We start from the raw sequence: 56,114 nt of genomic DNA on the forward strand, positions 1-56,114 counted from the left end.
GCGCCGCCGTGGAGGTCGGTCAGCAGGGCTTGTAGAACTTCCCGCCCGGGGCGTAGCAACGGGGTCCGGTGTAGCCGGGGATCTCGGCGTAGTAGCCGGGAGGAGCCTCGTTGACGATGTTTGCCCCCGGGTTCGGCGCGGGTGCCGGCGCGGGTGCCGGCGCGGGCGCCGGTGCGGGTGCGGGCACGGCTGCTCGGCGTGCGGCGTCGTCCGCGGCCTGCCGGGCCGCTTCCGCCTGGCGTGCCAGTTCGGCCTGGCGGGCTGCCTCGGCCTGACGCGCCGCCTCGGCCTCCGCCGCGCGACGCCGTTCCGCGGCACGCTCCTGGAGAGCGGAGACGTCCTTCCGGACGCCCGAGACCCCGCCCTCGATCGAGGGCATCCCGAGCAGGTGACGCACGTGCGGGTGCGCGTCGCCGTCGACGGCGTCGAGTGCCGCCAGGAACGCGAGGGCGGCCGCGACCTCACCGGCCGCATCGTCGAGGTCCGCCGGGGCGGCCTCGGCGAGCGCGCTCGTCGCCTGCTGCACCTGCGCCGGGATCGTGCAGCCGTGGCCGGGGTCGAGCAGACCGACCTGCTGCTGCTCGGCCTCGGCGAACGCCTCCTCGACGGGCGGCAGGAAGCGGTCGTTCGGGGCGATGTACATCGGTGTGCCCAGGCCCTGGCGGGCGATCTCGGCGTTGACCAGCATGCCGTCCACCAGGAACACCCCGGCCAGGGTCCGGTCGTAGGAGTCGGTGCGTTCCTGGTCGTACTCGAGGCCGACCTCGGTGCCGGCCGGCAGGAGCTCCTCGAGCAGGGCGGTGGCCTCCGGGCCGAGGCACTGGACGATCTCGTTCGGGTCCTTCGTCTCGGGGGTGTCGATGTTGAGCAGCCGTACGCGCACCACCTCACCGTCGACCCGGACGTCGACGGTGTCGCCGTCGACCACCCGCTCCACCACGGCGCGCTCGCCGCGCAGCTGCGCCGCGGCGGAGGCACCGCCGGCCCCGGCCGGGGAGGCGCTCGACGACGTGTCGCCGCTGGCGGCTTCCGTTCCGGCGCAGCCGGTCAGGAGCAGGAGGACGAGCGCGGAGGCACCGAGACGGAGGGAGGCCGGGGGAGGCATCATGGTGGTCCTGTCAGGAGATCGTCAGGTCTTCTCCAGCTTATCTGTGCACATGCAATCACCATCGACCACGGTCCGATCGGGTCGGCGGGCGTGTTCACGCTGAACACCAGGAACCACTGGTGTCAGGACGTCTGGGTCGGCGACCACGCAGTGATGGTGACTCGGCAGAATCAGCACCACCTCGCGCTCTTCGAACGTCCGTGCGCACCGCCCGACGGCGTCGCAGGATCTGGAGCCCCGGTCGGAGGCTCCGCTGGCTCTGCTCTTGGTGGTCTTCGGTCCTCACGACGTGCTCGGTGCCGTGCGATGGGTCGGCCGGAGCTGCCCTAGCTTGTCCCACTCGGTGTCTCTACCCTCGAGATGGAAGACGACAGCGCTGTCGACTTCCACGAGCAACGAACGAAGGGATCGGCCGCTATGAGCGGAGAACGCGGTCAGGTGAAACGACGCAGCCTCCAGCGCCGTGCGCACAGCCCCAAGGCACCACGTGTTCTCGCCGAGGGTGCCGTTCGCCGTCGGCGAGCGGGAGTGGCTGGCATGACGGCGGGGTACGTCGTGCTGCCGAGATCCGTCACAGCGTCACTCCCCTCTGTTCCGTCCGCGCTGGGGGAGGCAGCCCTCCGGGCGTTGTCCAGTGAGCAGCCTCGGGCGGTCACCGCGGAACAGGTGTACCGGGGGATGACCCCGTCTCCGGAGAGCACCGGATGGGGCAAGGAACTGGCGGAGGACCGGCAGAGCATTGTCTCTGTCGGAGATGCACATGGGTGTAGCGGCTGCCGAGTCGGTTCCGGCGAAGAAGGCTCTCAGAGAAGTTGAACTGGCGAGAACCAGGGCCACTTTCGGTGCCGGCATTCCCTACGACGACCGATGTGCCCTGGCCTTCGGTGTGGTGGTGGAACAGGCGGTCAGGGCGGGTGAGTCACACCGCAGAAATGTCATCGACAGGATGCTCGCCGCGACGGCCATGGTGCATGGACTCACCCTGGTCACTCGCAACGCGGCAGATTTCAAACACCTGGGCCAATTGGTGCAGGTGGACGAGCGGTGACGGCGGGGTGAATCCGGAAGTGCGATACCGGCCGGCGCCGGCCTGTCCTGGGCGGCCGGCTTCCGGGTTCCCGAGCGACGACGACGGGCCGCTCCTGCTCGCGGCCCGCTGCCGATCCGCGCAGGAGCGTCTCGGATGGCCTCGTCCCACTCGCGGCGACCATGATCGTCATCCACCCGAAGGTTCGACCAGCCGGATCTAGACTGGGGGTCCGGAAGCGGTTTTCTCCAGAGGAGCGTGCGCCATGGCCTTTGTCCAGCTGATCGAATACACCACCTCGAGGCCGGATGAGGTGGCCGAGGTGTACGCGGAGTGGGAGCGGGTCTCAGAGGGGAATCGAACCGCTCGCCGCGCCCTGTCGACGAGGGACCGCAATGACCCCAACCGCTACTGCGACATCGTCTTCTTCGACTCCTACGAGTCCGCCATGGAGAACTCCGAGCTCCCGCAGACCCAGGAGTACGCCAAGAAGCTGACCGAACTCATGGACGGGGAGCCCACGTTCCGCGACCTCGACGTCGTGGACGACCGCGAGCTCTAGCCGGCCGCGATGGACCTCAGCATCCCGGCGGTCGGGTTGCCCATCGTGGAGACCCCGCCGGATGCTCGGAGCGTGCGCGTCGCCTCTTGCGCGCACGTGCCCCGGCCGTGCACCGTTCGGGCATGATGACCGGGAATCGATCGCGGTTCACGGTGGCCGTGGTGATCGCGGTCCTGGCCCAGCTCGTGGCCGGTTACCTGTACCTGGTCAGCGGCCTGCTGGCTCCCCCGACGGCTGTGGTGCTGCTGGCCGTCTGGTGGGTGGTGCTCACGGTGGCCGGGGTGTGGCTGGTGCGGCGCCGGTCGTACCTGGTGCTGCTCGTGCCCGTCGTGGCCGCCGCGACGTGGTTCGCCGTCATGCTGTTCGGGGACCTGGTTCTCGGCTGGACCGCCTGACCCCTGAGGCGCCGTGTCAGAGAGGGGGGGCGGAAGGTTGCCGGTGCCGACGCGGATGCCTGCCGAACCGGTACGCGTGAGTGTTGACGCCGGCGGGGCGAAGATGAATAGTCCACAGGAACCGTCCCGACCGCCCGGGAGAGCGCGATGAAGCAATCCATCTCCACCGTTATCGACAGGCCTCCCGATGTCGTCTTCGACTTCGTCGCCGTCGACCATCTGCGCAACCACCCCCGATGGGACCCGTACATGCAGCTCCGGCAGCTCACCGACGGCCCGGTCGGCGTGGGCACGCGCTTTCGACGACGTCACACCAGGACCGGCCAGCCCGTAGAAGGAACGATGGAGGTCGTAGAGTTCGAAGTCGGGCGGTCGATGGGCGTGATCATCCACGAAGCCACCCCGAACGGACCGCTCGAGGTGCACTCCCGCATAGTGGTCGAGCCTGCGGGCAAGGGGCGGACGACCGTGACGATACACCTGAACATCCCCGCCATGGACGCCACGATGGATCCGAGCGCGGTGGAGGCCAGCCTGCGGCGGATGAAGGAGCTCATCGAATCCGAGACGTAGGCCGTCGGCCGGCCACGAACCTGATGTGAGACAGGGAGGACGTGAAGCCCGCGGCCGTGCTCAGCGCCGCTGCTGACCCCGTGCGCCGCCCCAGTGACCTCGGACTGGGCATCAGCAGTGAAGCGGGCCGACTGCCGGGACCGCTTCGACTTGAACGGTGGCGCTTCGACCCGGAGCCCCTTGCACCGGCCCGCCGCCGAATGGAAGAAGTTGCGGCACGCCCCGTCCAGGTCCGTCCTGGCCGAGGGCCCCCGGGCCGTTCGGGGTCCTCGGCGGCTTCGCCGGACTCGGCCCGCCCGAGGAACTCCCGCAGCTCCGGCTCCCCCCAACACGGCGATGCGCTGGCCCGCCCGGACGCGCTCGCCGAGGGTCAGCTCGCCGGTGATCACGACGACCTCCCCCTCCGGGGACGTGGGCGCCGGCACCGATGGGTCGGCCGGGGACGCCCCGCTGGTGGGGCGGTCTCCCCGGGCCCGGAACACCGACGCGGGCACCTGCCGCGGGCCCGCGGGGCGGGCCGCCGAGGACCCGCTGGCGAACCGGTCGAAGGAGGCGTTGTGCGCGACGACGGGCAGGCCGGCGCACAGCCGTTCCAGCCGCTGGGCCGTCTCCGCCCACGGGATGCCGTGGGTCGCGCAGTCGTCCCGGGCACGGTCACTCCACCTCCTCGACGACGAGGTTCATCCCGTCGTCGGGGTGGTAGCCCCACGACGCGTCGAACACGCCCCAGGACCCCGTCTGGCGTCCGTCCAGGGCGCGGGTGCTGTCCATGCGGGAGACGATGCTGTCGGAGACGCCCAGTCCCTGGAGGACGCACATCATCTCGAAGACATCGGCGCTGTAGGAGCTGTCCTCGCCGGTCGTCTGGATGGTGACGCTCCGCCCTTCGTCACCCACCGACACTCCGGAGCTGTCGATGAGACCGCAGTCCTCGACAGCGGTCTCGATCGTGGTGGACGAGGTCTCGGTCCATGAACCGACGGAGCCGGAGGCCGTGGGCGTCGAGTCGGCCCGCGGTGCGGTGGTGGAGGTGTCCGGAGCGCCGGGCGCCTCGTGGTCGTCGTGCGGGAAGCCTGCGCGGGGTGGCGGGGCGCCGGCCGGCAGCGTTCCGGCCGCGTGGCGCCCCGCGGCGTCCGTTCAGATCACTGGAGGTCCCAGGTGCCGCAGCGCTTGGTCTCGAAGTCCTGGCCCTCGGCGATGGTGACACTCGGCCGACCGCCACCGGGGATGTCGTTGGTGATGATGTCGTCCCCGTTGGTGCCGGTGGCGAGGATCGCCCAGTAGCAGCGGGAGCCGACGTCGGAGGTGGAACGGTAGGTGCCCGGGGCGATGTCCACGCCCACGGTCCACGTCCCCTCCCGGATGGTGTTCTCGGCCTTCTTCCGCTCGGCGCCGGAGACGGCCTCCTCACGCTTCTTCACGGCGGCCTCGGCCTCCTCGACCTTGCCCTCGCGCTCTCCCAGCGCCTTCTCGGCCGCCGAGACTTCGTCCTCGCGCTCCTGGAGCTCCGAGTGCCGCTCCTCGAGTCCGGAGGACATCTCGTCGTAGTCCTCCTGGAGCGACACGTAGTCCGCGTCGACGTCCGACTTGTCGGAGGCCAGGGAGACGTACTCGTCGCTGGCGGTCGGGTCCGACGCCGCGGCGCCGATGCCGATGCCTCCCGCGAACAGGGCGACGGCGGCCACGGCCGCCGCGACGCGCCGGGACGTGCGCGACCTCGGCCCCGCCCCGGATGGGACGGTGTCCTCGGCGGTCTCCCCGCCCGGTTCCGCTCGCCGGGTGAAGGGTCTGCGGGCGCGCGACCAGGCGCCCGACAGCGCAGGTCCGAGGCCGCGGCCGCTCCCGTCGTCGTCACGAGGCCCGCTGTCCGGAAGTCGGTCGGACGAGGCGGCCGGCATGGGACGGGTGGCGGGGTCGGCCGCGGCGACGTCGGCGTCGTCGTCGTCCGCCCAGAACTGCCACCCCTCGGGGGCCGGACCCCAGGCCGGGTCGGGCGACCACCCGGGAGGAGGGGTCCACCCGGCAGGGGGCTGGGGCCAGTTGGGGGGTGCAATGAAGTTCACGGTGCCGTCCAAAGTTCGCTCGGGGATGCTTCCGCAAACTTAACTTAAGTCCATGCAGGCGCAACTTCTGGGGAGTCACAATGACGAAACCTGCGCCCGTGCGTGCGGGAGCGGGGCGGCTGCCGTTTCCGCTGACCGGCGGGTCCGTCGGCCGCGGGCAGCGTGACGGCCTGTGGGTCGCCCGTTCAGGAGCTGGTGCGTACCACCAGTTCGGGAGGCAGCTGGCGGCTCTCCACGTCCTTCCCCGCCAGGATGTCCAGCATGAGCTCCAGGGCCTGCCGGCCGATCCGGTGCACGGGGGAGCGCACGGTCGTCAGGCCGATGCTTTCGGCCAGCGGCGTGTCGTTGAATCCCACGAGGGCCGTGTCGTCCGGTGTGCGCACCCCGCGGCGGGTGAACACGCCCAGGGCCCCGATGGCCGCGAAGTCGTTCACCGCGAACACGGCGTCGGGCAGCGGCCCCTGCGCGAGCAGCTTTTCGGCGGCCAAGGTCCCTGCCGGCGCGTCGAAGCCGCCGGTGAGGATCCGGGCCTCGTCGAGGGTGATCCCGTGCTCCGCCAGGGCGTCGAGGAAGCCGGCGCTGCGGTCCTTCGACGTCGACGCCCGTGGGTTGCCGGCGATGAGCCCGAAGGTGCGCCGCCCCGAGGCGACGAGGTGTTCGGCGACCATCCGCCCACCGGCGTAGTCGTCGCAGGTCACGGAGCGGTGCGGCGGTGAGCGCCGGTTCATGAGGGCGAACGGCACGCCACGCTCGGCGAGCTCGGCGAGGTACGGATCATCGAATAAGGCGTCGCCGAAGATCAGGCCGTCGGCCCGCCGATCCAGCAGTTTCTCCGCCTTGGCGCGGTGGGCATCGGCCCGGTCCAGCGAGTTGGAGACGACGGTGAAATATCCGTGCTCGGTGGCGGCCTCGTCGGCGCCCTCGTACATCGTGGCCAGCACGTAGTCCTGCAGCCGGGGAACGATGACCCCGATGAGGTGCGACTTGGCGGTCCGCAGCGAGGCCGCGTAAGGATTCCGCCGGTAGCCGCGCTCCTTCGCCAGCTCGAAGATCCGCTCCTTCGTCTCCTCCGAGGCCCATTTGGAGTTGAGGCCCTCGGGGTCGTTGAGTACGCGGGACACGGTGGAGGCGTTCAGCCCCAGCTCCGCGGCAAGGGCCTTCAGTGTGATCGATGTGCGTGTGCCCATGGTCCGTGTTCCTCCTCCGCGCCTCCGCAGTCATGACGAACGAAATCTCCCGGAGGTGTTGCACATCACTGTAGAACCCCCTTAGGCTCATACCCAACACATTACGCAAACGATTGCGGCACACGTTTGCATGGACTGTTGGGCCCTCGGGGCGGCATGGGAAGGACGGGGACGTGGCGCACATCCAACTGCTCGGCACCGGGGGGACCATTGCGTCCCGCGGCAACGGGGCCAAGGGGGCGGTGGCCACCGACACGGCGGCCGACCTCCTCGAGGCCGGGTACGGGAACCTCAGCGTGTCGGCGCGGGATCTCCTCACGACGGGCAGCTACCGGTTGAGTCTCGCCGACCTGCGCCGCATCGCCGTCGGCACACGGGAAGCCCTGCACGATGCGAGGAACGACGGCGTCGTCGTCACCCACGGGACCGACACCCTCGAGGAAACCGCGTTCCTGCTGGAGCTCGTGCACGACTCGGAACGCACCGTCGTCCTCACCGGGGCGCAGAAGCCGGCGGACAGCCCGGACCCGGACGGCCCGCGCAATGTGCGCGAAGCGGTGCTGGCGGCGGCCGACGAGCGGTTGCGCGGCACCGGGGTGCTGGTGTCCTTCGACGGCACCGTCCGCTCCGCCCGAGGCACGCGCAAGGCCCACACCACGGCCAGCAGCCCGTTCGACGGCGGCGTGGAGGTCGCCCACATGGCCGGGTCCCAGCTGGTCCTCACCGCCCGGCCCGCCCGGCGAGAGCCCCTGCCGCTGCCGCCGGAGGCCTTCGACACCACACGTGTCGAGATCGTCACGGCCTACCCCGGGGCGACGCGCGACCTGCTGGACTTCGCCGTGCGGTCCGGCGTCGATGCTGTCGTCCTCGCCGGGTCCGGAGTGGGCAACGCGGGACCGGGATTCGCCGAGGCCGTCGCCGAGGCCACCGGGGCGGGCTGCACGGTGGTCCTCAGCTCCAGGGTCCCCTGGGGCCCGGTCGTCCCCATCTACGGCAATGGCGGGGGCACCGACCTCGTCGAGGCAGGGGCCGTCCCCTCTGGCGATCTCAACCCCTTGCAGGCCCGCATCCTCGCGGCGCTCCTGATCTCCCTCGGCACGTCGAGCGGCGACATGCCCGAGGTCTTCCGGAACCACGTCTAGAACACACCGCTATCCAAGGAGGAATCATGTCCAAGAAGATCTACGTGTCCGTCGGCATCGATGTCGACGCCGTCGGCGGCTGGCTGGGGTCCTACGGCGGCGAGGACTCCCCGGGGGACATCTCCCGCGGTCTCTTCGCCGGTGAGGTCGGCGTGCCCCGGCTGCTCCAGCTCGCCCAGCGGCGCGAGATGCCGGTGACTTGGTTCTGGCCGGGCCACTCGATCGAGACGTTCCCCGAGCAGTTCGACGCGACCGTCGCCGCCGGCCACGAGATCGGCGTCCACGGGTACAGCCACGAGAACCCCATCGCCATGACCCGGCAGCAGGAGACCGAGATCCTCGACTACTGCACCGACCTCATCGAGCGGCGTGCAGGCAAGAAGCCCGTGGGATACGTGGCCCCGTGGTGGGAGTTCTCGTCGGTGACCAACGAGATCCTGCTCGAGCGTGGCTTCCTCTACGACCACTCCCTGATGCACGACGACCACACCCCGTACTACGTCCGGGTGGGCGACTCCTGGACCAAGATCGACTACGACGCGAAGTCCGCCCAGGAGTGGATGAAGCCGCTGGTCCGGGGCGAGGAGACCGACCTGATCGAGATCCCCGCCTCGTGGTACCTCGACGACCTCCCGCCGATGATGTTCATCAAGTCCAGCCCCAACAGCCACGGCTTCGTGAGCCCGCGGGACATCGAGCAGCTGTGGAAGGACCAGTTCGACTGGGTCTACCGGGAGATGGACTACGGGGTCTACCCCCTCACGATCCACCCTGACGTCTCCGGCCGTCCGCAGAACCTGCTCATGCTGGAGCGCCTCTTCGACCACATCCAGGGCCACGACGGCGTGGAGTTCGCCTTCATGGAGGACGTCGCCCGCGACTTCGCCGCCCGCAACCCGCGCAACTCCGCCTGACCCCTCTCCGGTGCAAAGGAACAGCCATCATGTCTCCCAACCCTTCTGACTCGACGACAGCCGTCGAGCCCTGGAACGTCAAAGTCACCCCGCAGATGGTGCGCAAGGTCTCCATCGTCTGCTTCATCGCCTGGGTCGTCTCCGTCTACGACTTCACCCTGTTCGGCACGCTGCTCCCCGTGATCGCGGCGGACTTCGGCTGGACGGCCGCGGAGGCCACCGCGGTCAACACCATCGCGCACGTCGGCATCTTCATCGTCGCCCTTGCCGTGGGTACGATCATCGACCGCATGGGCCGGAAGAACGCCCTCGTGATCCTCATGCTGGGCGGGGCCGCGGCGGCCGGCTTCACGGGTCTCGCCGCCGGCGCGGTGAGCCTGATCATCATCCGTTCGTTCTCCGGGTTCTCGATGTCCGAGGAGGTCGTCAACGCGGTCTACCTCAACGAGATGTACAAGGAGGCCAAGAACCGCGGCCTGATGTACTCGCTCGTCCAGGGCGGCTGGCCCGTGGGCGCGCTGGTCGCGGCCGGCCTCTCGGCCCTGCTCCTGCCGGTCATCGGCTGGCGCTGGAGCTTCGTCGTCGCCGCTGCCATGGCCCTGCTCGTGGCACTGCTCGCGTCGCGTCTGCCCGAGTCCCCCACCTTCGCGGCTATCCAGGAAGTGCAGCGGCGCCGTGCGGCCGGGGACATCGAGGGCGCCCACCAGCTGGCCGCCGAGCACGACCTCGAGGAGGGCAGCCACCACAAGACCGGCGTCAAGGACGTCTTCACCCCGGAGCTGCGCAAGCACACCACCCTGCTGGCTCTCGCCTGGTTCTTCAACTGGTTCGCCATCCAGGTCTTCGGCGTGCTCGGCACCACGGTGCTGGTCGAGGCCAAGGCCGTCACGTTCGAGAACGCGCTCATCGTGCTGGTGCTGGCCAACGCCGTGGGCTTCATCGGCTACGTCTTCCACGGCTGGCTCGGCGACCGCATCACCCGCAAGCGCGCCGTCGTCCTGGGCTGGCTGGCCGGCGGATTCGTGAGCCTGGCCATGCTCCTGGGCCCGGGAACGCCCCTGTTCATCTTCCCCATGTACGCGATGACGCTGTTCTTCCTGACCGGCCCCTACGCGGCCCTGCTGTTCTACATGGGCGAGTCCTTCCCGGCCCACGTGCGCGGCATGGGCGCGAACGTGGCCCACGTGATGGCACCGCTGGGCGGCATCGCCGGCTCCGGCGTGCTCAGTCTGCTCCTGTTCCTCGACGTGGAAATGCAGTGGGCCGCGATCGTTGCGGGCACCGGCGGACTCTTCGTCTCGGCGCTGTGCATGGCCGGCACCCGCACCATCCGGGACGCCGGGAAGAAGACGACGGTGATCGCATGATGCGCGACGACGGACTCGAGGGAAAGGTCGCCGTCATCTCCGGTGGCGGCAGCGGGATCGGCCGGGCGTTGGCCGTGGCCTACGCCCGGGCCGGGGCCCACAGCGTCGTCGGCTATCTGCCGTCGGATCCCCACGACGCCACGGACACCGTGCGCGCCGTGGAGTCCGCCGGCGGCCGGTGCGCGGCCGTGCCCATGGACGTGCGCAGCTTCGAGGACACCGAGAAGCTCGCCCAGGCCGCGCTCGACGAGTTCGGCCGCCTGGACATCTCGGTGGCGGCCGCAGGGATCCTGCGCCGCGCCTCGCTGGCCGACATGACGGACGAGGCGTGGGACGACATGATGGCCGTGGACCTCTCCGGGGTGCTGCGCGTCTTCCGCTCCTGCAGCTCCCGGATGACCGAGGGCGGGGCCATGGTGGCCACCTCCTCGATCGCCGGCGGGGTCTACGGCTGGGAGGACCACAGCCACTACGCTGCCGCGAAGTCCGGACTGATCGGTCTGTGCCGCTCCCTGGCCGTGGAGCTGGCCCCCCGGAAGATCCGCGTGAACACGGTCATCCCGGGCCTCATCGAGAGCCCGCAGTCGCTGGACTCGGTGAACTCCCTGGGCCGGGAGGGCCTCGACGCCGCGGGCTCCATCATCCCGTGGGGCCGGGTCGGCCACGTCGACGAGGCCGCCCGCACCATCCGCTTCCTCACCAGCGACGACTCCGCCTACGTCACCGGGCAGCAGCTCATCGTCGACGGCGGCCTCACCGTCCGCTGGCCCAGCTGAACCACCGAGAGGAGTCCGACATGGACAAGCAACTGAACGGAAAGGTCGCCGTCATCACCGGTGGCGGCAGTGGCATCGGCGCCGCCATCGCCACGCTCTTCGCCCGGGAGGGCGCCGACGTCGCCGTGCTGGACCGTGACGAGGCGCTGGCCACGTCGGTGGCCGAGGAGTGCTGGGCCTCCGGCGTCCGCGCAGCGGCGCACGGCGTGGACGTCACCGACGGCGACGCTGTGCGGCAGGCCATGGACGCGGTCGCCCAGGAGTTCGGCGGCATCGACATCCTGGTCAGTGCCGCCGGCATCCTGGACGAGACCCCGTTGCTGGAGATGGACGAGACGACGTTCGACCGGACCCTCGCGGTCGACCTCAAGGGCGTGTTCCTGGCCGGACGCTGGGCCGCTCCCCACATGGTGGAACGCGGGGGTGGACGGATCATCAACATCGCCTCCCAGCTCGGCATCAAGGGCGGGACGGGCCTGACGCACTACGTCGCGGCCAAGGCCGGGGTGATCGGCATGACGAAGGCCATGGCTCTGGAGCTCGCCGAGCACGGGATCCTGGTCAACGCGATCGCACCCGGACCCATCACGACGCCGCTCATCGAGGGACTGTCCGAGGAGTGGAAGGCCGCCAAGCAGGCGGAGCTGCCCATCGGGCGCTTCGGCGAGGCCCACGAGGTGGCCCCGACGGCGCTGCTGCTGGCCTCTTCACCCGGTGGGGACCTCTACACCGGGCAGACCCTGGGACCCAACAGCGGCGACGTGATGCCGTAGGCGGGAGAGGAGTCCCCATGTGCGCAGGATGCCCCGGCGGTCGTGCGGTCTCGGCCGCCACCGCGCACCTCAACGCCCACGGTCTCAAACCGGCGGTCCGCAAAGAGCTGCAGCGGCGCGCAGGCCACCGGGCGACCGTGACCGTGTTCGGGGACCAGTGGGTGCTGCGCTCGCGAACCGGGGCGCAGCAGGTGCTGCCGGATCTGGAGCATCTGCTGGCCGCCATGGTCGAACGCGGCCTGCTGGACCGCGGCTCGGTGCCGGAGGACGCCTCCGGCGCCCACCTTGTGGACTCGCTGCTCCGGTAGCAGGCCCGGGTGAACGACGACGGCGCCCGTGTTCCTCTGCGGAGGGGCGCGGGCGCCGCCCGGTCCCGGGGAATGCCTGGACCCGCACAATCGTTTGCCCTTCTGATCACAGGCCGCGCCGTCACCGGTCGCGGCCCACCACCAAGACAACGTGAAGGAGATCGTCGTGACGAATTCCGCCCCGCTCTGGTCGCCCCTGACCATCGGCCCCGTCCAGCTGGAGAATCGCGTCGCCCTGGCGCCGATGACCCGGATCAGCGCCACGGAGGAGGGCCTGGTCACCGACCGGATGGTGTCCTACTACGAGGGCTACGCCCGCGGCGGCTTCGGACTGCTCATCACCGAGGGGATCTACCCGGACACCGCTCACGGCCAGGGCTACCTGTACCAGCCCGGCATCGCCACGGACGAGCAGGCCCGGGCCTGGGCCCCGGTGGTGGAGGCCGTCCACGCGAACGGGGCGAAGATCTTCGCCCAGCTCATGCACGCCGGCGCCCAGGCGCAGGGCAACCGCTACGTCGGGGCCACGGTCGGCCCCTCGGCGGTGGCCCCGAAGGGCGAGCAGCTGGGCTTCTACCGCGGTGAGGGCCCGTACCCGGTCCCGGAGGAGATCACCCGGGAGCAGATGGACGAGGTCCGTGACGACTTCGTCGCCGCGGCCCTGCGCGCGCAGCAGGCCGGGTTCGACGGCGTGGAGATCCACGGCGCCAACGGTTACCTGCTGGACCAGTTCCTCACCGACTACCTCAACCGCCGCACCGACGAGTACGGCGGGTCGGCGCAGAACCGGGTGCGGTTCCCGGCCGAGGTCGCCCGGGCGGTGCGCGAGGCCGTGGGCCCGGAGACGGCCGTTGGGATCCGGATCTCCCAGGCCAAGGTCAGCGACCACGACCACAAGTGGGCCGGCGGGGAGGAGGAGGCGGGGACCATCTTCTCCACCCTGGCCGCCACCGGCGTCGACTTCGTGCACACCACCGAGTACCGGGCCTACGCCCCGGCCTTCGAGGAGGGCGGGCCGTCCCTGGCCGCCCTGGCCAAGAAGCACTCGGGCCTGCCCGTGATCGCCAACGGCCACCTGGACGACCCCGAGACCGCGGTGTCCATGCTCGCCGACGGCGCCGCCGACGTCGTCGCCCTGGGCAAGGCCGCCCTGGCCAACCGGGACTGGCCGCGGCGGGTCCGCGAGGGCCAGGAGCTGGCCGACCTGGACGCGAGCCTCTTCGACCCCGTCGCCGACGTCAAGGACTGGGAGCTGGAGCTCTCCTAGCGCTCATCGGGTAGCGCTCAACGGGACAACGCGAGGGGCGGTGCCGGAACACGGCACCGCCCCTCGTCGTGGGAGCTCAGGAGGCGCTCACAGCGCCGAGATCTCCTGGAGCCTGCGCGCCCGCTCCCGCCGGGCCTCGTGGGCCTCCTCGAGAGTCACCGCCCGGAACCGGGTGACCGTGCCGGGAGTGGCGCGGGCCAGCAGGTCCATGTCCGCGGAGATCACGGTGCCGACCATGGCGTAGCCGCCGCCGGAGACGGCGTCGCGGTGCAGCACGATCGGCTGGGTCCCGCCGGGGATCTGGATGGAGCCCACGGCGTATCCGGCGTCGACGATGTTGGACGGGTCCGAGCCCGCCCCGAAGGGCTGCTCACGCTCGATCCACTCGACTCCGGGGCCCTGGTACCGCAGGCCCATGCGGTCGGCCACGGGGGTGAGCTTCCACTCCTCCTCCACCAGGCGGCGCCTGCCCTCGTCGGTCAGCAGGTGGTCGTAGAGACCCCACACCATTCGCAGCTCCTGCGGCCCGCCGAGGGCCGGCCGGAGGTGCTCGGGCAGCTCCGCGGCGGACGGAAGCTCCCCGGCCGGTGCGCCCACGGGCACGACGTCGCCGGTCTCCAGCTTCCGCCCGTTCACCCCGCCGAGCCGCCCGATGGCGTAGGTGGAGCGGGAGCCGAGGACGGCCGGCACGTCGATCCCGCCGCGCACCGCCAGGTAGAACCGGGCGCCGCCCTTGATCACGCCGAACTTCACGGCGTCGCCCTCGGCGAGCTCCAGGCGGGTCCAGCCCGGGCGTTCCTGGCCGTTGACCAGCACGGACACCTCGGCACCGGTGACGGCGATCGTGGTCGGGGCGTCCACGGTGAACTGCGGGCCCACATATGTGCACTCCAGCACGGCACGGTCGGCCGGGTTGCCGACCAGGGCGTTCGCGGCCTGCGCCGACTCCTGGTCCATGGCCCCGCCCTGCGGGATGCCCACGTTGTAATAGCCGATCCGTCCCTGGTCCTGGACGGTGGTCAGCAGCCCGGGCTGCTCAATTCTCAGCGCCATCGAGGGCCTCCAGAAGGGTGCGGTTGTAGGTGTCGGGGTCGGCGAGCGCGGCTTCGACGTCGAAGGTCACGGGCGCCTGCTTGTACCGCCAGGTGCCCGCCTCGACCTGCTCCTGGATCGCCCGGTACTCGGCCTCCTCGACGGGCCGGAACTTCACGATGTCCCCGGGGCGGAACAGGATGAGGAAGTCCTGGAAGTCGGGCAGGGTCTGCTCCGGCTCGTAGATGGGCGCGGCCGCGACCCCGAACATCTGGTAGCCGCCCGCGCCTCGCACGGAGTAGATGCAGGCGAAGCACCCGCCGTGGCCGACCGTCAGGGGCGGGGTGTCCGTGCGGGGACTGAGGTACTTGGGCACCTGGAGCTGCCGCTCCCGTGGGACGAGCTGGTACATGAACGGCAGCCCCGCCACGAACCCGACCATGGACACCAGCCACGGGGATCCGTGGTGGCGGCGGATGAACTCGGCGGCGTCGTCGAGTCCGTTGACCTTCGCGGCGTAGTCGAGGTCGGAGCCGCCGGGGTCCTGGTGGTAGCCCTCGCGGAAGCGCTGGACCACCTCGGCGGTGTACGGGTCCTGGTACCAGACCGGCACTTCGATGATCCGGGTCCGCACCGTGTGCTGCGTGGACTCCCGCGCCTGCTCCTCGAGCTCCCGGGTGCGGCGTTCCAGCTCCCCGGCGTCGAGGGCGTCGGGGTCGAACCGCACCAGGAGGGACGCGTTGGCGGGGCACACGTCCACGATCCCGTCCAGCTCCAGGGCGGTGAGGCCCTGGGCGACCGTGGTCGCCAGGTAGTTGGCCTTGAGGTCCATGGCCTCGTCGAACTCGACGAACAGGAACTCGTCGCCGCCCCAGGTGTACCGGGCGGCGGGGGCGTTGAGGATCTCCGTCATGAGGCGCTCCCGGTGCTCTGCAGTTCGGTCTCGATGTAGGTGGTCCAGTGCCGGACGTGGGTGAACGTCGGGTCGGTGACCAGCCGCGCCAGCAGGGGCACCGTGGTCTTGATGCCCTCGATGTGGGTGGCCGCCAGCGCGTCGGCCATCCGCCGCACGGCTTCCTCGCGCGTTGCCCCGTGCACGATCAGCTTCGCCAGCAGGGAGTCGTAGAAGGGGGCCACGGTGTCCCCGGCGCGCACCCCGGCGTCCACCCGGCAGCTCTCGTCCTGCGGCCAGTCGAGCCGGGTCAGGGTGCCCGGACTGGGCAGGAAACCGCGGTCCGGGTCCTCGGCGTTGATCCGGCACTCGACGGAGTGGCCGTCGAACACGACGTCCTCCTGCCGCAGCTGCGTGCGCCCGGTCGAGGCGACGCGCAGCTGCTCCGCGACCAGGTCGACGCCCGTGACGAACTCGGTGACGGGGTGCTCCACCTGCAGGCGGGTGTTCATCTCGATGAACGCCGCCTCCTGGCGGGCGGGATCGTAGAGGTACTCGACCGTGCCCACGCCCGTGTACCGGCAGAGGCGGGCCAGGTTCACGGCGGAGTCCCGGATGCGCTCGCGGACCGCGTCCGGAAGGTCGGGCGCCGGGGCCTCCTCCACGATCTTCTGCGAACGGCGCTGCAGGGAGCAGTCGCGGTCGCCCAGGTGCAGGAACGTCTCCCCGTCGCCGAGCACCTGCACCTCCACGTGCCGGGCGCGCTCGACGAAGCGCTCGAGGTAGACGGTCGGGTCGCCGAAGCTCGCGGAGGCCTCCGCGCGGGCGACGTCGACGGTCTTCAGCAGGTCCTCCTCCGCACGGACCAGCCGGATGCCGCGCCCGCCGCCCCCGGCCGAGGCCTTGATGACGAGCGGGTAGCCGACGGTCCGCGCAAGGGCGAGGACCTCGCCGTCGTTGTCCGTGAGCGGACCGTTCGAGCCGGGGAGGACGGGGACGCCGGCGGCGATCGCGGCCTCCAGGGCGCGGGTCTTGTGCCCCATCAGGTCGATGACGTCGGGGGAGGGTCCCACCCAGGTCATCCCGGCCTCCTGCACGGCCCGTGCGAAGGCTGCGTTCTCGGAGAGGAACCCGTAGCCCGGGTGGACGGCGTCGCAGCCGTGCTCCCGCCCCGCGGCGACGAGGGCGGCGGCGTTGAGGTAGGAGGCCTGTGCGGGGGCGGGACCGACGACGGCGACGGCGTCCGCGAGGTCGGCCGCCATCGACCGCTGGTCGATCTCGCTGACGGCAAGCACGGTGCGGATGCCCATGTCCCGGGCGGAACGCAGGATGCGGACGGCGATCTCACCCCGGTTGGCGACGAGGAGTGTGGAGATCGTCATGGTTCAGCCCTCGACGACGACGGCGATGGTGTCCCCGGGGCTGACCATGGCGGAGTCCTCCACGGCGAAGCTCTCGAGGGTCCCGGAGGCGTCCGTGTGGATCTCGGTGAACTGCTTCATGATCTCGACCATGCCGATGACCTGGCCGGTCTCGACGCGGTCGCCCTCCTGGACGTACGGGTCCTTGTCGGGGCCGGGCCTGCGGTAGAAGACGCCGGGCAAGGGGGACTGGATCTCGGCCATGGGTGGTCCTTTCGGTGATGTGGTGGTGAGAGGTGGTTGCGTCAGCGGACCGGGGCGGACTCGAGGGCCTCACGCACGGCGCGGGCCACCGCCGGGGCGCCGGGGGCGTCGGAGTGCACGCACACGGAGTCGAAGCGCATCGGCAGCTCGGTGCCGTCCTCCGCGCACACGGTGCCCGAGGCCAGGGCCTGCGTCACGCGCTCCGCGGCCGCTCGGGGGTCGGTGCTGCGCGGTGTGCGCTCGATGATCAGCCCGCCCTGCGCGTTGTAGTTCAGGTCGACGTAGAGCTCGGCGACGAAAGGCACATCCCGGTCGGCGCAGACGGCCTCGTGGGCGGTCCCGGCCATCCCGAGCACGGAGACGCCGTAGTCCCGGGCGACGGCGGCCACGGACTCCATGAGGGCGGGGTCCCGGGCGACCATGCCGTACAGCGAGCCGTGCGGCTTGATGTGGTGCAGCTCGGCCCGGTGCCGGGCCAGGAAGCCGGTCAGGGCGCCGACCTGGTAGCGGACCAGGGACTCGACCTCCTCGGGTGTGAGCACCATGGGGCGGCGGCCGAATCCCCACTGGTCCGGGAGGGAGGGGTGGGCGCCGACCCGCACGCCGTGGGCCGCGGCGGACGCCACGGTCTCGGACATGATGTCGGGATCGCCGGCGTGGAAGCCGCACGCGACGTTGGCGAGGTCCACGATCTGCATCAGTTCGGGGTCGTTGCCGAAGCGGTGCAGGCCGATGCCCTCGCCCATGTCGGAGTTGACGGTGGGGCGGGTCTGTTCTGTGGCCATGGTCACAGGCTAGGTGTGGCGCCGGGCTCCTGGAATGGGCGTAACGCCCTGGTTGGAGTAAATTCCAGGGCGGAGTGCACAAAAGATGGGGGACCCATGGATCTGCGCGACCTGCTGACCGACCCGGTGCTGCACCTCGTCCTGCACACACCCACCTCCTCGGAGCGGCTGGGCCGGTCGCTGGCGTGGTGCGCGCCCACCGAGCTGCTGGATCCCTCCGCGTACCTGACCACCAACTCCCTGGTGCTCACCACGGGGATGGGACTCAACTTCAAGGACCCGCGGACCTGGGACGCCTACGTGGAACGATTGGCCCACGTGTCGGTGGCCGGGATCGTCTTCAGCACCGGTGATGCGCACCGCGAGGTGCCGCCGGGCCTCGTCGAGGCGGCCACCGATCACGACGTGCCCCTGCTCGAACTGGTCTCCGACGTGCCCACGCTCCTGCTGCTGCGCCACGTCGAGTCCACCCTGGAGACCGAGCGGTTCCACACGGCGCAGCGGACGTGGGATCTCGCCGACTCGTGCGCCCGGCTCGCCGCCGAGGGGGTGGACGTCACCGCGTTGCTCGACCACATCGAGACCGCCACCGGTGGGCCCGTGGCGCTGACCGACGAGGCCGGCTCGCCCCTGTTCTCGTCCCGGAACTGGCACGGCCCGGCGGCGGACCGCAGCACGGCGCGCCGGCTGCCCCTGCCGGGCGACCTCGCGGGGCAGTGCTTCCTCGTGGTGCCCTCGCCGAGCGGCCGGGACATCGCCGGCCCCGCCGCGGCGGTCATCGCCATGCACGTCTCCCAGGCGCTGGGCGGGGCGTCGTCGTCGTCCGGTGCCGCTCAGCCCTTCGTCGACGCCCTCCTGGCCTCGGGCTCGGGCTCGGGGGCCGCGGCCGTGGCCGGCGCGGTGGCGGCGGCCGGGCTCGACCCGGATTCACCCGCGCTGGCGCTGTGCCTGGACCTGAGCGACCCGACCTCGGCCCCCGCCGTCGCGTCCGAGAGGCGCCGGGCGCGGCACTTCCAGCTGTGGCGCGTGCGCAGCGTACTCGAGTCCCTCGGTTGCGGTGTGCGGCAGGCGGAGCGCACCGGCGTGCACGTGCTGGTCGTTCAGGGCGCGGCGCTGGAGCGGCCCGATCAGGTGGACGTGCTCTTCGAGCGCGTGCGCGCGATCGGGGACCACGGCCGGATCGGCGGCGCGATGACCGCGGTGGCCGCCAGGCCGCACCGGCTGGCGTCGTCGGTGCCCGTGGCCCTGGCCGAAGCCCGTTCGGCCGAGACGCTCGTGCGGGCGGGCGACCGGACCCTGCTGGACCTGGTCGCCCGCTCCGCTCCGATCGGCGCCCAGGACCTCGCCCGCGAACTCCTGGACCGCCTGCGGCGCAGCGATCCATCGTCGGCGCTCCTGACCACCCTGGAGACCGTGGTGCGGCACGCGGGCCGGCGCGCGGCGGCCGCCGCGGCCCTGGGCGTGCACCGCAACACCCTCACGACGCGACTGCAGCGCATCGAGGCCCTCACCGGGTGGGACCTGGCGGACGGGGACACCCTCGCGGCCCTGTCGGTGGCGCTGCGGCTGGCCAGGGCGTGAGAGTCCCCGAGCGGCGCGACCTCGATCACGCACCTGCCGGTCGTCGGGCTTCGTCCTCCGGGACCAGGGGTCGGAGGACTGTGGACGATTGAGAGCGCGGGTCTGCGTGAAGGATCGCGCTCTGCTACGCCGTCGGGCGCCGGAGCGATGATCGAAGGAGCCCGATCACCCGCGACGCGAGGTAGGCGGCGAGAGTGGCGACGACGCCCATGCCGGCGCCGACGAACATCAGCTCCACGTCTCGCTGCTCCTCGAGCTCCCGCTGCTGGAGGATGTAGACCGGCAGGTCGGTGTAGCCGACATTGTCGACGTCTCCCAGTTCGTTGTTCCAGAGCCCCATGGTCTCGTAGGTCCAGTGGCTGTCATGGGTCACAGGCTGCGGATAGGCTTCCACCAGTTCGACACCCTCGGGCCGGTCGACGCGAAGGAACGACCGCAGGTGCCGGTGGTGGTCGGTCCGCTCGCCGATGGACGTCCAGCTGACCTGAGGGACAATGAGGGTCTTCCGGTCGGCGGTGACCGGCGTCTCGCCCTCCGCATGGTGCCAGACGGCCTCCTCGGGAACACGGCACTCCTCGGCCCACACATATCCGTCGGCGCCCTCGTCGCGAGACGTGTGCCGGGCTTCGCCGGAGGACAGCCACATCGTCCCGAACGCCTGGAAATAGGTATCGGACGTCAGCGCAGCCCGGGGAAGATCCTCGGCCGTGCCGTCGTAGTTGAGGGCGGAGCGCCGGCCGCCCGCCGCGTCGAGCAGGAGGCTCGCGCGTGCTCCAGGGGACAGCGCCTCGAACGACGCAGTCTGCAACAAGCTCTCGTTCGGGCCGCACGTGACGCCGCCGAGGGACGGATCCCCCGCGAATGTGATCTCGTAGTCGACACGGGGCTCCTCCGCCCAGCTGACGGAGGTGCCCCACAGTGATGTGAAGTAGAACACCATCCTGAGCTGACCTTCTGTGTCGACGTCCTGGTGGACATGCAACTCGTATTCCTGACCACTGCCCTCGGACGTGACCGCGACGAGGGCTCGCCGGCCCTGGTCGACGGTGCTCGTCGAGGACTGGTAGCCCTTCAGGTACAGAAGGATCAGTGTCGTCAGGACGACCAGGGTGCCCAGGGCCAGTCCCGAGGCGATCCATGATGACGAAGAGCCGTCGGCGTGCGACCTCGGGGCCATGTTGCTGCCTCGTGTTTCCCGTCGGGAGCACCCGACGACGGGGTCTGATGCTCCTCATTGTCCGCGCTGCCCGTGGCCGAGACCAGGTTCAACTCCTGGTGAGCACCATGTTTCGGGCTGCGCGCTCGTGCTGGCGACGCGGTCGACGACGTCGGGCTCGACGGCGAACCTCCCGCAGCGCCGCGAAGGTTGCCGGGTCCTCGATCGCGCTGAGCGCGGTCCGGTCCGTCCACGTCAGATGGGCCACCTGGTGGCGCACCGACCATCCTTCCGCCGGAGTGGGGAGGTTCCTGTCAGGTGCGGGCAGCGGCCGCAGCGGCACCTCGAGGGGGTTTCCCGGCACTGGGTGAAGTTCACGAGTGGCCCCCATCCCCCGCCGAGGTATGGAGTGTGACGACTCCGCGGGACGCGAGGGTGCGCAGTGCTGCCCCGACCGGCGGAGGGCCGGGCGGAACTCCTGGACAAGCTGTTCCTGGCGGATCCGGGCTCCCGGTCCCGGATCCCCGGGCGCGGCCCGCCGGCTCAGCGCGTCGACGATGCGCCGAGTGGTCGAAGTGGACCTCCGCGCCGCCGCAGCTGACGCCATCCCGACTACCACTCCTCTTCACAGCGCCGACAATGGATCCAGACTCATGCGGGGTCCCGGTGTTTGGCCGCCAGGACGCATTGCATTGGATCCAATCGGTCGGTAATGTGAAGTGCGCCACGTACGATCCATGACGCCAGAGCGCCGCGGGAGGCTCCATGTCCACGAGCACGTCCTTGACCTACTCGACCGACTGCACCGAGCTGCGCACGTCCCAGCAGGATTGGGACGACGCCGCGCCGGAGCTCCTGGAAACGATGCTCGTGCAGCTGCACACGGTCCGCGTCTTCGAGGAGGTGGTTCTCCAGCTGGCGGGAGAGGGTCTCGTCCACGGCCCGGCCCACTCCAGCATCGGGCAGGAGGGCGCGGCGGTGGGATCCATCCTGGCTCTCCGCGGCGCGGACGGCGTCAACGGCACGCACCGTGGTCACCACCAGTTCCTGGCCAAGGGCCTGTCCTACCTGCGCCCGGACGGCATGACGGTCGTCGACGGCGTCAAGGACGACCAGCTGGTGGAGTTCGTGCACCGCACGATGTCCGAGATCCTCGGCCTCCAGGCCGGTTTCAGCGGCGGGCGTGGCGGCTCCATGCACCTGCAGTGGCTGGAGGCCGGGGCGCTGGGCACCAACGCGATCGTGGGCGGCGGTGTGCCGCTCGCCGCGGGAAACGCCTGGGCCCAACGGCACGACGCGGAGGCCGCCGAGGGCCGGAACGACCAGGACATGGGCGTCACGGTGACCTACTTCGGGGACGGTGCCTCCAACATCGGCTCGACCCTCGAGACGTTCAACCTGGCCGCCGCCTGGCACCTGCCCCTGTGCTTCTTCATCGAGAACAACCTCTACGCCGTGTCGACCCGGGTCGACGAGGTGACCGGGGAACCCCGTCTGGCCGCGCGCGGGCCAGGTTTCGGCATCCGTTCCTGGCGCGTGGACGGCATGGACCCGCTGGCCGTCTACCTGGCCCAGCGCGAGGCGGTCGAACACATGCGCGCCGGCCGGGGTGCCACGCTCATCGAGGCCGAGACCTACCGGTACTTCCACCAGAACGGGCCCTTCCCCGGCAGCGCCTTCGGCTACCGCACCAAGGAGGAGGAGCAGCAGTGGCGCGACCGTGACCCGCTGCGCAAGGTCGCGGGGGAGATGATCCGCCGCGACCTCCTGACGGACGAGCAGCTGGAGGACCTGCGCGAGCGGATCACCGGGGAGGTCGGCCGGATCGTCGACCGGATCGCCGAGGAGGACCCGGACAGCACCACGGGTGGACGCCGCATCCGCCCGGACCTGTGGCCCGACCCGGCCACGGTGGACGAGGGCATCCGGGCGGAGCCGACCGTTGCCGGGCAGATTCTCGCCGACGACGCCGAGCCCGCCTCCTCGCAACGTCGATTCGTGGACGCGATCGCCGACGTCCTCGGCCACCGCATGGCCACGGACCGCGGTGTCGTCGTCCTCGGCGAGGACGTGCACCGGCTCAAGGGGGGCACGAACGGCGCCACCCGCGGTCTCAAGGACGCCTATCCCGACCGGGTGCTGGGCACACCGATCAGTGAGAACGCCTTCGCCGGCCTCGGCGGGGGGATGTCCATGACCGGCCGCTATCGGCCGGTCATCGAGTTCATGTACTCGGACTTCCTGTGGGTGGCCGCCGATCAGGTCTTCAACCAGATCGGCAAGGCGCGGCACATGTTCGGCGGCCGGTCCGGGATGCCCGTGGTGCTGCGCTCCAAGGTCGCCATGGGGGCCGGCTACGGCTCCCAGCACTCCATGGACCCGGCCGGTGTGTTCGCCACGAACCCCGGGTGGCGCATCGTGGCGCCCTCCACCCCGCGCGACTACATCGGGCTGATGAACTCCGCTCTGGACCTGCAGGATCCCGTCCTGGTGCTCGAGCACGTCGACCTGTACGGGACCAAGGGCGAGGTCCCCGACGGCGACCTCGACTACCGGCTGCCCGTCGGGCACGCGGCCGTGCGACGGACCGGAACCGGGGTCACGGTGCTGAGCTACCTGAACATGGTCGACGTGTCCCTGCAGGCCGCCGAGCGGCGCCCGGACCTGGACGCCGAGGTCGTCGACCTGCGCTGGCTCGACCGGGCCTCCCTCGACTGGGACACGGTCGGCGCCTCCGTCCGGAAGACGAACAGCGTCCTCATCGTCGAACAGGGTCCCCCCGGCACCTCCTACGGCGGATGGCTGGCCGACGAGATCCAGCGCCGGTTCTTCGACCACCTCGACCAGCCGGTCCAGCGCGTCACCGGACGGGAGGCCGCCCCGAGCATCTCCCGCGTCCTCGAGAGCGCCGCCAACGCCGGCCTGGACGACGTCCTGGCCGGTCTCGACGAGGTCGCCCGCAACCTCGGCCTCTCCTGACCAGCACCACCGAAGGGCGGAATCCCATCATGGCCACCATCATCACCATGCCGGCCGTCGTCGCCGACGCCACCGAAGCGGCCCTGCAGGCCTGGCTCGTCTCCGTCGGGGACGACATCACCACCGGGCAGCCGATCGCCGAGATCGAGACCGAGAAGGCCACCGTGGAGCTGCAGGCCGAGGCCTCCGGCACGGTCGGGCGGCTGCTCGTCGAGCCGGGGACCTCGGTCGAGGTCGGCGAGCCCATCGCCGTGCTCGTCGACGCCGGCGAGGACGAGAAGGCCATCGACCGGGAGCTCGAGGCCTCCGGCACGGCCACGGACAGCGCGGCGGAGCAGCCGGTCCCGCAGGACACCGAGGCCCCGGCCACCGATCGGGACACCCGCGATGCCGCCCCGGACAGCACCCAGGGGCAGCCGCCCGAGGGTCCTCCCGAGCAGACCCGGGTCTTCAGCTCCCCCCTCGCGCGCAAGCTCGCCAAGGACCTCGACGTCGACGTGACGCGCCTGAGCGGCTCCGGGCCGCGCGGGCGGATCCTCCGCCGCGACGTCGAGGCCGCCGCCCGGCAGCAGCCTGCCGAGGCCGGGCCCGCCCCGGCCGCCGCGGGGACCGGGGCGGGCCCCCAGGCGGCCGCTGGGCCGGGTGGGTCCCGGGGCGAAGGGGCGTTCGAGGACGTGCCCCTGTCCCGGATGCGCCGGGCCATCGCCCGCCGGCTGACCGAGTCGAAGACGACGGTTCCCCACTTCTACGTCTCCGTCGACGTCGAGATGGACGCGCTGCTGGCCCTTCGCCGGCAGGTCAACGAGGGGCTCGCCGCTTCCGGGCGGAAGGCGACCGTCAACGACCTCGTGCTCAAGGCCCTCGCCGGGGCCCTGGCCGACGTGCCCGAGGCCAACGCGTCCTGGCAGGGGGAGAGCATCCGCCGCTACCACTCGGTGGACGTGTCGGTGGCCATGGCCACCGACGACGGACTGCTCACCCCGGTGGTGCGCGGCCTGGAGAATCTGTCGATCGGCACCGTGTGCCGGCTCACCGCGGACTTCAAGGAGCAGGCCCGCACCGGCCGGATCCGCCAGCAGGACCTGGACGGTGGGAGCTTCAGCCTCACCAACCTGGGCATGTACGGCACCCGGGAATTCGCGGGCATTCTCAACCCGCCGCAGGCGGGGATCCTGGCCGTGGGCGCGGCAGAGCAGCGTCCGGTCGTCCGCGACGGGGAGCTGGCCGTGGCGACCGTCATGAGCTGCACGCTCTCGGCCGACCACCGGGTCGTCGACGGCGCCGTGGCCGCTCGCCTGCTGGCCGCCTTCAAGCGGCGCATCGAGGACCCGGTGAGCATCCTCCTCTGATCGGCAGGCACCACGCAACGCTCCGGCGCCGGGCCCGTCCCGGAGCGGCAGCGGACCTCGGATCCACAGAAAGGAGATGAGCGCCATGGGACTACCAGGCCTCGCAGGCACGGAGCACATCGGCTTCACGGTTCCCGACCTGGACCAGGCGGAACGGTTCTTCGTGGAGGTGATCGGGTGCGAACGCGTCTACGCCCTCGGCCCCTTCAGGTCGGAGGACGATTGGATGGAGCGCCACCTCAACGTCCATCCCCGGACGGTCATGCGTGAGCTGCGGTTCTTCCGGTGCGGGTTCGGCCCCAACTTCGAGATCTTCCGCTACGAGCCCCCCGAGCCGCCGGCACCCCAGCCGCGCAACAGCGACATCGGCGGCCACCACCTGGCCTTCTACGTCGACGACATCGACGAGGCCACGGAGTACCTGCGACGGCAGACCGGCGTCACCGTCCTGGGGGAGCCGACGGCGAGTTCGGGGCCGTCCTCGGGGCAGCGCTGGGTGTACTTCCTCAGTCCCTGGGGGATGCAGCTGGAGCTGGTCAGCTTCCCCGACGGCAAGGCCTACGAAGCGGCGGAGGGGAGGCGGCTGTGGAATCCCCGGCGGCCCGCGGAGTGAGCGCAGACCGGACCGCTCCGCCGGTCACGCCGTCCCGCAGCGACAGCGGATACCCTGGTGTCCTGCCGCAGTTCCCGGCGGCGCCGGCCGCGGTCGCGCACGCCACGCGGTGGAGTTCACAGATCGGATCCGAGAATGGGCGCTGACGACAAGGCCGGGTCCTCCGGGGCCCCGAACCTCGAGGACATCGTCCGGGTCTCCGGGGGAGCCGGGACCCGCGTGGCCGACTACATCCGGTCGGCCATCATCGAGGGCGAGTTCGCTCCGGGCCAGCGCATCCAGCAGGAGATGATCGCCAAGCGCCTCGGAGCCAGCCGGCTGCCAGTGCGCGAGGCGCTGCGGACGCTGGAGAGCGAGGGGCTGGTCACGCTCGAGCCGAACAAGGGTGCCCGGGTCGTCACCATGGACGCCGCGGAGCTCGACCTGCTCTACGGCACCCGTTCGCGGATCGAACCCCTCGTCATCGCCGATTCGGTGCCACGCCTTTCCCTCACGAGCATCGAGCGTGCCGGTGCGATCCTCGACCAGATCGAGGCCGGCGTCGGGACCGTGGAGTTCCTCGTCCTCGACCGCGCCTTCCACCTCCTCACCTACGAGGGGTGCCGGAGCAGCCAGTTGACCTCCATCGTCGAGCGGCTGTGGAACTCGACGCAGCGGTATCGGCGCGCCTTCGTCACCGAGACCGGCCCCCGCTGGGTCGAGGAGACGAACCGGGAGCACCGGTTGCTCCACGAGGCCGTCGCCGACCGCAATCCCGAGGTCGCGGCCGCCATCGTCACCACGCACATCACCCGCACCAGGGTCGCCCTCCGCCGGTCGCCGCAGATCTTCGAGGGGGGCGGCCAGATCCACGCCGGCGGCCGGATCCCGCCCCCGGCCTGATCCGGCGGCGGACCGGACCGGCCGGGGTGCCGGCGCCACCCCGGCCGGCGGGTCAGTCGTCGGCCGGCTCGAGGATCCGGTCGGCGATGAGCCCGCCGATCGGGATCGCCGACGTGGCCGCGGGGGACGGGGCGTTGCACACGTGGAGCTGCCGTCCGGTGCTGCGGAGCAGGAAGTCCTCCACCGAGGTCCCGTCCCGCAGCACCGCCTGTGCCCGGATGCCCGCGGGATAGGGCAGCAGGTCGGACAGCTCGAGCTCGGGGCAGTACTTGCGGACCAGCTCGAGATAGCCGCGGCGGAACCAGGAATTGCGCATCTCGTCGATCCCGGTGCGGAGGTTGCTCTTCGCGAACCGCCACATGCCCGGGAAGGCCGCGAAACGGGCCACGTCCCGCACGGTGACGGAGCCCCGGTCGTAGCGCTCGCGGGAGAAGCCGAGCACGGCGTTGGGCCCGACCGTGACGCGGCCGTCGATCGTCGGGCTGAGGTGGACGCCGAGGAACGGCAACGCCGGGTCGGGCACCGGGTAGATCAGATGCTGCACGACGTCGGAGCGGTCGTGGGGCAGCTGGTAGTACTCGCCCCGGAAGGGGATGATCTGGAAGTCGACGTCGAGACCGCCCAGCGCGGCGACCCGGTCGGCCTGGAGGCCGGCGCAGGCGACCAGTCGCCGCGTGCGGTACTCGCCGGTGTCGGACCCGACGACCACCTCTCCCGGGCGTTCCTCGATCGAGCGCACCTGCGACCGGGTCACCACCCGTCCGCCCAGCCGCACGACGTCGGCGGCCATCGCACGGGCGACCTCGCGGAAGTCCACGATCCCCGTGGTGGGCGACAGCAGTGCCGCGCGGCCGCGCACCCTGGGCTCCAGCTCCGCGAGCCGGTCGCCGTCGACGCGCTCGAGCTCGATCCCGTTGCGGGCCGCCCGCTCCGCCAGCTGCTCCATCCGCGTGATCTCGACGTCGTCGGTCGCGACGACCAGCTTGCCGATGGACCTGTGGTGGATGTCGTGCTCGTCGCAGAACTCCTGGGTCGCCCGCACCCCGGCGCGGCACAGCCGGGCCTTGAGGGACCCCGGGGCGTAGTAGATGCCGGCGTGGATCACCCCGGAGTTGTGGCCGGTCTGGGCGCCGGCCACGTCGTCCGCCTTCTCCAGGACGAGGACGGAGGTGCCGGGCCGGCGCTGGAGCACCTCTCGAGCGGTGGCCAGACCGACGATGCCGGCCCCGATGACGACCAGGTCTTCCATGATTCTCCTCCGGTGTGGGAACTGGGGCGGCGGCCGTCCTGCCGCGGAGGTCGCCGCGAAAGAAGTGCGTTTATGGATCCAAGAAGGGCAAACTTGGATCCATAGTAGTGATCCTGTGCTCCGCTGTCCCGGAGCCGGGAAAATGTGCGCCAATTGACTCAGAACGCCGTAATGACGGAGTTTATTGGGGTGCGCTACACCGGTTCAAGGGAGTTTCCCGCTGTGCAACTCTTGACGCCCCCTGTGATCAGTGACACAGTTGCGCCAAATGTTGGATCCAACCCGGACAACGATCGAAGGAACCGGACATCGATGACGACTTCTGGTGGGGCGCCCGCGGCGCCGTCTGTCTTCCTCTCTCCCCCGTGCACGTGGACCGGCGCCGGCGCGCTGACGTCCCTTGCGAGCGGCCTGACCTCGGCCGGCGCGCCGGCCCGGAGCTCGGTCCTGGTGGCGGCCGACGCGGTCCTCGTGAGGCACGGTCTTCTCGACGGCGCCCTCGACGCGCTGCGCACCGGCGGGTTCGAGCCGACGGTCCTCACGGACTTCGGTCCCGAGCTGACCGCGGAGCAGGTCGACGCGGCGGCCGCCGCCGCACGTGAGGCCGGCGCGCACGCCGTGGTCGGCGTCGGGGGCGGCTCGGTGCTGGACGCGGCGAAGATGATCGCGCTGCTGGCCACCAACGAGGGCGGCAGCGCGGACTGGTTCGGCGTCGTCGAGCCGGCGGACCCTCGTCCCCCTCTGGTCCTGGTGCCGACGACCGTCGGCACCGGCGCGGAGGTCACCCGCATCTCCATGATCACGGAGGGCGGGGAGAAGCGCATCGCCTCGAGCCGGTCCTTCGTCCCGGATCTCGTCGTCCTGGACCAGGAGCTCGTGGCCAGTCTCCCGCCGCACGTGAAGGCGTCCACCGGCCTGGACGCCCTCGCCCACGCCGCCGAGTCGGTCCTCTCCACGAACAGCACAGCGCTCACGGAGCACAACGCGGTCGAGGCCATCCGCATCGCGATGGCCGAGCTGACGGCCGCCTACGACGGTGACGCCGACGCCACCGGCCGGATGCTCGTCGCGGCCTACCTCGCCGGACTCGCGCTCAACTCCGGAGTCGTGCTGGGCCACAGCCTCGGCTACGCGATCAACCACGAGAAGCCCATGGCGCACGGCACGAGCACGGGCCTGGCGCTGGCCTACACGATCGCCTACGACCAGAACGTCGACGAGCGCAGGGGCAAGCTCCTCGCCCGGGCCTTGACCGACGGGGAGTCGGAGGATCTGCGGGTGGCCGCCGAGCGCGTCCAGGCCCTCGTGCGCAGGGTCGGCCAGCCGGCCACGCTCGAGGAGGCCGGCGTGCCTGCCGGGGCGGAGGACGAGATCGCCCGCCGCACCGTCGAGCTCTATCCCCGCCCCACCAATCCGGAGGGCATGGACGTCGAGCGGGTCCGTGCGCTCGTGTCCGCCATGCGCGACGGCGATCTCGACCGCGCCTTCGCGGTGACCGCCAGGAAGGACCGCTGACCATGAAGATCACGGGAAACCTCGTCGACGGCAACATCGTCGAGTCCACGACGGGCGACGCCCTCGACGTCCACGATCCGGCCGACCTCGACCAGCTCGTCGGGCGCGTTCCCGCCATGGGCGCAGCGGACGTCGACGCCGTCTACGGCGCCGCCGAGGCCGGCGCCCGCACCTGGCGGAACACCGGCCTCCTGGCACGGGGAGAGATCCTGCGGCGGGCGGCCGAGAAGCTGCGGTCGGAGTCCGAGGCCCTGGCCCGCCTGATCGTCCACGAGATGGGCAAGACGCTGGCCGAGGCCACCGTCGAGGTGAAGAAGGCGGCCGACTTCTTCGACTTCTACGCCGGCCTGGCGCGTCTGCCCTACGGCGAGCTGCTCGCCGACGGCCGGCCGGGAACCCACACCCGCGTCATCCACGAGCCGCTCGGCGTCGTCCTGCTCATCACCCCGTGGAACGACCCGCTGCTCACGCCGGCCCGCAAGATGGGCCCTGCGCTGCTCGCGGGCAACGCCGTGGTCGTCAAGCCCGCCACTGCCACCCCGCTCATCGCCCTCGAGCTGGCCCGCATCTTCAACGAGGCCGGACTGCCGCCCGGCGTGCTGGGCACCGTGACGGGACGCGTCCGCGACATCGGCGGCGCCCTGCTCGGCAACGAGGCCCTCAAGGCCGTCAGCTTCACCGGCTCGACCTCGGTGGGCCTGGAGCTGCAGCAGCAGCTCGCCGGCCGCCCGGTGCGGGTCCAGACCGAGATGGGCGGCAAGAACGCCGTCGCCGTCCTGGCCGACGCCGACGTCGAGGCGGCCGCGAAGGAGATCGTCTCCGGCGCCTTCGCGCAGGCCGGTCAGCGGTGCACCGCGACCTCGAGGGTCGTCGTCGTGCGGGACGTGGCCGACCGGCTGGTCGCGGCGGTCCGGGAGCAGGTGCAGTCCCTCCGGGTGGGCGCCGGCGACACGGAGGGAGTGAACCTCGGCCCGGTCGTCTCGGCCGCTGCCCGTGACGAGATCTTCGACCACATCCGGCGTGCGCTGGACGAGTCGGCCGAGCTGCTCGCGGGCGGCGCGCACGCCCCCGAGGGCGCCTCCGAGCGCGGTGCCTTCGTCAGCCCCACCCTGCTGCGGATCACCCGGGACCAGGCCATCTGGCGCGAGGAGGTCTTCGGCCCGGTGCTCGGCCTCCTCGAGGTCGACGGCGAGCAGGCCGCCATCGAGGCGGTCAACGACTCGGCCTACGGGCTGGCCGCCGCGGTGTTCACCAACGACCTCGGCGCCGCCGAGCGCTTCATCGCCCAGGTCGAGGCGGGCCAGGTGTCGGTCAACCACCCCACCACCGGCTGGGACGTCCACCACCCGTTCGGCGGGTTCGGCCTGTCCGGGTCGGCGTTCAAGGAACAGGGCCTGGACGCGCTGCAGTTCTACACGCGCACGAAGACCGTAGCGGTGAGGGCGCTGTGAGCGGCGTCCTCGACCGGTTCTCGCTGAGCGGCCGGCGGGTCCTCGTCACCGGGGGCAGCCGGGGGCTGGGCCGGGCCATGGCCACGGGGCTGGCCGAAGCCGGCGCCCGCGTGGCGGCCGTCGCCCGCACCCCGGCCCAGGACGAGCCCGGGAGCGGGGTGGTGAACCTGGCCGGCGACGTGGCCGACACCGCGCGCCTCGGCGCCCTGGTCGACGAGGCGGAACGGGTCCTCGGCGGGACGGTGGACAGCGTGGTGCACGCGGCCGGCGTGCAGCACCGGTCCCCGGCCGTGGACTTCCCGCTCGAGGAGTGGGAACGCCTCATCAGGGTGAACCTCACGGCGCCGTTCGTCCTCAGCCAGGAGGTCGCGCGCCGCCAGATCGACGCGAACCTCGAGGGCAGCCACGTCTTCGTCGCCTCGCTGACCTCGACCCTGGGCCTGCCCAACATCGCCGCCTACGGCGCCACGAAGTCCGGTGTCATGGGCATCGTGCGCTCGCTCGCCGTCGAGTGGGCGCCACAGGGGATCAGGGTCAATGCCGTCGGGCCGGGATACTTCCGGACGGCACTGACCGAGAGTCTCTTCCAGGACGACGAGGCACGCGAGAGGTTGATGAAGCGCATTCCGCAGAAGCGCTTCGGCAGCCCGGACGACCTGGCCGGCGCACTCGTGTTCCTGGCGTCGGACGCCTCTGCGTACGTCACCGGACAGCTGCTGATGGTCGACGGCGGCTGGACAGCAGCCTGAACAACCCCACTGCCAACCCCCACATCGGGAACGTAAGGAGTCAGAGATGGACACCAGGAACACGTACGGATCCACTGCGCGGCGCCGCACGGCGGTCGCCGTGGCCGCCGTCGCCGCGACCATGGCCGTCGCCGGGTGCGGCGGCGGAGGCGGGGGCGACGGCTCGGGCCCGATCAGGATCGCCGCCCTCTACCCGACCAGCGGATCGCTCGCCCTCCTCGGGGAGGAGTCCTGGCGCGGTGCCAACCTCGCGGCTCAGGCGATCAACGAGGCCGGCGGCATCGACGGCCGCGACGTCGAGCTCGTCCAGGCCGACGTCCCCGACGTGAACGCGGCGACCTCCGAGGCGCGCCGGATGCTCGACAACGAGGGCCTCGACCTCGCCATCGGCACGTACTCCTCCTCGCTGGCCCTGGCCGCCTCCGAGGTCTACGCCCGCGGCGGCGGCACGTACGCCGAGCTCGGCGCCATCAGCGAGGAGTTCACCGACCGAGGCTACGAGAGCGTGTGGCGCACCAACCCCGCAGCCGGCACCTTCGCGGAGACTCAGATCGAGTTCATCTCCGAGTTCGTCGCACCGGAGCTCGGCATCGGCCTCGACGAGGTCGAGGTCCTGCTGGTCCACGAGGACTCCTCGTACGGGTCCTCGGTCGCCCGCTCGGCGGAGACGCTGGCCGAGGAGGCCGGCATCGAGAACATCTCGTACGAGCCGTACAACGCCGAGTCCACGGACCTCTCCTCGACCGTCCTCGGCATCCAGCGGACCGACCCCGACGTCGTGATTGCGGTCTCCTACGCCTCGGACGCGATCCTCCTGGCACGCCAGATGCAGGAGAACGGCGTGGTCGTCCCGGCGTTCGTCGGCACCGGTGGCGGGCACACGCTCAGCGGCTTCGGCGAGACGCTCGGCGAAGCGGCGGATCACGTCTTCAACGTGGACTTCACCCAGTACGCGGTCGACCCCGAGTCCACCCCCGGGCTCGAGGAGTTCGTGGCCATGTACGAGGAGGAGTACGGCCAGCACCCGGCCTCCGGGCACTCACTGGCCAACTACATGGGCGCGAACGTGGTCTTCGACATCCTGGCCGAGACCGGCGGGGACACCTCGGCGGAGGCCTTCGGCGAGGCCGCCGCGGCGTACACCGCCGAACGCGGCAGCACGGCGACCGGCTGGGGCGTGGAGTTCGACGACACCGGGCAGAACACCCTGGCCGCGCCGTACGTGATGCAGTGGCGCGAGGGCACGCTGGAGACGGTGTGGCCGGAACGCGTTGCCACCATGGAGCCCGAGCTGGCCACCGCCAACTGAGTCGACCAATCGGCGTGGGCCCCGGCCGGCAGCGATCGGCCGGGGCCCCGGGCGGCGGGAAGGAATTCCAATGGAGCTATTGATCCAGACCCTCGTGGCAGGGACCCTCCTGGGCGGCGTGTACGCCCTGGTATCGGTGGGGCTCAACCTCCTCTTCGGAGTGGTGCGCGTCATCAACTTCGCTCATGGCGAGTTCGTCATGATCGGCATGTACATCACGTTCTGGCTGTGGGCCGGACTGGGCATGGACCCGTACGTGTCCCTGCTCGTCGTCGCCCCGGCGATGTTCCTCCTCGGTGTGCTCTTCCAGCGGGGCATCATCCAGCCGATCCAGAGCACCTCGGCCAACATGAAGATCTTCGCGACGGTCGGGATCTCGATCATCGTGCAGAACCTGGCGCTGTACCTCTGGGGCGGCCGGCACCGTTCCGTCAGCACCGAGTACTCGACCTCGGTCCTCACCGTCGGTGGCATCAACATCTCGGTCGGGCGGCTGGTGGCGTTCATCGGAGCACTCGTGATGGTCGCGGCGCTCTTCTACGTCATGAACCGCACCATGACCGGCAAGGTCCTGCGCGCCATCGCCGAGGACGGCCCGACGGCCGTGCTCCTGGGCGTCCCGGTCAAGAAGTTCTACTTCGTCGCCACCGGCATCAGCGTCATGCTCGCCGGCGTCGCCGGGGTGCTGCTCATGCCGTTCACCTCGGCCTCGCCGACGTTCGGCATGCACATGACCCTCATCGCCTTCATCGTCGTCGTCATCGGCGGCATGGGCAGCATGGTCGGCTCCCTCGTGGGGGGCGTGCTGCTCGGGGCGATCGAGACACTGGCCGGCACCTACATCTCGCCGTCACTGCAGCAGGCGGTGCTGTTCGCCCTGTTCATCGTCGTCGTCCTCGTCCGGCCCCAGGGCCTGTTCGGCAAGGGCGCCGGCACCGAGGAGGTTGGTCTGAAGTGAAGCGTTCATACCTGGTGGTCGGAGCGGTCGTCGTCGCACTCCTGGCGCTCCTGCCGCTCGTCATCGACCAGTACCTGCTCAACAACGCCGTGCTGATCGTCATGTTCGTCGGCATCACGGTGGCCTGGAACATCGCGGCCTTCGGCGGGGCCCTGTCCCTGGGCCACGCGGGGTTCTTCGGACTCGGCTCCTACACCATGGCCATCCTGCTGCTGGACCACGGCGTCAATCCCTGGATCGGGATGGTGGCCGGAATGCTCGTGGCCGCAGCCGGCGGTCTGCTCCTGTCGATCCCGCTCCTCCGGCTGCGCGGGCCCTTCTTCACGCTCGCGTCGCTCGCCTTCGTCGAGGTCCTCCGCCTGCTCTCGGTCTACGCCCGCGACTTCACGGGCGGCTCCGAGGGTCTCACCATCCCGTTCCAGCCCGGCTGGGCCAACATGTCGTTCTCCGACCGGGAGCCCTACTACTACATCGTCCTGGTCCTGACGGTGCTGGCCGTGCTGACCTCGGTCTGGATCTTCTACTCCCGCATGGGCTTCCAGCTGCGGGCCTCGGGCTCGGACGACGAGGCGGCGCGCGCCCTCGGCGTCAACACCGGCGCCCTGAAGGTCCTGGCGCTCGTGATCTCGGCGGCGCTGACCGGGGCGTTCGGCGCCTTCGCCGCCCAGTACTTCTTCATCATCGACCCCGAGACGAACTTCTCGCTGAACCTCTACTCCATCCAGCCGGCGCTCAACGGCATCATCGGCGGGGCGGGAACGGTCCTCGGCCCGATCCTCGGCGCTGTGCTCATGACGCCCATCGGTGAGTACCTGCGCACCGCGTTCGCCGGGCAGCAGGGCCTGAACTTCATGATCTACGGCGTCGTCCTGGTCGCCTTCGTGATGCTGATGCCCGGTGGCCTCGTCTCCGGCATCGACAAGCTGCGGAGGCGGTTCCGCCGGAAGCCCGGTGGCGCCCCGCGGACCGAGACCGATCAGGTCGCCGACGAACCACAGAAGGAGGCCAAGCCGTGAGTCTGCTCGACGTCGAGAACGTCTCGAAGCGCTTCGGCGGCGTGCAGGCCGTCGACGACGTGTCGCTGCACCTGGAGGACGGAGAGATCCTGGGGATCATCGGACCGAACGGGGCCGGCAAGACGTCGCTTTTCAACCTCATCACCGGCACCATCCGCACCGACACGGGGAAGATCGTGCTCGACGGCACGGACATCACCACCACGAGCCCGACCAAGCGGGCCCGGGCCGGCATCGGCCGGACCTTCCAGGTGGTGCGGCCCTTCTCGAGGATGACCGTGGCCGAGAACGTCATGGTCCCGGTGCTCGTGCACACGCCCAAGGTGAAGGAGGCCAGGGCCAAGGCGGTCGCCCTCCTGGACGAGCTGGGCATCGGGCCGCTGGCCGACATGGACGTCAGCCAGCTCACCCTCGTGCAGCGCAAACGGGTCGAGGTCGCCCGCGCGCTGGCCACCGAACCGAGGGTGCTGCTGCTGGACGAGGTGCTCGCCGGCCTCAACAGCCGTGAGGTCCTCGACGTCCTGCCCTTCATCACCGAGGTCCGCGAACGTGGGGTCTCCATCATCATGATCGAGCACCTGGTGAAGGCGCTGACCTCGGTCAGCGACCGGATCATCGTCCTGGACCGCGGCGCGCTCCTGGCGCAGGGCAGGTCCGAGGACGTGCTCAAGGACCCCGCCGTGATCACGGCCTACCTCGGAGAGGACGAGCATGCTGAAGGTTGAGGGCCTGGCCGCCTACTACGGCGACTTCCAGGCGTTGGAGAACGTCTCGTTCGAACTCCCCGACAGCGGCGTCACGGCGCTCCTGGGAGCGAACGCCGCCGGCAAGACCACGACGCTGCGCGTCATCAGCGGAGTCCTGCCGGCCACCGCGGGCACCGTCACCCTGGACGGCGAGGACATCACCCAGGCCAGCTCCGAGGAACGGGTGCGCCGCGGGATCGTCCAGGTCCCCGAGGGGCGCAAGCTCTTCGGCACCCTGACCGTCGAGGAGAACCTCCTGCTGGGCGGTTTCTCCCGCCGGAAGGACGGCAAGAGCAGGGAACGACTGGACCGGATCTACTCGATGCTGCCCAAGCTGGCGGAGCGCCGCACCCAGCTCGCCGGCTCCCTCTCGGGGGGCGAGCAGCAGATGTGCGCCGTGGGCCGGGGGCTCATGGCCGATCCGTCGATCCTCATGATCGACGAGATGTCGCTCGGCCTGGCGCCCGTCATCGTCACGCAGATGTTCGGGTTCGTGAAGGAGATCGCCGCCGAAGGCGTCTCGGTCCTGCTCGTCGAGCAGCACGTCCAGCACGCGCTGAACGCCGCCGACCGGGCGACCATCATCGAGAAGGGCGTGACCACGCACAGCGGCACGTCCGAGGAGATCCGGAACGACCCCAAGGTGCGGGAGGCGTATCTCGGTGCCTGAGACGACCGCCCCCGCACTGGTCAAGGGAGGCCCCGACCGGGCGGCGACCTCCGTCGTCGACGTCGCCGTCCGGCCGCCCGCCGCCGGCGAGGTCCAGGTCCGGGTCGAGGCCTGCGGGCTGTGCGGCAGCGACGTGCACGCGTGGCGCGGTGACGAGGGCTACGAGTGGGTTCGCACTCCGGTGGTCCTCGGCCACGAGCTCGTCGGGGAGGTGGTGGCCGTCGGGGAGGGGGTGGCCCCCTCCTGGACCGGTCGCCGGGTCGTCCCCATCGCCATCGACGGGTGCCACGCCTGTTCCGTCTGTGCGACGGGACGGACTCAGCTCTGCCCCCACCGGCAGGTGCTGGGCCTGTCCTTCGACGGCGGCGGCGCGGCCCACGTCACGGTGCCGGCCGGCCGCCTGGTAGAGGTGGACGCCGACGCCCCCGCCCTGCGCATGGTGCTCACCGAACCGATGTCCGTCGCGGCCCACGCGGTGCGCCGCCTGGGGGACCTCCCACCGGGGGCGCGGGTGGCCGTCTCGGGTCCCGGCCCGATCGGCCTCTTCGCCGCCTGGCTGCTCGCCCGCGCCGGCGTCGACGTCGTGCTGACGGGCACGGAACGGGACGAGCCCACGCGCCTGGCCGCGGCGAGAAGGCTGGGCCTGCACGCCGTGCGCGGTGATCTCGGGGATCCGTCCGCGCCGGTGGACGCGTGGATCGAGGCCTCCGGCAGCGCGGCGGGAGTGGCGCAGGCCCTGGGATCCGTCGTGCCGGGCGGAACGGTCGTCGTCGTCGCGCTCTTCGCCCGGCAGCCGGTCGTCCCGATGAACACCCTCGTCCGGGGCGAGCTCCAGCTGATCGGCACCTACGCGTCCCTCCGCGAGGACTACGACACCGCGGCCGGGGCCCTGGCCACGGCCGACGGGCTCGAGGAGGTCGTGAGCACCGCGTTCCCGCTGGGACGGGCCGTCGAGGCCCTCGAGGCCACGGCCGCCGGCAAGGTCGTCAAGGCGGTGATCGTGCCGTGACCGCCGCGACCGACGCCCGCACGCTGGTGCTGACCGGAGCGGCCGGCGGGATCGGCGCGGCCGTCGCGCGCGCCTTCGCCCGCCGGGGGAATCGGCTCGTCCTGAGCGACCTCTCGGCGGAGGCCCTGGCCCCGCTCGTCGCCGAGCTGGAGGAGGGCGGGGCCACGGTGACCGCGGTGCCCGGGGACGTCGCGGAGCCCGCGGACAACGACCGGCTCGTCGCCGCGGCGCTCGAGCGCCACGGCGGCATCGACGACCTCGTGCTCGCCGCCGGGATCTACCCGGAGCAGCTGCTGGCCGAGACCAGCGACGAGCAGTGGCGCCGCTGCCTGAGCATCAACCTCGACTCCGCGTTCTACCTGCTCCGGGCCGCCGGGCCGCACCTGCGCCCCGGCGCCGGGGTGGTGGCCCTGACGTCGATCGCCGGGATGCGCGGCAGCCGGGCGCACGCCGCCTACGCGGCGAGCAAGGGAGGACTCCTGTCCCTGGTGCGGTCCACGGCCTGGGAGCTGGGACCGCAGGTCCGGGTGAACGCCGTCGCCCCGGGGATCATCGACACCGCGATGACCGCCGGGCTGCGGAGCACGTCCGCGGAGCACCTGCTCCGCGGCACCCCGCTGGGCAGGTTCGGGACGGCCGAGGAGGTCGCCGGCGTGGTGGAGTTCCTCTGCTCACCGGCGGCCGGGTTCATCACAGGAGAGGTCGTCCAGGTCAACGGCGGCCTGCACATGCACTGACCCCGGGCGCTTGCGGCCGAGGTCCGAACGAGGAGGAGCGACATGAGAGCAGTGACCTACACCGGTGCGGGCGGCAACGAGGTCGTCCGGCTGGCCGAACGGCCGGACCCGGTGCCCGAGGGCGACGAGGTGCTGGTGCGCGTGCGCTACGCCGGGATCAACCCGGCCGACCTGCAGCAGCGCAACGGCAACTACCCGCCGCCGCCAGGGGCGCCGGCCGACGTCCCCGGGCTCGAGGTGGCCGGCGAGGTCGTCGCCGTGGGCCCCCGGGTCCTGGGCGCGGCGGTCGGGGACCGGGTCATGGGACTCGTGGCCGGCGGCGGACTCGCCGACCGCGTCGTGGTCTCCGAGCGCCACGTGTGCGCCGTGCCCGAGCACCTCGAGGACACCGCCGCCGCCTCCGTCCCCGAGGGCTTCATCACGGCCCACGACGCGATCCGGAGCCAGGCCGGGCTGCGTCCCGGGGAGGTCCTCCTGGTCAACGGCGCCACGGGCGGCGTGGGCAGCGCCGCGGTGCAGATCGCCCGCGTCTGCGGGGCGCGGGTCGTCGGGACGAGCCGCACGGCGGAGGGCCGTGAGCTCGTCGCCGGCCTCGGCGGCGTCCCGGCCGAGACCGGGAACGTGCCCGAGGTCGTCCGCGAGGTCTCCGGCGGCCGGGGCGCCGACGTCGTGCTCGAGCTGGTCGGCGCCCCGAACCTCGCCACCGACCTCGCGGTGCTCGCGACCCTGGGACGGGTCGTCGTCGTGGGCGTGGGCGCCGGCGCCGAGGCGACCGTCGACCTGCGCGCGCTCATGGGCCGGCGCGGACGCCTGTTCGCCACGGTCCTGCGCGCCCGGCCGACGGAGGAGAAGGCCGCGGCCGTGCGCGCCTTCGAGCGGGAGGTGCTCCCGCACCTGGTCCGCGGGCACCTGCGCCCCGTCCTCGACCGCGTCTTCCCGGCCGAGGAGGTCGCCGCGGCCTTCGACCACATGGAGTCGGGTCCCAAGCACGGGAAGGTGCTGCTGGACTTCGGCGCCTGAGCCGCGCAGACCCCATCCGCGCGCCGGACGGCGCCGACACAGAGGCAGGAGCGAACATGCAGGACAGGCTGAACGGCCGCGCGGCACCGGTCCCCGGGGCGGACAGGGGCGCGGGGACCGCCCGGTCCCCCGATCGTCCCGAGCCGGAGGAGGCCGCCGATGCCTGAGCACGGACACCGCCCGCTCGAGGGCCGGGTGGCCCTCGTCACCGGGGCCGCCCGCGGCATCGGCCGCGCCTACGCCCTGCGCCTGGCCGAGCTCGGCGCCGACGTCGCCGTCGTGGACCGCGACCTGCGGTCCTTCGCCGAGGTGGCCGCCGAGGAGGAGGCCGCCGGCGGCCGGTCCACCGACGAGGCGGTCACCGGGCTCGGGCGCCGGGCGGTCGGCCTCACCGCCGACGTCACCGACCCCGGCAGCATCGAGGCCGCCGTCGACGAGGCGGTCGCCGCCCTCGGCGGTCTCGACATCGTGGTGTGCAACGCCGGGGGAGGCTCCGGCTCCATGGCCGACTCCCTGCCGTCCTCGGCCACGGCCGAGCACGTCGGGACCGTCGTGGAGCGCAACCTCGTCGGCACGATCTCCACCTGCCGGGCGGCCGCCCGCCACCTGCGCGGACGCGGCTGGGGGCGCATCGTCACCGTCTCCTCCCTGGCCGGCCACCACCCCTTCCGCGACGGCGGCTACTCCGTCTACGGCGCCGCCAAGGCCGGGATCGCCATGTACACGCGGTCGCTGGCCCAGGAGCTGGGCCCCGAGGGCATCACCGTCAACTGCCTCGCCCCGGGGTACATCGCCACCGGGCGGCTCTCGGCCATGTTCGACGCGCTGGGCTCCGAGCAGCTGCGGGACTCCGTCGCCCTGCGCCGCTTCGGCACCCCGGACGACTGCGCCGGCGCCCTCGAGTTCCTCGTCACCGACCTCGGCGCCTACGTCACGGGGGCCGTTCTCCCCGTCGACGGCGGAGCCATGCCCTGAGGGGCGGCGGACGGACCGCGTTCCACCGCCGCACCCGGCCCACCCCACGCACAGCACACCAGGAGGACCCATGACCGCGCTCACCCCCGGCAGCACCGGAGCCCAGGGCGTCGCCCACGTCGTCGCCGGCCTGCAGGACCCCATCCTCTTCGGCCTGCCCGGCGGGCACACCGTCGAGGTCTTCGACGCACTGCGCGACCTCGGCGACGACGTCGAGGCGGTGCTCGTGCGCGAGGAGTCGATCGGCACCGTCATGGCGGAGTCCTACGGGCGCTTCACCGGCCGCCCCGCCGTCGTGATGGCCCAGGGGGCGTGGATCCTGGGAGCGGGCGGGATCGGGATCATGGAGGCCCACCTGGGGTCCTCGCCCATGGTGGTCCTCCTCGACGCCACCGAGGGCGGCAGCTACTCCCACCACGGCCCGTACCAGTCCGGCTTCGGCGGGTACGGCGCCTTCGACCTGCCCGCGGCCATGGCGGCGATCACCAAGCGCACGTTCGTCGCCACCGACCCGGTGCAGGCCGTGCAGATGACGCAGCTGGCCGTCACCCACGCCACCACGGGCGAGCCCGGCCCGGTCGCCGTGGTCTTCCACTCGCGCGCCCTGCTGGGGCGCATGACCGACGACGACGTCCGGCGGGTCACCCTCGCACCGCACGTGCCGGCCCCCGCACCGTGCCCGGAGACCCGTTCGCTCGACGCCGCGGCGGCCGCCCTCGACGACGCCGACCGTGTCGTCGTCCTCGCCGGCAACGGCGCCCGGGCCGCCCAGGACGAGGTGCTGAGGCTGGCCGAACACCTGCGCGCCCCGGTGGTGACGACCCCGGGCGGGAAGGGCGTGGTGCCCGAGACCCACGAGCTCGCCTTCGGCGTCATCGGCTCGTTCGGGCACGACACCGCCAACCGGGCCCTGGGCGCGGCCGACACCGTGGTCGCGGTGGGCACGAAGATCGGCGCGACCGACACCATGGAGGAGCACCCCGACCTCGTCGACGGGACGCGCCAGACGATCGTGCAGATCGACGTCGAGCCGCTCAACCTCGGGTGGACCCAGCGCGTCGCGCACCCGTTGGTGGGCCGGGCCCAGGACGTGCTGCCCCTGCTCGGGGCGCGGGCCGCCGCCGGGCCCGCGCGGCTGCCCGACTGGGCGCGGCAGGTCCGGGACACGGCCCGCGAGCTGCCGGTGCCGGAGCTGGCCGAGGGGGACCGCGTCAATCCCCGGGCGCTGGCCGCGCTGCTGGCGGAGCTGGTGCCGGACGACGCCGTCGCGACCTGCGACGCCGGGGAGAACCGGCTGTTCATGCTCCACGACTACCGGGTGCGCCCGGGAGGCACGATCCTGCAGCCCAACGGCGGCGGCGGCATGGGCTACGCCGTGCCCGCCGCGCTCGCGGCGACCTACGCCCTGCCCGGCCGGCTCCCGGTGGCCGTGCTCGGCGACGGGGGGTACAGCATGTCCCTGCACGCGCTCATGAGCGCCGTGGAGAACCGGCGGCACCTGCTCGTGGTCGTGATGGACAACCAGGCCCTGGGGTGGGTGCTCCACGGCCAGGGCGAGCGGCCCTTCATGTCCACGTTCGGCGACTTCGACCTCGCGGCCATCGCCGGCTCCATCGGGTGTACGACGACCCTGGCGCGCACCCGCGAGGAGATCACCGGCGCCGTGGATCGCGCCGTCGCCGAACCGGCGGTGCACGTGGTGGTCGTGCCGGTCTCGCTGTCCGAGAGCTTCCTGACCCTGCGCTCGCCGATGGCCGGGGCGAGCCACGAGGAGGTCGGCGCCGATCGGAGTCCGGAGTGACGGGGCGGGTCGCCGACGAGGAGCACGACGGCGGGGCGGGCAAGACCCACCAGGACGTCGAGGACCTCGCCATCCTTCGGGCGATGCCGGGGACGACCGTTCTCGCCCCCGCGGACGCCGCCGAGACCCGGGCCCTCGACCTGCTCGCCGAGCGCATCGAGGCCGTCGTCGCCGCACCGGTCGGGAGCGCCTCGTGATCGGGGTGACCAAGACGGCCGGCGGCGAGGTTGCCCTCACCGAGCGCGCCGCGAGGCCCGTGCGGGCGGGGCAGGTGCGCCTGGAGGTCAAGGCCGCCGGTGTCTGCGGAACGGACGTGCACATCGCCGCGGGCGAGTACGCCGCGGAGCCTCCCGTGACGATGGGCCACGAGATCTCCGGCACGGTGGTCGAGGCGGGCGAGGGGGTCGACCCGGCGTGGCTCGGGCAGCGCGTGGCGTGCGAGACGTACTTCTCGGCCTGCGAGGCGTGCCGCATGTGCCGTTCGGGGCGGCGGAACCTGTGCCCGGACCGGAGGTCGCTGGGGTCCTTCGAGGACGGCGGGTTCGCGTCGTCGGTCGTGGTGCCGGCCCTGAACCTGCACCCCGTCCCCGACCACGTCGGCGACGAGGACGCCGTGCTCTTCGAACCGCTCGCCTGCGTCACCCAGTGCCTGCTGGACCCCGCGCGGGTGTCCGCGGGTGACCGGGTCCTGGTCATCGGCCCCGGGGCCATGGGTCTGCTGAGCGTCCAGGTGGCGCTCGCGGCCGGCGCCCAGGTCACCTGCCTGGGGCTGCCGGCCGACGTGCGGCGGCTGGCGGTCGCGGAACGGATGGGAGCGACCACGGCCACGGACGTGGAACCTGAGGCCTACGACACCGTGGTCGAGTGCTCGGGTGCGGCGGGCGGGATCTCGACGGCCCTGCGGGCGGTGCGCCGAGGGGGACGCCACGTCCAGGTGGGCATCAGTGGACGCGAGGTCACCATGGCCTTCGACACGGTGCTGTACAAGGAGCTCGAGGTGTCCTCGGGCTTCGCCTCGACCCCCGCGTCCTGGCGGCGTGCCCTCGACCTCGTCGCCCGCCGCCAGGTCGACCTCGCAGGACTCGTGACCCACACCCTGCCCCTGGAGCGGTGGGAGGAGGCCTTCGCGCTGGTCGGGTCCCCCGCCGCCATCAAGGTGGCGCTGCGTCCCTGACGGAGCCGGCGTCGCCCGGGGCCGGGTGGCACGGTCCTGTTCTGTCCGGCCGACGGTCGACGACGTATGGGGTGCCGGAACCGGTCCGGAGCTGCTCCCACTGTGTCCCGGGCCGTGTCCGGGAAACACGGACGGAGCGCATCGATTCCCATTGACACCTGTCGTGCTCCGCGAGATGGTCGAGCCACCTGTCGGGCCCGGTCGCCGCGTGACGAAGGCCGGCCCGAGCACCGGCGACACCTCGGGGTGTCGACGCCGTCCATGTGAGACAGGATGACCATGGAGCCACAGGAACGGGTGGACGACATCCTCGCCCGGTACGGGCACCGGCCTTCACCGCCGGTCACCGCCGCTCTCGAGCTCGCCGCCGCGGTGCAGCAGCAACGCTTCGACGCCGGCTACAGCGACCGCACGGAGGTGACACGGTCAACGGCCCTGTGGGCTCTGATCAGCACCGACGGAACGGTGGCCTCCGCACTGCGCGGCGCAGGGCTGGACGCCTCCCGGCTCGGTGAGCTGCTGGGCGTCTCCGGCGTCCCCCCGGCGGCCGGCAGCGCCGCCACCCAGGACGCACAGCTCGATGCCCAGTTCGCCGACGCCCTCAGCAGACATCTGGAATCCGTTCCTCCGGGTGGGACGCTCGAGCCGGGCGACTTGGCGCTCGTGCTCCTGCGTTCGTCGCAGAGCAGCGGCGAGGGGCTACTGCCGGAACGGCTTGCACGACTGGGGTTCGACTACGGCGCGGGAATCGCGGCGCTCGAACGGTTGCCGAGCGGTCCCGGAACGGACAGCGCCGGCACCACGACGGCCGGGAACTTCTCCCGGAGCGTCCGTGGCGTGCGGAGCCGTCTGGGCGAGAGCGGTGTCGTGACCGCGGGCCGGATCGCGATCGAGATCCAGAGGATCCATCCGGAGTACGCGGATCGCGGGTTCGGTGACGTCAGGCTGCGGCCGTCCGCCGGGCGGCGGGCCACGGTGGGGGAGTGGCTCCGCGGCGTCGCATCCCTCTACGACCGCAAGCCGGCGCGGAACGCCCCGCGACCGGTGATCGACGGCGAGCTCACCGTGTTCGGCCTCGCCCTGCTCGAGCGGGAGCTCGAGCAGGACCTGAGGGACGGCCGGGTCTTCGACATCATGGGCCGGAGGGCGAGAGAGCGGCTGGGGCCGCAACCGGATCAGACCAAGTGGTCCTCGGACGCTCCGGCCGAGCGGGACGCCCTGGGCCGGCGGTTCCTCGCAGAGGCCCTGGTCGAACGACTCAGGACACTGGAGAGGGCCGGGAAGGCCGACTCCTTCCTGATCCACATCGACGGCCCGTGGGGGTCGGGAAAGAGTTCTCTCTTCGGCTTCCTGGAGAGAGAGCTCCGGAGAGAAGGCCAGGAGAAGTTCCTCGTCGTCCACGTCAACGCCTGGCGGGAGCAGCAGCTCGGTGTCCAGTGGTGGACCCTGCACCGTGCCCTGCGCCGGGCGGTGGAGGCGGAGGCCTACGCCACCGGGCGCAATGCGTGGGAACGGTGGGCGCGCAAGCTCTGGGTCATGGCGCTGGGCCGCGTGGACGTGATCCGAGCCAGACCCGTTCCCTTCGCGCTGGTCGTCCTCGCGGCCGTCGCGCTGGTGGCGGGGCTGAGCCTCGTGGAGTTCGCCGACACCGCCGCCAAGGTCCTTTCCTCGGCAGCTGTCGTGACCGCGGCCCTGGCCGGCGCCTACCGGTATCTCGTCCCGGAGTCCTACCGTTCCGCCGAGGCGTTCGTCGCCTCGAGCGCGAATCCCATGTCGGAAGTGCGGTTGCTGTTCGCGCGCGCCCTGAGACGGAGCCGTCATCCGGTCGTGTTCTTCGTCGACGATCTCGACCGTTGCGAACCCCAGTACGTCATTGATTTTCTGGAAGTGGTGCAGAACCTCGTCCGAGACGCACCCTCCGAGCTGCACGACACCGGCAGGGCGCTCGAGGTGCGCGGCCCGTACGCCTTCGTCGCCGCCGACGGGCAGTGGATCAGATCGAGCTACGAGAACCACTACAGCTCGGTGCGAGCCACCCGGGTTCCCGGGAGACCCCTCGGATACCTGTTCCTCGAGAAGATCTTCCAACTGCAGGTGCGCCTGCCCTCCATCACCCCAGAGGCCAAGACCGCGTTCTACGAGTCGTTGCTCACGCCCGGACCGGCCGGCGAACCGTCGCCGGACCAGCAGCGGTTGAAGGAGGAAGCCATCCGCGAGATCCAGCGGGCGCCGAGCGGCTCCGAGGTCATGGAGGTGACCAAGGGCAGGATGCCGGACGATCCGGATCTTCGCATGGAGGTGCTGGGAGCCGCGGCCGTCCGGTTCTCCGAGATCACCGGGAACGAGTCCTCGATGCACGAGCTGTTGCCCTTCGGCCGCTTCCTGGATCCGAATCCGCGCAGCATCCGGCTGTTCGTCAACACGTACGGCATGCTGCAGTCCTTGCGGACCCTGGAGGGAGCGCCGGTCGACACCTTTCCGCTCGCCCTGTGGGCCGTGGTGGAGATCCGCTGGCCCCTGCTGGCGGACCACCTCCGGACAAGGCCCGAGATCATCGACTCGGAGGCGAGCCGGGAGGACGCGCCGGAGGAGATCGTCGAGCTCCTCCGCAGCGACGAGGTGCAGGCCGTGGTGACCGGCTCGGGACTGGGCGCCCTGACGGCCGACCACGTGCGCGACTGCACCGGCGCAGTGCGGTTGTAGGAGCCCCGAGACGTGGTTCCAGTCACCGCCCGTTCCCACCCGTCAGGAGGATGGGGGCGGCAGAGGCGTCATTCATGCTTCACTCTGTCGCCCATTTCTCATTCAGGCTCCATGAGTGGGTGAGGAGTGAACGATCGAGTGAATGAGAAGACCCGGTGAGTAAAACATCCGAGATCGTGGCCGACCTCCGTGAGCGGCATGGCAGGGGATGGCACCAGGAGTTCGGCGGGCGGCCGTGCGGCACCGTCTGTCATCGAGATCGGCATACTGTGCGTCTTCAATGTCAATCAGAGTGGCGACATTCTAAATGTCATAAATATGACATAAAATGGGCATATGGACAGTCATCAGGTACGGCGCCTTGCCGCCGAGGGCGAGAACCTCCGCACGGAGTTCAAGCGGCGCAGGAATCCTGGCGACCTCACGGAGAAGGGGCTTGTCGAAGCCGTCGCCTGCATGGCCAATGCGCAGGGTGGAACGGTGCTGGTCGGGGTCGAGGACAACGGCGACATCACAGGGTGCGCACCGTGGCATCGTGACCGCACCGATCCCGCGCAGCTCCAGGCGCTCATCCAGAACCACACCCGGCCCGCCCTGCCCACGGCGGTCACCGTGGTCGATGTGGAGGGCGTCGACGTCCTGGTCGTCGAGGTGCCGGCGGCCCAGGTCCCCACGGCCACGCTCAGGGGTCTCTACCAACGGCGTGCCCTCAAGGTCGACGACACGCCACAATGCCTGCCGTACGAGCCGCACGAGCTGTTCATGCATCACTTCAGCGCGACGGGACGGGACTGGGCGGAGCTGCCGGCACTGGGCGCCTCGATGGGCGACCTCGATCCAATCGAATTCGAGCGCTTCCGTTCCATGTGCCGGTCCGCTGCCGGAGACTCCACCTTGGCCGATCTGCAGGACGAGGAAATTCTCCGCTCGCTGGGCATGGTCGACGCGATCGACCGTACGACCCCCACGCTGGGGGCAGTGCTTCTGTTCGGCACACCCGCGGCCCTCTCGCGATGGGTACCGCACCACGAGGTCCTGTTCCAGGTGCTGGACCGCACCAGAGTCGTGACCAACGACGTCCTCCGAGCTCCGCTCCTCAAGGTCGCCCAGCAGGTCCAGGAGCGGCTGGACGCTCGCAATGTGGAGGACGAGCTGGCCTGGGGCCTGCTGAGGATTTCGTTGCCCCGCATCCCACCGCGTATGGCGCGCGAAGCCGTCGCCAACGCCCTCGTCCACCGTGACTACACGGAGGTCGGTCCCGTCGCCGTCCAGCTGACCGAAGACGCCTTCACCGTACGCAGCCCCGGAGGGCTGCCTCGCGGCGTCACGCTCGCCAACCTCATGAGCGAGTCGCGGCCGCGAAGCCGCGCTCTCGCCGATGCGTTCAAGCGCGCCGGAGTGGTGGAGCGGTCCGGTCGCGGTGTGGCCATCATGTTCCGAGAACTCTTGCGACTGGGCCGCGACGAGCCGGACTTCTCGGCAACGACCGACACCGCCGTCGTGGTCTCCGTGCCCATGTCCTCGGCGGATACGGAACTGGCTGCGTTCGTCCATGCTCGGCAGGCCGCAGGGGACGAACTGTCCGTGACGGAACTCCGCGTCCTGCACCTTCTGCGTCTCGAGGGACCGAGCACGACGGCGGACATCGCAGGCGAACTGGGCTCGGCACGAGCTCAGCTCCGGGCGGATCTGCACCGGATGGCTGAACAAGGTCTGGTGGAAGTGCGCGGGACCGGCCGCGGGCGTTCGTTCCACCTGCCGCCGGGCTTCTACGAGACGGTCGGGCGCAAGGCGGACTATGTGCGCGCCCAGCCCGTCAGCGAGTACCGCCGCGAGGAGATGGTCCTGCGTTACGTGCGCGAGTTCGGCTCGATCACCCGTGGCCAGGTCGCAGAGCTGTGCGGCATCGGTCCCCGGCAGGCCACGGCAGTGCTGCAGGCCATGGTCAAGGACGGCCGGCTGACCATGCACGGTGAGCGGCGGGGTGCCCACTACAGGGAGCCGGAGCCGCGCTGACGGGATGTTCTCGTGCACGTCACGACTTGTCAGGAGCGGTACGTCCTTGACGCGGTAGTCGTGAACGACTGCCGGAAGGGACACCTCCGTCCGCCCGCAGGTGCTGCGACGGTCTGATGGGCCACGTGCCGCAGCCGGGGCGGCCGGTGTCCCCGACAGCGTCGCTGTGCGTCGCCGTCACGGGGTGTCGGCCTGCGCACCTCGCTCCCCGGTTCCGGCGAGCAGACGGATGACTCGCGTGAGGGCAGGTGACCTGGTGCCGTCGCGGCGCCACAGCACCGTGGCCACCAGCGGGGGCACCGGCGTCGACAGCTCCCGAACGATGACCGCCCGATGGGCCAGCTGCCGGACCGTGCTGGGCATCAGGGCCACGCCCATGCCGCCGGCGACCAGGGGCAGCGCGGTCTGCAGGGTCGAGGTCTCGTGGATCCTCCGGGGCCGGACGTGCGGCATCTGCTGCCACACGTGCTCCAACAGCTCCGGAAGACCGGGAAAGCCCGGATCCGAGGCGGGCACGAGCCACGCCTCGTCCCGCAGCTGCTCCAGGGACACGCGCGGGGCGGTGGAGCCGAAGGTGGGCGGCAGGATGGCGAGCAGCGGCATCTCGATGGCCGCGTGCATCGCGAGCTGGTCCCCGTGCCGTTCGCGCAGGAGGTCGACGTTCCAGGCGGGCACGACCCCGACGTCGGCCTCTCCGCTGAGCACGTTGCTGATGGTCTGCTTCGGCGGCGGGTCCTGGATCACGAGGTCCAGGTCGGGGGCGTCCTCGCGCAGCGCGGACACCACGCCCGGGAGGAACTCCCAGTTGTAGATCGGAGCGCTCGAGAGCACGACCCGCCCTCCGTGACCCGTCGCCAGACTCCTCAGGTGGTCGGCGGTGGCCGCCATCTGGTCGAGGATCCGTACCGCGTTCTCGTACAGGTGCGCTCCGGCCTCCGTCGTGCGGGCTCCCTGCTTGCCGCGGATCAGCAGGGGGAGCCCGAACTCCTCCTCCAGGCGCCGCACCACCAGGCTCAACGAGGGCTGGGTCATGTGCAGCGCGGCGGCCGCCTCGGTGAAGGACCCGTGGTCCACCACGGCGCGGAAGTACTGGAGCTGACGACTATCCATAACATCAGTCTATGTGCTCCGCCAAGAAACGGTATTGGAATTATGTGACTGCTCCGCCCACACTCGGTAGTGATGCAGGTCACCCCGGCGACGGGGCCGGCCACCGACGAGACGAAGGACGGACGATGACAGCAATGCGGTTCGCACACGAGACGCTGGGCCAGCGGGTCCTGTTCGGCACCGGGGCCGCCGGCGAGCACGTGGCCGCCGAGATCGAGCGGCTGGGCGCGGCCCGGCCCATGGTGGTCGCCGCCGAGCCCGAACGTGCCCTGGCCGAGACCGCCACCGCCGGCGCGACCCCGGTGCTGTGGTGGGGCGAGGTCGCCCAGCACGTCCCGGTCGAGGTGGCCGAGGGGGCCCGGGCCGCGGCCGCCGAGCACGCCGTGGACGTGATCGTCTCCGTGGGCGGGGGCTCGACCACCGGGCTGGCCAAGGCGGTCGCCCTGACCACCGGTCTCCCGATCATCGCCGTGCCCACCACCTACGCCGGGTCCGAGGCGACCAATGTGTGGGGGCTGACCGAGGACCGGACCAAGACCACCGGTGTCGACCCCCGGGTGCTGCCCACCGCGGTGGTCTACGACGCACAGCTGTCCCGGACCCTGCCGGTGGAGCTGTCCGTGGCCTCCGGGCTCAACGGCCTGGCCCACTGTGTCGACTCCCTCTGGGCGCCCAAGGCCGACCCGATCAACCAGGCGATGGCCCTGGAGGGCGCCCGCGCCCTGAACCTGGCCCTGCGCGGGATCGTGGCCGACCCGCAGGACCTGGACGCCCGGGAGCAGGCGCTCTACGGCTGCTACCTCGCCGCCGTGGCCTTCGCCTCCGCCGGCTCGGGGTTGCACCACAAGATCTGCCACGTCCTGGGCGGGACCTTCGACCTGCCCCACGCCCCCACCCACGCCACCGTGTTGCCGTACGTGCTCGCCCTCAACGCCCCGGGCGTCCCTGAGCTGGCGGCCCGGCTGGCCGCCGCACTGGGCCACATCCCGGCCGACGGCCAGGACCCGGCGGTCGCGGCCGTCTACGCCCTCAACGTGCTGCGCGAGACCGTCGACGCCCCGGCGCGGCTGTCCGACCACGGGTTCACCGCCGCGGGGATCCCCGAGGCGGTCGACCGGATCCTGGACGCCGCTCCGGCCTCCAACCCCGTGCCGGTGTCCGGGGCCGGTGTGGAGCGGCTGCTGACCGATGCCCTCACCGGCGCCACCCCCACCCCGGCCGTGCCTGCCACGGTCTGACGTCCGTCCCGACCCGTCCGACAAGGAGCCCCACCATGACAGAGACCGCCGCCACCACGGTGTCCGCCGAGCAGACGGGCCGGGAGCAGGCCCTGACCGAGAAGGTCCTCGCGTCCTTCGAGCGGACCCCGGACGCGCGACTGCGGCAGCTCATGCAGTCGCTGACCCGCCACGTGCACGAGTTCGTCCGCGAGGTGCGCCTGACCGAGGAGGAGTGGAACACCGCGATCGAGTTCCTCACCGCGGTGGGGCACATCACCGACGAGAAGCGCCAGGAGTTCATCCTGCTCTCCGACGTGCTGGGCGCCTCGATGCAGACCATCCTGGTGAACAACCCGGCCGACGGGGACGCCACCGAGGCCACCGTCTTCGGACCGTTCTTCGTCGAGGACGCCCCCGAGATCCCGCTCGGCGGGGACATCAGCGGCGGCGCTCCGGGACAGCCCTGCTGGGTCGAGGGCACCGTCGTCGACACCGAGGGCGCCCCGGTGCCGGGGGCACGGATCGAGGTGTGGGAGGCCGACGAGGACGGGTTCTACGACGTCCAGTACACCGACGACCGGGTGGCCGGCCGCGCCCACCTGTTCGCCGACGAGCGGGGGCGGTTCCGGTTCTGGGGACTGACGCCGACCCCGTACCCCATCCCGCACGACGGGCCGGTGGGGCAGATGCTGGCGGCCACGGACCGGTCCCCGGTGCGGGCGGCGCACCTGCACTTCATGGTCACCGCCGAGCACTGCCGGACCCTGGTCACCCACATCTTCGTCGAGGGCGACCCTCAGATCGAGATCGGCGACTCGGTGTTCGGGGTGCAGGACTCGCTGATCAAGCGCTTCGAGCAGCAGCCGGCCGGCACCCCGACCCCGGACGGGCGCGACCTGGCCGGCCGGACCTGGGCCCGCACCCGCTTCGACGTCGTCCTGGCCCCCGCCGCCTGACCCCCGTCCCGGGCGGCGACGACGCCGCCCACCGACACTTCAGCTCAGAGGAGAGACACCACCATGACCACCACCACGGAGACCCTCGTGCCCTCGACCACCGTCGAGCCCGGGGACATCACCACCGACGTCCTGATCGTCGGCTCGGGCCCGGCCGGGTCCTCGGCCGCCCTGTTCCTGGCCACCTACGGGATCGATCACCTGGTGATCAACAAGTACGCCTCCACCGCCGAGACCCCGCGGGCGCACATCACGAATCAGCGCACCGTGGAGATCATGCGGGACATGGGCATCGAGGACCAGGTGCAGGCCGACGCGACGCCGCACCCGATGATCGGCGAGACCGTCTTCTGCACCTCGATCGCCGGCGAGGAGCTCGGACGGGTGCGCGCCTGGGGCACGAGCCCGGAGCGTCACGCCGACTACGAGACGGCCTCACCCTCGATGAACTGCGACCTGCCGCAGACCTACTTCGAACCGATCCTGGTGCGCAACGCCATGGCGCGGGGCTCGAAGTACCGGTGGAGCACCGAGTACCTGACCCTGGTCCAGGACGAGGACGGGGTGCACGCCCTGGTCCGGGACCGGCTCACCGGCCGCAGCTACACGATCCACGCCCAGTACCTGATCGGCGCCGACGGCGGGCGCTCGAAGGTCGCCGCCGACCTGGAGCTGCCGATGGAAGGGCGGATGGGCCGGTCCGGGTCCATGAACATCGTCTGCGAGATGGACCTGGCCCCCTACTGCCAGAACCGCCAGTCGGTGCTCTACTGGGTGCTCCAGCCCGGGGCGTCCATCGGCGGCATCGGCCTGGGCCTGGTGCGCATGGTGCGGCCCTGGAACAAGTGGCTGATCACCTGGGGCTACGACATCGAGCAGGCACCCCCAGAGCTGACGAAGAACTCGGCCGCGGAGATCGTGCGCAACCTCATCGGCGACCCGGCCCTGCGGATCGACGTGGAGTCCTTCTCCCTGTGGACGGTCAACGAGATGTACGCGACCCGCAACATGAAGGACCGGGTCTTCTGCGTCGGCGACGCCGTGCACCGCCACCCGCCGAGCAACGGCCTGGGCTCGAACACCTCGATCGGGGACTCCTACAACCTCGCCTGGAAGCTCGCCCACGTGATCAAGGGCCTGGCCGGCCCGGAACTGCTGGCCACCTACAACGAGGAGCGGGTCCCGGTCGGGGAGCAGATCGTCAAGCGCGCCAACAAGTCCATCGACGAGTTCGGCGCGATCCTCGAGGCCCTGGGCATCGACCCGCGCGACGACACCGAGACCATGCAGGCCCAGATCGCCACCCGGAAGGAGCCCACGGAGGAGGGCGAGGCCCGCCGCGAGGCCCTGCGCGAGGCCCTGGTGCTGAAGAACTACGAGTTCAACGCCCTCGGTGTGGAGCTGGGCCAGCGCTACACCTCCGCCGCCGTCGTCGAGGACGGCACCCCGTTCCCCGCCCCGGTCCGGGACCCGGAGCTCTACTACCAGCCCACCACCCACCCCGGGGCGCGGCTGCCGCACGCCTGGCTGGGCACCGCCGACCCCACCGCACCGCGGGTGTCCACCCACGACCTCTGCGGCCACGGCCGGTTCACCGTGCTCACCGGCGTCAACGGCGCCGCCTGGGCCGAGGCCGCCGCCCAGGTCGCCGAGGCCACCGGCGTGGAGATCACCGCCCACGTCGTCGGCCCCGGCCAGGAGTACGAGGACCTCTACGGCGACTGGGCCCGGCAGCGCGAGCACAGCGACTCCGGCTGCGTCCTCGTGCGCCCCGACAACCACATCGGGTTCCGCGCCATGAGCACGGTCGAGGACCCCCGCCAGGCACTCGAGGACGCGCTCAGCGCCGTCCTGTGCCTGCGGGCCCCCGCCGTCGCGCTCGAGGCATGACAGGAGGACGACCATGAAGCACGCAGGAGTGTTCGCTCTTCTCCTCGCCGCCCTGGTGGCTCTTCCCGGCTGCGGTGTCGGCCGGGGCAGCGCGGTGGCGCTCGAGCCCGGTGACCCCGTGAGGATCGGTGTCCTCCCGGTGGCCGACTTCGTCACGGTGTACGTGGCCCTGGAGGAGGGCTACTTCGAGGACGAAGGACTCACCGTCGAGACCCAGACGATGCAGAACGCCGCGGCGATCGCCCCGTCGGTGATCAACGGGCAGCTGCAGTTCGGCACGGGCGCCATCACCCCGGTCCTGGCGGGAGCGCAGAAGGGGCTGCCGCTGAAGGTCGTGGCCAACCAGGCCGACGTCGCCGAGAAGCCCGAGGAGGACGTCTCCGCGCTGCTGGTGGCCCCCGACAGCGGCATCATCCGCCCGCGCGATCTGGAGGGCCGGACCGTGGGCGTCAACGGCCTCGGGTCCATCGTCCACGTGGCGGCCGCCGCGGCCGTGGAGCGCGACGGCGGGGACCCGAGCAAGGTCACCTTCGTGGCGATGCCCTTCCCCGACATGGCGGCCGCCGTGGGGAAGGGGACGCTCGACGCGGCCTCCGTGGTGGAACCGTTCGTCGGCCTCGGCACCGCGAACGGCCTGCAGGTCGTCGACCGCCCGTACTACCAGGCCTTCGAGCCGGGGGAGAGCATGTCCGTGCTCTTCACGGCGGGCCCCTTCGCCGAAGAGAACCCCGAGGTCGTGGCGAAGGTGCGCCGTGCCGTGGAACGCGCCAGTGTCACGGCCGCCGAGGACCCGCAGGTGGTCCGGGATGCCCTCGTCGAGTACGGCGGCATGAAGCCCGAGGCCGTGGCACGGATGGGGCAGCCCCCGTACGGCGTCGGCGTCGACCCGCAGGTGCTGACCGCCGCCTCGGAGACCATGGTCGACCTCGGGTTCCTGCCCGCACCGGTCGACGGCGAGGAGCTCGTCCTCCCCTGAGCCGGCGCCGAGGCCGGCGACCGGCCCGCCGCTCCCGTTCCCCACTGTCCGCAGGCGCCGATCTTTCCCCAGGCACCGATCCATCCGCAGACCCCGTCCGCCCACCGCCCAGGAGGCTTCCCATGACATCCGCACCTCGACCGATGGCCCTCGAGGAGGCCGCACGCCACGGCACCCGGGTCACCCTGCTCGGCACCGCCGGCGGGCCCCCGTGGTGGGAGAACTCGGAGCGCTCCGGGATCTCCACCCTGATCACCGTCAACGGCGCCCAGTACCTCATCGACTGCGGCGAGGGCTGGGGCCCGATGTTCCGCAGGTCCGGGACCAGCACCCCGGGCTTCGAGCACGGCATCGACCACCTGCGGGCCGTGTTCCTCACCCACCACCACTCCGACCACACCGTCGACTACCCCAACCTGCTCCTGCTGGCCTGGCACAACGGGTCCAAGGGCCTGAAGCGCCCGGTGCAGATCGTGGGCCCCGGCGACCGGACGGTCCTGCCGCCAATCTTCGGGGAGCGGCAGCACGAGCCGGAGGTCTTCCACCCGGACAGCCCCACCCCGGGCATCGAGGAGTCCACCCACCGGCTGCTGCAGGCCTACGCCACCGACATCAACGACCGGATGCGCGACAACGCCAAGCAGGACCTGCGGGAGATCTTCGAGGTCCACGACATCGAGCTCCCCGGGACCACCGGCGGCGACCCGAACGGCGACCCGTCCCCGGCCATGGAGCCCTTCGAGGTCTACGCCGACGAGAACGTGCGGGTCACCGCGATCCTCGTCGACCACCGACCGGTCTTCCCCGCCTTCGCCTTCCGCTTCGACACCGCCGACGGGTCGGTGGTGATCTCCGGGGACACCGGGGTGTGCGAGAACCTCGTGACCCTCGCCCGCGGCGCGGACCTGCTGCTGCACGAGTGCATCGACCTCGACTGGGTGTCCTCGCTCATGGGCCCGGGCTCCCCGAGACCGGACCCGTACCTGATGCAGCACATGCTCGCCGCCCACACCTCGATCGACCAGGTCGGCCCGCAGGCGCAGCGGGCCGGGGTGAGGACCCTGGTGCTGACCCACCTGGTGCCCGGCAACACCCCGCGCCAGAAGTGGGCTCAGGGCCGGGCCGGGTTCAGCGGGGACTTCTACGTGGGGGAGGACCTCATGCACTTCGGCATCGGCGTCCCGGCGCCCGATCCCCTGCACGACGACGACGATCCGGTCCGGACTCCGGCCGGGATGGGAAGGGAGCTGGTGGGCGATGGCCGTCGCTGATCTCACCCCGCCGGCCGGCGCACGGGCGGAGGCCCGTCCCGGGCTGCCGGTGCTCTGGGACTCCCGCGCCACCGACCACGCCCTGGGGGCCGCGTCCGTGCTGGGCGTCCTCGCCCTGTGGGAGGTGCTCGGCCGCACCGGCGTCCTCGACGCCCAGGTCTTCCCCGCGGCCTCGACCGTGCTGAGCGAGCTGTGGTTCCTGCTGGGCACCGGCGGCTACTGGGCGGACCTGTGGGCCACCCTCTCCAGCGCGCTGACCGGCCTGGGCCTGGTGCTGGCCATCGGCACGGTCGCGGCCCTGCTCATCGGGCTGATCCGCTTCGTCGAGAGCTCGACGTGGATCGTCGTCGAGTTCCTCAAGCCCATCCCGCCGATCGCCCTCATCCCGCTGGGCCTGCTGCTGTGGGGGCCGTCCCCGACCATGAAGGTCACCCTGATCACCTTCGGGGCCCTGTGGCCGTTCCTGACCCAGATGGTCTACGGGATCCGGCAGACCAACAACGTGGCCCTGGACATGGCCGCCAGCTACCGGCTGGGCCGGTGGCTGACGACCACCCGCATCGTGGTGCCCACGCTGCTGCCCTACGCCCTGACCGGACTGCGCATCTCGGCCTCGATCGCGGTGATCGTCTCGGTCGTGACCGAGCTGATCGGCGGCGCCTCGGGGGTGGGCCAGACCATCGCCGTCGCGCAGGTCAACAACGCCCTGCCGACCATGTACGCCTACGTTCTGACCGCCGGCCTGCTCGGGGTCGGCATCAACCTCGTGTTCCAGGGCCTGGAGAAGCCCCTGCTGTTCTGGCACCCGTCCCAGCGAGGAGGCACGGACTCATGACCACCTTCACCGACACCACCCGCACGGTGCTCACCCGCATCTGGCTCCCGGTCGCACTGATCATCGCCTGGTGGTTCGCCTCCGCGGAGAGCACCTCGCTGTACTTCCCGCCGCTGGCCACCATCGTGGAGGTCTTCGTCCGCGACTGGCTCGGCCCGCACTTCGCCGCCGACCTGCTGCCCAGCCTGGGCAAGTTCGCGGCCGGGTTCACGATCTCGGCGGTGCTGGGCATCGGGGCCGGGATGATGCTGGGGATGAACCGGTACACCCGGGCCGCGGCCGAGCCGATCGTGCTGTTCTTCCGCTCCCTGCCCGGGCCCGTGCTGGTGCCCATCGGGATCATGCTCATCGGCATCGGCGCCGGGATGAACATCTTCATCATGGTCCTCGGCGCCGTGTGGC

The 56,114-nt window shown here is 71.3% G+C and carries 53 protein-coding genes (1 of these 53 running past the window's edge); 40 read left to right on the forward strand and 13 right to left on the reverse strand.

Annotation, left to right across the window (positions count from 1 at the left end):
- Positions 1-19 precede the first annotated feature (19 nt).
- The gene (locus ACH9EU_RS06230) at positions 20-1,108 is read right to left on the reverse strand and encodes a thermonuclease family protein (protein WP_396413074.1); all 1,089 of its coding nucleotides are present in this window, start codon (positions 1,106-1,108) and stop codon (positions 20-22) included.
- A gap of 760 nt (positions 1,109-1,868) precedes the next feature.
- On the opposite strand from ACH9EU_RS06230, the gene ACH9EU_RS06235 reads away from it, so the two are divergent.
- From ACH9EU_RS06235 to ACH9EU_RS06250, 4 genes are all read left to right on the forward strand, one after another.
- Positions 1,869-2,156, forward strand: a complete 288-nt coding sequence (locus tag ACH9EU_RS06235) for a PIN domain-containing protein (RefSeq protein ID WP_396413075.1) — start codon at positions 1,869-1,871, stop codon at positions 2,154-2,156.
- Positions 2,157-2,400: 244 nt separating this feature from the next.
- Entirely contained in the window at positions 2,401-2,697 is a 297-nt protein-coding gene (locus tag ACH9EU_RS06240) for a hypothetical protein (RefSeq protein WP_396413076.1), read from the forward strand.
- Between the two features lie 122 nt (positions 2,698-2,819).
- The gene (locus ACH9EU_RS06245) at positions 2,820-3,092 is read left to right on the forward strand and encodes a hypothetical protein (RefSeq protein ID WP_396413077.1); all 273 of its coding nucleotides are present in this window, start codon (positions 2,820-2,822) and stop codon (positions 3,090-3,092) included.
- 147 nt (positions 3,093-3,239) lie between these two features.
- A complete protein-coding gene (locus ACH9EU_RS06250; protein ID WP_396413078.1) occupies positions 3,240-3,665 on the forward strand; it encodes an SRPBCC family protein in 426 nt (141 codons plus the stop codon).
- Positions 3,666-4,319: 654 nt separating this feature from the next.
- On the opposite strand, the gene ACH9EU_RS06255 is transcribed toward ACH9EU_RS06250, so the two are convergent.
- The 3 genes from ACH9EU_RS06255 to ACH9EU_RS06265 all read right to left on the reverse strand — a co-directional run bounded on the left by ACH9EU_RS06255 (position 4,320) and on the right by ACH9EU_RS06265 (position 6,915).
- Entirely contained in the window at positions 4,320-4,562 is a 243-nt protein-coding gene (locus ACH9EU_RS06255; protein ID WP_396413079.1) for a hypothetical protein, read from the reverse strand.
- A 245-nt stretch (positions 4,563-4,807) separates the two neighbouring features.
- Positions 4,808-5,728 carry a hypothetical protein gene (locus ACH9EU_RS06260; protein ID WP_396413080.1) on the reverse strand — a complete coding sequence of 307 codons (921 nt, stop codon included), beginning with the start codon at positions 5,726-5,728 and terminating at the stop codon, positions 4,808-4,810.
- 185 nt (positions 5,729-5,913) lie between these two features.
- On the reverse strand, positions 5,914-6,915 hold the full coding sequence (locus tag ACH9EU_RS06265) for a substrate-binding domain-containing protein (protein ID WP_396413081.1): 1,002 nt from the start codon (positions 6,913-6,915) through the stop codon (positions 5,914-5,916).
- A 173-nt stretch (positions 6,916-7,088) separates the two neighbouring features.
- Here ACH9EU_RS06265 and ACH9EU_RS06270 point away from each other — a divergent pair, with 173 nt between their 5' ends.
- The 7 genes from ACH9EU_RS06270 to ACH9EU_RS06300 all read left to right on the forward strand — a co-directional run bounded on the left by ACH9EU_RS06270 (position 7,089) and on the right by ACH9EU_RS06300 (position 13,462).
- Positions 7,089-8,057, forward strand: a complete 969-nt coding sequence (locus ACH9EU_RS06270; protein WP_396413082.1) for an asparaginase domain-containing protein — start codon at positions 7,089-7,091, stop codon at positions 8,055-8,057.
- A gap of 26 nt (positions 8,058-8,083) precedes the next feature.
- Positions 8,084-8,971: a polysaccharide deacetylase family protein gene (locus ACH9EU_RS06275; RefSeq protein ID WP_396413083.1), complete on the forward strand. Its 888-nt coding sequence runs from the start codon at positions 8,084-8,086 to the stop codon at positions 8,969-8,971.
- A 29-nt stretch (positions 8,972-9,000) separates the two neighbouring features.
- On the forward strand, positions 9,001-10,338 hold the full coding sequence (locus tag ACH9EU_RS06280; RefSeq protein ID WP_396413084.1) for an MFS transporter: 1,338 nt from the start codon (positions 9,001-9,003) through the stop codon (positions 10,336-10,338).
- Entirely contained in the window at positions 10,335-11,114 is a 780-nt protein-coding gene (locus ACH9EU_RS06285; RefSeq protein WP_396413085.1) for an SDR family oxidoreductase, read from the forward strand. The genes ACH9EU_RS06280 and ACH9EU_RS06285 overlap by 4 nt, the downstream gene beginning before the upstream one ends.
- A gap of 20 nt (positions 11,115-11,134) precedes the next feature.
- Positions 11,135-11,887, forward strand: coding sequence for an SDR family NAD(P)-dependent oxidoreductase (locus ACH9EU_RS06290; RefSeq protein ID WP_396413086.1), 753 nt, complete (start codon positions 11,135-11,137; stop codon positions 11,885-11,887).
- 17 nt (positions 11,888-11,904) lie between these two features.
- Complete coding sequence (locus ACH9EU_RS06295) at positions 11,905-12,195, forward strand: hypothetical protein (RefSeq protein WP_396413087.1); 291 nt, start codon at positions 11,905-11,907, stop codon at positions 12,193-12,195.
- Between the two features lie 166 nt (positions 12,196-12,361).
- Positions 12,362-13,462, forward strand: coding sequence for an oxidoreductase (locus tag ACH9EU_RS06300; RefSeq protein WP_396413088.1), 1,101 nt, complete (start codon positions 12,362-12,364; stop codon positions 13,460-13,462).
- Positions 13,463-13,549: 87 nt separating this feature from the next.
- Here the strand turns inward: ACH9EU_RS06300 and ACH9EU_RS06305 are convergent, their stop codons facing one another.
- From ACH9EU_RS06305 to ACH9EU_RS06325, 5 genes are read right to left on the reverse strand one after another with little or no spacing between them, the layout of a single operon-like run.
- Positions 13,550-14,515, reverse strand: a complete 966-nt coding sequence (locus tag ACH9EU_RS06305; protein WP_396413089.1) for a 5-oxoprolinase/urea amidolyase family protein — start codon at positions 14,513-14,515, stop codon at positions 13,550-13,552.
- Positions 14,499-15,407 (reverse strand): carboxyltransferase domain-containing protein, encoded by a 909-nt coding sequence (locus ACH9EU_RS06310; protein WP_396413090.1) that lies wholly within the window; start codon positions 15,405-15,407, stop codon positions 14,499-14,501. The genes ACH9EU_RS06305 and ACH9EU_RS06310 overlap by 17 nt, the downstream gene beginning before the upstream one ends.
- On the reverse strand, positions 15,404-16,768 hold the full coding sequence (locus ACH9EU_RS06315; RefSeq protein ID WP_396413091.1) for an ATP-binding protein: 1,365 nt from the start codon (positions 16,766-16,768) through the stop codon (positions 15,404-15,406). Before ACH9EU_RS06315 ends, ACH9EU_RS06310 begins: the two co-directional genes overlap by 4 nt.
- A 3-nt stretch (positions 16,769-16,771) precedes the next feature.
- Positions 16,772-17,011, reverse strand: a complete 240-nt coding sequence (locus ACH9EU_RS06320) for an acetyl-CoA carboxylase (RefSeq protein WP_396413092.1) — start codon at positions 17,009-17,011, stop codon at positions 16,772-16,774.
- A gap of 41 nt (positions 17,012-17,052) precedes the next feature.
- A complete protein-coding gene (locus tag ACH9EU_RS06325) occupies positions 17,053-17,796 on the reverse strand; it encodes a 5-oxoprolinase subunit PxpA (protein WP_396413093.1) in 744 nt (247 codons plus the stop codon).
- A gap of 96 nt (positions 17,797-17,892) precedes the next feature.
- Here ACH9EU_RS06325 and ACH9EU_RS06330 point away from each other — a divergent pair, with 96 nt between their 5' ends.
- Positions 17,893-19,377, forward strand: a complete 1,485-nt coding sequence (locus tag ACH9EU_RS06330) for a PucR family transcriptional regulator (RefSeq protein WP_396413094.1) — start codon at positions 17,893-17,895, stop codon at positions 19,375-19,377.
- Positions 19,378-19,501: 124 nt separating this feature from the next.
- Here the strand turns inward: ACH9EU_RS06330 and ACH9EU_RS06335 are convergent, their stop codons facing one another.
- On the reverse strand, positions 19,502-20,554 hold the full coding sequence (locus ACH9EU_RS06335) for a hypothetical protein (protein WP_396413095.1): 1,053 nt from the start codon (positions 20,552-20,554) through the stop codon (positions 19,502-19,504).
- A gap of 88 nt (positions 20,555-20,642) precedes the next feature.
- On the reverse strand, positions 20,643-21,140 hold the full coding sequence (locus ACH9EU_RS06340) for a maleylpyruvate isomerase N-terminal domain-containing protein (RefSeq protein ID WP_396413096.1): 498 nt from the start codon (positions 21,138-21,140) through the stop codon (positions 20,643-20,645).
- Between the two features lie 158 nt (positions 21,141-21,298).
- On the opposite strand from ACH9EU_RS06340, the gene ACH9EU_RS06345 reads away from it, so the two are divergent.
- The 4 genes from ACH9EU_RS06345 to ACH9EU_RS06360 all read left to right on the forward strand — a co-directional run bounded on the left by ACH9EU_RS06345 (position 21,299) and on the right by ACH9EU_RS06360 (position 26,356).
- The gene (locus tag ACH9EU_RS06345; protein ID WP_396413097.1) at positions 21,299-23,512 is read left to right on the forward strand and encodes an alpha-ketoacid dehydrogenase subunit alpha/beta; all 2,214 of its coding nucleotides are present in this window, start codon (positions 21,299-21,301) and stop codon (positions 23,510-23,512) included.
- A 29-nt stretch (positions 23,513-23,541) separates the two neighbouring features.
- On the forward strand, positions 23,542-24,861 hold the full coding sequence (locus ACH9EU_RS06350) for a 2-oxo acid dehydrogenase subunit E2 (protein WP_396413098.1): 1,320 nt from the start codon (positions 23,542-23,544) through the stop codon (positions 24,859-24,861).
- 85 nt (positions 24,862-24,946) lie between these two features.
- Positions 24,947-25,474, forward strand: a complete 528-nt coding sequence (locus tag ACH9EU_RS06355; protein ID WP_396413099.1) for a VOC family protein — start codon at positions 24,947-24,949, stop codon at positions 25,472-25,474.
- A gap of 135 nt (positions 25,475-25,609) precedes the next feature.
- Complete coding sequence (locus tag ACH9EU_RS06360) at positions 25,610-26,356, forward strand: FCD domain-containing protein (protein ID WP_396413100.1); 747 nt, start codon at positions 25,610-25,612, stop codon at positions 26,354-26,356.
- A gap of 52 nt (positions 26,357-26,408) precedes the next feature.
- On the opposite strand, the gene lhgO is transcribed toward ACH9EU_RS06360, so the two are convergent.
- The gene (gene lhgO / locus ACH9EU_RS06365) at positions 26,409-27,605 is read right to left on the reverse strand and encodes an L-2-hydroxyglutarate oxidase (RefSeq protein ID WP_396413101.1); all 1,197 of its coding nucleotides are present in this window, start codon (positions 27,603-27,605) and stop codon (positions 26,409-26,411) included.
- Between the two features lie 312 nt (positions 27,606-27,917).
- Between lhgO and ACH9EU_RS06370 the strand changes: the two genes are divergently transcribed.
- From ACH9EU_RS06370 to ACH9EU_RS06450, 17 genes are all read left to right on the forward strand, one after another.
- Positions 27,918-29,120, forward strand: coding sequence for an iron-containing alcohol dehydrogenase (locus ACH9EU_RS06370; RefSeq protein WP_396413102.1), 1,203 nt, complete (start codon positions 27,918-27,920; stop codon positions 29,118-29,120).
- 2 nt (positions 29,121-29,122) lie between these two features.
- Positions 29,123-30,571 (forward strand): aldehyde dehydrogenase family protein, encoded by a 1,449-nt coding sequence (locus ACH9EU_RS06375; protein ID WP_396413103.1) that lies wholly within the window; start codon positions 29,123-29,125, stop codon positions 30,569-30,571.
- The gene (locus ACH9EU_RS06380) at positions 30,568-31,320 is read left to right on the forward strand and encodes an SDR family oxidoreductase (RefSeq protein ID WP_396413104.1); all 753 of its coding nucleotides are present in this window, start codon (positions 30,568-30,570) and stop codon (positions 31,318-31,320) included. The genes ACH9EU_RS06375 and ACH9EU_RS06380 overlap by 4 nt, the downstream gene beginning before the upstream one ends.
- 46 nt (positions 31,321-31,366) lie before the next feature.
- Entirely contained in the window at positions 31,367-32,629 is a 1,263-nt protein-coding gene (locus tag ACH9EU_RS06385; RefSeq protein WP_396413105.1) for an ABC transporter substrate-binding protein, read from the forward strand.
- 70 nt (positions 32,630-32,699) lie between these two features.
- On the forward strand, positions 32,700-33,587 hold the full coding sequence (locus ACH9EU_RS06390) for an ABC transporter permease subunit (protein WP_396413106.1): 888 nt from the start codon (positions 32,700-32,702) through the stop codon (positions 33,585-33,587).
- Positions 33,584-34,603 (forward strand): ABC transporter permease subunit, encoded by a 1,020-nt coding sequence (locus ACH9EU_RS06395; protein ID WP_396413107.1) that lies wholly within the window; start codon positions 33,584-33,586, stop codon positions 34,601-34,603. The genes ACH9EU_RS06390 and ACH9EU_RS06395 overlap by 4 nt, the downstream gene beginning before the upstream one ends.
- Positions 34,600-35,328: an ATP-binding cassette domain-containing protein gene (locus tag ACH9EU_RS06400; RefSeq protein ID WP_396413108.1), complete on the forward strand. Its 729-nt coding sequence runs from the start codon at positions 34,600-34,602 to the stop codon at positions 35,326-35,328. Before ACH9EU_RS06395 ends, ACH9EU_RS06400 begins: the two co-directional genes overlap by 4 nt.
- Complete coding sequence (locus ACH9EU_RS06405; RefSeq protein ID WP_396413109.1) at positions 35,315-36,019, forward strand: ATP-binding cassette domain-containing protein; 705 nt, start codon at positions 35,315-35,317, stop codon at positions 36,017-36,019. The genes ACH9EU_RS06400 and ACH9EU_RS06405 overlap by 14 nt, the downstream gene beginning before the upstream one ends.
- Positions 36,012-37,028, forward strand: coding sequence for an alcohol dehydrogenase catalytic domain-containing protein (locus tag ACH9EU_RS06410; protein WP_396413110.1), 1,017 nt, complete (start codon positions 36,012-36,014; stop codon positions 37,026-37,028). The genes ACH9EU_RS06405 and ACH9EU_RS06410 overlap by 8 nt, the downstream gene beginning before the upstream one ends.
- Positions 37,025-37,765: an SDR family oxidoreductase gene (locus tag ACH9EU_RS06415; RefSeq protein WP_396413111.1), complete on the forward strand. Its 741-nt coding sequence runs from the start codon at positions 37,025-37,027 to the stop codon at positions 37,763-37,765. Before ACH9EU_RS06410 ends, ACH9EU_RS06415 begins: the two co-directional genes overlap by 4 nt.
- A 42-nt stretch (positions 37,766-37,807) precedes the next feature.
- Complete coding sequence (locus ACH9EU_RS06420; RefSeq protein WP_396413112.1) at positions 37,808-38,785, forward strand: zinc-binding dehydrogenase; 978 nt, start codon at positions 37,808-37,810, stop codon at positions 38,783-38,785.
- A gap of 159 nt (positions 38,786-38,944) precedes the next feature.
- Positions 38,945-39,760: an SDR family oxidoreductase gene (locus tag ACH9EU_RS06425; RefSeq protein ID WP_396413113.1), complete on the forward strand. Its 816-nt coding sequence runs from the start codon at positions 38,945-38,947 to the stop codon at positions 39,758-39,760.
- Positions 39,761-39,830: 70 nt separating this feature from the next.
- Positions 39,831-41,561, forward strand: coding sequence for a thiamine pyrophosphate-dependent enzyme (locus ACH9EU_RS06430; protein ID WP_396413114.1), 1,731 nt, complete (start codon positions 39,831-39,833; stop codon positions 41,559-41,561).
- Positions 41,558-41,758, forward strand: a complete 201-nt coding sequence (locus tag ACH9EU_RS06435) for a hypothetical protein (protein ID WP_396413115.1) — start codon at positions 41,558-41,560, stop codon at positions 41,756-41,758. The genes ACH9EU_RS06430 and ACH9EU_RS06435 overlap by 4 nt, the downstream gene beginning before the upstream one ends.
- On the forward strand, positions 41,755-42,735 hold the full coding sequence (locus tag ACH9EU_RS06440) for an alcohol dehydrogenase catalytic domain-containing protein (RefSeq protein WP_396413116.1): 981 nt from the start codon (positions 41,755-41,757) through the stop codon (positions 42,733-42,735). The genes ACH9EU_RS06435 and ACH9EU_RS06440 overlap by 4 nt, the downstream gene beginning before the upstream one ends.
- Before the next feature lie 279 nt (positions 42,736-43,014).
- The gene (locus tag ACH9EU_RS06445) at positions 43,015-45,438 is read left to right on the forward strand and encodes a KAP family P-loop NTPase fold protein (RefSeq protein ID WP_396413117.1); all 2,424 of its coding nucleotides are present in this window, start codon (positions 43,015-43,017) and stop codon (positions 45,436-45,438) included.
- 336 nt (positions 45,439-45,774) lie between these two features.
- Positions 45,775-47,454: an RNA-binding domain-containing protein gene (locus ACH9EU_RS06450; RefSeq protein ID WP_396413118.1), complete on the forward strand. Its 1,680-nt coding sequence runs from the start codon at positions 45,775-45,777 to the stop codon at positions 47,452-47,454.
- A gap of 177 nt (positions 47,455-47,631) precedes the next feature.
- Here ACH9EU_RS06450 and ACH9EU_RS06455 read toward each other — a convergent pair whose 3' ends face one another.
- Entirely contained in the window at positions 47,632-48,564 is a 933-nt protein-coding gene (locus ACH9EU_RS06455; protein WP_396413119.1) for a LysR substrate-binding domain-containing protein, read from the reverse strand.
- A 125-nt stretch (positions 48,565-48,689) separates the two neighbouring features.
- On the opposite strand from ACH9EU_RS06455, the gene ACH9EU_RS06460 reads away from it, so the two are divergent.
- The 7 genes from ACH9EU_RS06460 to ACH9EU_RS06490 form a co-directional block, all read left to right on the forward strand.
- Positions 48,690-49,802: an iron-containing alcohol dehydrogenase gene (locus tag ACH9EU_RS06460; RefSeq protein WP_396413120.1), complete on the forward strand. Its 1,113-nt coding sequence runs from the start codon at positions 48,690-48,692 to the stop codon at positions 49,800-49,802.
- Between the two features lie 35 nt (positions 49,803-49,837).
- A complete protein-coding gene (locus tag ACH9EU_RS06465; RefSeq protein ID WP_396413121.1) occupies positions 49,838-50,740 on the forward strand; it encodes a dioxygenase family protein in 903 nt (300 codons plus the stop codon).
- Between the two features lie 63 nt (positions 50,741-50,803).
- Entirely contained in the window at positions 50,804-52,630 is a 1,827-nt protein-coding gene (locus ACH9EU_RS06470) for an FAD-dependent monooxygenase (protein WP_396413122.1), read from the forward strand.
- A 13-nt stretch (positions 52,631-52,643) separates the two neighbouring features.
- Positions 52,644-53,606 carry an ABC transporter substrate-binding protein gene (locus ACH9EU_RS06475; protein ID WP_396413123.1) on the forward strand — a complete coding sequence of 321 codons (963 nt, stop codon included), beginning with the start codon at positions 52,644-52,646 and terminating at the stop codon, positions 53,604-53,606.
- Between the two features lie 122 nt (positions 53,607-53,728).
- Complete coding sequence (locus ACH9EU_RS06480; RefSeq protein ID WP_396413124.1) at positions 53,729-54,877, forward strand: MBL fold metallo-hydrolase; 1,149 nt, start codon at positions 53,729-53,731, stop codon at positions 54,875-54,877.
- Positions 54,864-55,712: an ABC transporter permease subunit gene (locus ACH9EU_RS06485; RefSeq protein ID WP_396413125.1), complete on the forward strand. Its 849-nt coding sequence runs from the start codon at positions 54,864-54,866 to the stop codon at positions 55,710-55,712. Before ACH9EU_RS06480 ends, ACH9EU_RS06485 begins: the two co-directional genes overlap by 14 nt.
- A protein-coding gene (locus ACH9EU_RS06490) for an ABC transporter permease subunit (RefSeq protein WP_396413126.1) crosses the window boundary here: on the forward strand, positions 55,709-56,114 show its 5' portion. The gene runs 368 nt beyond the window's last position; only the first 406 of its 774 coding nucleotides appear in the window; it begins with the start codon at positions 55,709-55,711; the stop codon falls past the right edge of the window. Before ACH9EU_RS06485 ends, ACH9EU_RS06490 begins: the two co-directional genes overlap by 4 nt.

Source organism: Kocuria rhizosphaerae, from assembly GCF_044462265.1.
Lineage (GTDB): Bacteria > Actinomycetota > Actinomycetes > Actinomycetales > Micrococcaceae > Kocuria > Kocuria rhizosphaerae.

Excerpts from the sequence above, each read along its gene's own strand:
- ACH9EU_RS06230 (WP_396413074.1), bottom strand. The coding sequence starts at position 1,108 with ATGATGCCTCCCCCGGCCTCCCTCCGTCTCGGTGCCTCCGCGCTCGTC.
- ACH9EU_RS06235 (WP_396413075.1), top strand. The coding sequence starts at position 1,869 with ATGGGTGTAGCGGCTGCCGAGTCGGTTCCGGCGAAGAAGGCTCTCAGA.
- ACH9EU_RS06240 (WP_396413076.1), top strand. The coding sequence starts at position 2,401 with ATGGCCTTTGTCCAGCTGATCGAATACACCACCTCGAGGCCGGATGAG.
- ACH9EU_RS06245 (WP_396413077.1), top strand. The coding sequence starts at position 2,820 with ATGATGACCGGGAATCGATCGCGGTTCACGGTGGCCGTGGTGATCGCG.
- ACH9EU_RS06250 (WP_396413078.1), top strand. The coding sequence starts at position 3,240 with ATGAAGCAATCCATCTCCACCGTTATCGACAGGCCTCCCGATGTCGTC.
- ACH9EU_RS06265 (WP_396413081.1), bottom strand. The coding sequence starts at position 6,915 with ATGGGCACACGCACATCGATCACACTGAAGGCCCTTGCCGCGGAGCTG.
- ACH9EU_RS06275 (WP_396413083.1), top strand. The coding sequence starts at position 8,084 with ATGTCCAAGAAGATCTACGTGTCCGTCGGCATCGATGTCGACGCCGTC.
- ACH9EU_RS06280 (WP_396413084.1), top strand. The coding sequence starts at position 9,001 with ATGTCTCCCAACCCTTCTGACTCGACGACAGCCGTCGAGCCCTGGAAC.
- ACH9EU_RS06285 (WP_396413085.1), top strand. The coding sequence starts at position 10,335 with ATGATGCGCGACGACGGACTCGAGGGAAAGGTCGCCGTCATCTCCGGT.
- ACH9EU_RS06290 (WP_396413086.1), top strand. The coding sequence starts at position 11,135 with ATGGACAAGCAACTGAACGGAAAGGTCGCCGTCATCACCGGTGGCGGC.
- ACH9EU_RS06295 (WP_396413087.1), top strand. The coding sequence starts at position 11,905 with ATGTGCGCAGGATGCCCCGGCGGTCGTGCGGTCTCGGCCGCCACCGCG.
- ACH9EU_RS06305 (WP_396413089.1), bottom strand. The coding sequence starts at position 14,515 with ATGGCGCTGAGAATTGAGCAGCCCGGGCTGCTGACCACCGTCCAGGAC.
- ACH9EU_RS06310 (WP_396413090.1), bottom strand. The coding sequence starts at position 15,407 with ATGACGGAGATCCTCAACGCCCCCGCCGCCCGGTACACCTGGGGCGGC.
- ACH9EU_RS06315 (WP_396413091.1), bottom strand. The coding sequence starts at position 16,768 with ATGACGATCTCCACACTCCTCGTCGCCAACCGGGGTGAGATCGCCGTC.
- ACH9EU_RS06320 (WP_396413092.1), bottom strand. The coding sequence starts at position 17,011 with ATGGCCGAGATCCAGTCCCCCTTGCCCGGCGTCTTCTACCGCAGGCCC.
- ACH9EU_RS06325 (WP_396413093.1), bottom strand. The coding sequence starts at position 17,796 with ATGGCCACAGAACAGACCCGCCCCACCGTCAACTCCGACATGGGCGAG.
- ACH9EU_RS06330 (WP_396413094.1), top strand. The coding sequence starts at position 17,893 with ATGGATCTGCGCGACCTGCTGACCGACCCGGTGCTGCACCTCGTCCTG.
- ACH9EU_RS06335 (WP_396413095.1), bottom strand. The coding sequence starts at position 20,554 with ATGGCCCCGAGGTCGCACGCCGACGGCTCTTCGTCATCATGGATCGCC.
- ACH9EU_RS06340 (WP_396413096.1), bottom strand. The coding sequence starts at position 21,140 with ATGGCGTCAGCTGCGGCGGCGCGGAGGTCCACTTCGACCACTCGGCGC.
- ACH9EU_RS06345 (WP_396413097.1), top strand. The coding sequence starts at position 21,299 with ATGTCCACGAGCACGTCCTTGACCTACTCGACCGACTGCACCGAGCTG.
- ACH9EU_RS06350 (WP_396413098.1), top strand. The coding sequence starts at position 23,542 with ATGGCCACCATCATCACCATGCCGGCCGTCGTCGCCGACGCCACCGAA.
- ACH9EU_RS06355 (WP_396413099.1), top strand. The coding sequence starts at position 24,947 with ATGGGACTACCAGGCCTCGCAGGCACGGAGCACATCGGCTTCACGGTT.
- ACH9EU_RS06360 (WP_396413100.1), top strand. The coding sequence starts at position 25,610 with ATGGGCGCTGACGACAAGGCCGGGTCCTCCGGGGCCCCGAACCTCGAG.
- lhgO (WP_396413101.1), bottom strand. The coding sequence starts at position 27,605 with ATGGAAGACCTGGTCGTCATCGGGGCCGGCATCGTCGGTCTGGCCACC.
- ACH9EU_RS06370 (WP_396413102.1), top strand. The coding sequence starts at position 27,918 with ATGACGACTTCTGGTGGGGCGCCCGCGGCGCCGTCTGTCTTCCTCTCT.
- ACH9EU_RS06375 (WP_396413103.1), top strand. The coding sequence starts at position 29,123 with ATGAAGATCACGGGAAACCTCGTCGACGGCAACATCGTCGAGTCCACG.
- ACH9EU_RS06385 (WP_396413105.1), top strand. The coding sequence starts at position 31,367 with ATGGACACCAGGAACACGTACGGATCCACTGCGCGGCGCCGCACGGCG.
- ACH9EU_RS06390 (WP_396413106.1), top strand. The coding sequence starts at position 32,700 with ATGGAGCTATTGATCCAGACCCTCGTGGCAGGGACCCTCCTGGGCGGC.
- ACH9EU_RS06405 (WP_396413109.1), top strand. The coding sequence starts at position 35,315 with ATGCTGAAGGTTGAGGGCCTGGCCGCCTACTACGGCGACTTCCAGGCG.
- ACH9EU_RS06420 (WP_396413112.1), top strand. The coding sequence starts at position 37,808 with ATGAGAGCAGTGACCTACACCGGTGCGGGCGGCAACGAGGTCGTCCGG.
- ACH9EU_RS06425 (WP_396413113.1), top strand. The coding sequence starts at position 38,945 with ATGCCTGAGCACGGACACCGCCCGCTCGAGGGCCGGGTGGCCCTCGTC.
- ACH9EU_RS06430 (WP_396413114.1), top strand. The coding sequence starts at position 39,831 with ATGACCGCGCTCACCCCCGGCAGCACCGGAGCCCAGGGCGTCGCCCAC.
- ACH9EU_RS06445 (WP_396413117.1), top strand. The coding sequence starts at position 43,015 with ATGGAGCCACAGGAACGGGTGGACGACATCCTCGCCCGGTACGGGCAC.
- ACH9EU_RS06450 (WP_396413118.1), top strand. The coding sequence starts at position 45,775 with ATGGACAGTCATCAGGTACGGCGCCTTGCCGCCGAGGGCGAGAACCTC.
- ACH9EU_RS06455 (WP_396413119.1), bottom strand. The coding sequence starts at position 48,564 with ATGGATAGTCGTCAGCTCCAGTACTTCCGCGCCGTGGTGGACCACGGG.
- ACH9EU_RS06460 (WP_396413120.1), top strand. The coding sequence starts at position 48,690 with ATGACAGCAATGCGGTTCGCACACGAGACGCTGGGCCAGCGGGTCCTG.
- ACH9EU_RS06465 (WP_396413121.1), top strand. The coding sequence starts at position 49,838 with ATGACAGAGACCGCCGCCACCACGGTGTCCGCCGAGCAGACGGGCCGG.
- ACH9EU_RS06470 (WP_396413122.1), top strand. The coding sequence starts at position 50,804 with ATGACCACCACCACGGAGACCCTCGTGCCCTCGACCACCGTCGAGCCC.
- ACH9EU_RS06475 (WP_396413123.1), top strand. The coding sequence starts at position 52,644 with ATGAAGCACGCAGGAGTGTTCGCTCTTCTCCTCGCCGCCCTGGTGGCT.
- ACH9EU_RS06480 (WP_396413124.1), top strand. The coding sequence starts at position 53,729 with ATGACATCCGCACCTCGACCGATGGCCCTCGAGGAGGCCGCACGCCAC.
- ACH9EU_RS06485 (WP_396413125.1), top strand. The coding sequence starts at position 54,864 with ATGGCCGTCGCTGATCTCACCCCGCCGGCCGGCGCACGGGCGGAGGCC.